Below are 57170 nucleotides of genomic sequence, written 5' to 3'. Positions count from 1 at the left end.
TGCGCAGGTGCGCCGTGACCGCTTCGACGCACCACTGCGCGATGCCGGCCGTCATGCCGGCCACCAGCCCCACGGCGACGCACCGCGCGCGTTCGGCGTCGATACCGGTCAACGCCGCGGACCCGGGGCCGCGATAGTCGTTCAGCCGCAAGATTCCGACATCGCAGACCAGGTCGGTTCCGCGAATCGATTCCACAACGGCCGACGAGTTTTCGGTGTCGACCGACACCCAGACGATGTCGCCGCCCTCCGACCGGGCGGCGACCAGGATCACCCCCGCCGAACACAGGCCCGCGGTGACGTCCGACTCCCCGCTGAGTAACCACCCGTCGCCGTCGGCGCTGACCCGGAAGTCGCTGCCGTCGGGAAGGACGAGGGCCGCGGGTAAACCGGATGCGAGATCACGCAACAATGATTCGGCGGCCGGTGTCGGATCGGCCAGCAGCGCAACGGCTCCCGTCGTCACCGTCGGCAGCAGCGGTCCCGGCAGCAACGTCTTGCCCGCCGCTTCCAGGACGCAGGCGGCGTCGATCAGTCGTCCGCCCTGGCCGCCGAGGCGCTCCGGGAGGTGTACCGCGTGAAAACCGTTTGCGGCCAAGGAGTCCCACCACGCCGGGAGCCGCCCCGCGGCCAGCGCGTCGAAACTGGCGCGGGTGTCGGCGATCGGGGCGTGCCGAGCAGCGAACTGGACGACGGAGTCGCCGAGGGCCTGCTGCTCCGGGCTGAGGCCCAGCGTCATGGGGGCCCCGCGCGGCTGAGACGACACGCCATCGAAGACCGCTACCCTTTCCCCATACAAGACGAACCGTCTCGTCTTGTGGCAGACTACGGGGCGGGTCAGGATATGTAAAGCGGGCCAGTCAGCAGTGAGGATCACCACATGCCAAGCGATCTCGTCCGGGCGGGCCCGCCACGGCGCCGCAGCGAGAAATCGCGCACGGCCATCGTCACCGCCACGAGGGAGCTGCTGCTCGAGCGCGGATTCGACGGCCTGACCATCGAGGCGGTCGCGGCCCGGGCCGGCGTGGGAAAGCAAACCATCTATCGCTGGTGGCCGAGCCGCCCCGCGCTCGTCGCCGACGTCATGCTGGAGGATGCCGACAAGATCCTGGCCTCGGTCGACCACACCGATGACGTGTCCGCAGACCTGGTGCGGTGGGTGGGCAAGCTCGTCGCGAGCCTGACGACGGCGCGCGGCATGGCCATGCTGCGAATACTGACGGTCGCCGGCATGGAGCACGAGGACACCGCGGTCAAGCTGCGCGCCGGGTTCAGCGCACCGCTGCACGACAGCGTACGGGCCCGGCTGATCGCCGACGGCGTCGATGCGGCCGCGGCCGAATCAGCCGCGGACGCGATCGTCGGCGGCGTGGTATTTCCGATATTGTCTGAGCCGCAACAGTATTCACGGCGCCGGGCCGAACGCACCACCCGATTCATCGTCGAAGCGCTCGGGTCGCGCCGCCGACCATGACCGCAACGGACGCAACAACGCGTTCTTCTTGTAGTAGTGCTCCGCCATTCGCCGCATGATGTTGTCGAGCACGGTGACGGCGTCGTCGAGGTACGGGCCCTTGTTCAGCATCACGCACTCGGCCCGCTCGCTCATCGCCGCGTCGCTGATCTCCGCGCGCGACGGGTGCCCGGTCTTCGCGAGCTGCTCCAGTACCTGGGTCGCCCAGATCACCGGGAGGTGGGCGGCCTCGCACAGCCACAGAATCTCTTCCTGCAGCTCGGCCATCCGCTCGTAGCCACACTCGACGGCAAGATCGCCCCGGGCGATCATCACCCCGACCCGCGGCCGGCGCATCGCGGTGAGTAGTAGCTGGGGCAGGTGTTCGAAGGCGCGCCGGGTTTCGATCTTGAGCACGATGCCCAGATCGTCTCCACCGAGGCGATCGAGCTCACCCAGCAACCGCTCGACGTCGGCCGGGATGCGAACGAACGACATGTCGACCAGGTCCGCCAGTTCCACCACGGTGGACAGGTCGGCGACGTCGCGCTCGGTGAGCGCCGAGATCGGCAAGTCGGTGTCGGGCATGTTGATGCCCTTGCCCGCCTTCAGGCGGGCTTCGCCCTGCTCGGGGTGATCGATGCGCACGGTGAGGACGTCACGGTCGACCGTGAGCACCCGCCCGCCGATCTTGCCGTCGTCGAAGTGGACCGCATCGCCCGGCTGGGCGTGGTCGAAGGCCTCCGGCAGCGTGCAACCGATCCGAGGGATGGCCTGGCCCCGGGCGACCGGGGCCGGTGAGCAGTCGCGGGTCAGCTGCAAGAGGCCGCCCGCGCGCAATGCCAAGCTCTGCTCCGTCTCGGGGAGCGGACCCACTTCGGTCGGTTCCCCGCCGCCGTCGGCCCGCAGCACCGTTCCGGTTTCCAGGTACGTGGTCTTGCGCGCGGTCAGCACGAAGCCACCCGAAGCGGGCTCGTCAACCACCTCGAGCGCCAGTCGACGCGCGGACCCGCGCGCGTCCCGCAAGACCAGTACGTCGCCGGCGGCGCGGCCGGCCAGCCACGGTCGCGGCACCGTGACCACCGTCATGCCGGCTTCGGGAGCGGGCATCGGTTCCTCGGTCGACGTCAGCCACGCCCGCGCCGGGGTGACGACCTGGCCGAGGGTGTCGCGCCGCGGACGCAGTTTGACAACACGGGGTCCCGGCTCCAGTGGACCGGTCCGTAGCTTTGGCCCCGCCAGATCCATTGCCACCAGGCATGTTTGACCCGAACGCGCCGCCGCGTCCCGGACGTGGTGTGCCATCGCCCGCCACGCCGGTGGATCGTCGTGTGCGCAATTGATCCGTGCGATGTTCATTCCGCGCTGCACCAGCCCGCGGACCAAGTCGGCGTCGGTCGCGGCCTCCGAGGGGAGCGTGACCATGATGCGCGTCACGCGATGCGGCGGCTGGGAGCCCAGCAACTCGACCGTGCGCCGCCGCAATATCTCCGGCCCCTGCTCGATGGGAACCGCCGACGGTGGCGGCGGCTGCCACTTTCCCGCCACGATGGCGGCGATCGCCGAGCGAACGGCTGAAAGCGTGGCCTGGACGTGTGATTCGCTGCGGCCCAGGGAAGAAAGGCCGAACACCGCCAGGCCCGTCTGCAGGTCCCGCAGGTCGAACTGGCGAATCGCCCAGTAGTGCACCAGGTTCCGCGCGCTCGGCCGGTGCTCGGGCGCGACGGCGGACAGCCATTCTGCCCAGGAGAGTTCGGCATCCGACAATCGGGCCAGCAGGCCGTCGACCCGGCCGAGCAGACCCACCAGTCGCCGGTCGCTGTCGGTCTCGGCCGACGGCCGTGCGCCGTGCGGGGTGCCCTGCAACCGGTCGGCCATGCGCTCACTCGGCACGACGGGCTCCTCGCTTCGTGGGCTTGCGGCCACCCAGTGTTAACGTCCCTGTAACGGTCCTTGATGCGAATCACCAAGGCAGACATGAGATTAGTGGCGTTTCGCCGGATTCCGGCAGAGGAATTGGTCCCGAATCCGCAAGGCCCGGGCGGCGCACCGCGGGAACCGACCGGCACACGTCGCCGGCCGCGTTCGGGCTCCCGTTAAGCTTTGGCGGGTTCTACGCCTGAGGAGCGGCCGTGGACGAAGATTGTCTGAAGCTCACCACCTATCTGGCCGAGCGGCGACGAACCGACGAAGGCTTCGTCTCCGACGTGCTGCTCCGCCTCTATGCGCAGCACCGCATCGCCTGCGGCGTGGTGTTGCGTGGCATCGGAGGATTCGGAACGGGGCGCCACCTGCGGACGGATGAGTCGCTGACGCTGTCCGAGGATCCGCCGGTGGCGATCGTCGCGGTCGACTCCAAATCAAAGATCGAGGCGCTGCTCGACCCGGTGCTGACCATCAAGAAGCGCGGCCTGCTCACCTTGGAACGCGCGCGTCTGCTGCGCGACGGGCTCGCGCCGATGGAGCTCCCTGACGAGTTGCGTGAGGCGGTGAAGTTGACGATTTACGTAGGCCGCAAAGAGCGCGTCGACGGTGTGCCGGCCTACATCGCCGTCTGCGACCTGATGCACCGCCGCCGCATCGCCGGGGCATCGGTGTTCCTGGGTGTCGACGGCGTCACTCACGGACAGCGGCACCGCGCGCGTTTCTTCGGCCGCAACGCCAACGTGCCGATGATGGTCGTGGCCGTGGGGTACGGCGACCGGATCGGTCCGCTGCTGCCGGAACTCGGCAAGCTGCTGAGGCGGCCGATGTTCACGCTCGAACGCGTGCGGGTGTGCAAGCGCGACGGCGAGTTACTGGAACGGCCGCACGCGTTGCCCGGTGTCGACGAACATGGCCTGCCGTTGTGGCAGAAGCTGATGATCTACACGTCCGAATCGGCCCTGCACGGCGGGCTGCCGATCCACCGCGCGATCGTCCAGCGGCTCCGTCAGCGTGAAACGCCCGACGGCGCGACGGTGATCCGCGGCATCTGGGGTTACCACGGGGACCACCAACCCCACGGTGACAAGCTGCTCTCACTGCGCCGTCGCGTCCCGGTGGTCACGATCGTCATCGACACGCCGGCCAACATCGCCGAGTGCTTCGACGTGGTCGACGAACTCACCCGCGACGAGGGGCTGGTGACGAGCGAACTGGTGCCCGCTGTGGTGTCAGACGAGGGCGATGGCGGCGAGGGCGGACCGCCCATGGCCAACCATCGCTATTGAGCGATCGACTCAACGTGCCTCGGTGCGAATGAATTTCGCAGTAGTCGCCCGTCCCGGCCTCAGCCGCCGACCGACGCGTCGTATATCGACTGGATCGACTTGTCCAGCGTGGCGTTGAACTGCTCGTCGGACTGGTCGACCGAAAGCCCCTCGGTCAGCGCGCGGCTGAAGCTGGCGATCAGCCCCGTGTTCTTCGCCAGCAGCGCGTTGGCCTCGTCGCGCGAGTAGCCACCGGAGAGGGCGACGACCCGCATCACCTTCGGGTGCTCGATGAGGGGGCGGTAGAAGTTGACCTCGGTGGGCAGGCTCAGCTTGAGCATCACGCGCTGCCCGTCCGGCACCGCTTCGAGCTGCTTGGTGATCTCGTCCCGCAGGATGTCCTCGGTCTGCGCCTTGTCCGGGATCGAGATGGTGACCTCGGGTTCGATGATGGGCACCAGGCCGTGCGACAACACCTGACGGGCGAGCTCGAACTGCTGGGCGACCACCGCGGCGATGCCCTTCTGGTTGGCCCCGCCGATCACCGACCGCTCCTTGGTGCCGAAGACACCCTTGCTCACGGCCCGCTCCAACAGGTCGTCCAAGCCCGGGATCGGCTTCATCACCTGCACATCGTCGGACGCCTCGGCCAGGCCCTTGTCGATTTTGAGGATCGGCACCACGCCCTTGGTCTCCCAGAGGTAGGTGGTCGACGGCTTGCCCTCGATGTCGCGGTCCATCGTCTGCTCGAACAGGATCGCCGCCAGCACCCGGTCGCCGTTGAACGCCGGAGAGGTGATGATCCGCGAGCGCATCTCGTGGATCAGGTCGAACATCTCCTCCTCGGAGGAGTACGCGTCCTCCTGGATGCCGTACAGGCGCAGCGCCTTGGGCGTCGAGCCCCCGCTCTGGTCGAGCGCTGCGATGAATCCCTTGCCCGATGTCATCCGGTCGGCTTGCTGCTGGTTCGGCATGGAACTTCCCCACTCCCTCGTGGCACTGTCGGGTGCCGATCATATTCGTCTCATCGGGGCGCGAGCAGGCAGGCCATCACCAGGACTGGGCAAGCTGGTCTCGCCCGAACACCCCGCGTATACCCGCTGCGGTCCTCACTTCAGCGCGGCTTCAGCGCGTCCATGACCTCGTCCGCGCTGCGGATGGCACCGTCCCGCCCTCGGAGACGAAGCCGTTGTACGGGTCGATCGCGGCCGGTGGGGTCCCTCTCGTAGGTCACGCCGTCACATGCTGATCAGCGGCGTTCATCCGGCTCTTGCCGGGTGGCGCGTCCGGTGGGCCAGACCGCCATCCGGTCCAGGAGCCCGTCGCGCAGCACCAGCGTGTGGAACAGCACCGCGCAGACGTGCGCGGTGAACGTCAGGAACAGCAGGAACGCGCCCACGTTGTGGGCCTGGCGGAGCACCGCGTACAGGTCGAGGTTGTGCGGCGCGATGCCGGGCAGGTGAACCGGCCCGGCCAGGGTGATGGGGAACCGCGCCGCCGACAGCATTGCCCACCCGATCAGTGGCTGCAGCAGCAACAGCGCGTACAGCAGATATTCCGACCACGACGCGATGCGGCGTTCGGCGCGGCTCATGGTGGCCAGGAACGGTGGCAGCCGGTGGGTGAGCCGGTTCACCAGCCGCACGACGGCGAACGCGAGGATCAACACCCCCAACGGTCGATGAATGGCCAGCAGCAGCGGGTAGTAGCTCAACGAGGCGATCATGATCACTCCGATGAGCAGCTGCACGATCACCATCGGCGCCATCAGCCAGTGCAGTATCCGCGAGGGAAGCGCGAAACGCTTTGGCGCGGTGGTGGTTTCGTTCGCCTGGGTGGTCATGCGAGCACCCGGGCCACGTTGACCTCGCTGGGCGACTTGGGCTCCTCGGCGCGGCGTGTGAACGAGCGCGCGTAGACCGCCGATCTCGCCGGCGGCAGCGGATCGTCGGACGCGGTGATGCCGTCCGGTAGCACCAGCGGGTCGAAATTGATGTCGCGGGCGTTCCCGGCCTCCTCGGTCTGCACCGCGGTGATGGTGATGGTGCCGGCGTCGATGGACCGCCGCGATTGCGGCCACGGCTTGGTGGCGTCGTTGGTCGGGTCGCCCGGCTCGCCGATCGTGAGCATCAGCCGCCAGTTCAGGGGTCGCTGAGCCAGCGTCCGGATGAGGTCGTCGAACAGGTAGTCCTTGCCGCGCGGTGGTTGCGGTGCCCCGGCGCCGCCGGCATCCTGCGGGACCACCGACCAACGCACCGGAACGGTGGCGCCGGCGCCGTTGGTGAACCAGAAGGCGTTCAGCCCGTAGAACGTGCTGCCCGCGAACCCGGCGCTGGGCGGTGACTGCTTGATGATCTTCATCGCGGCGACGGTTTCGGGATGCCGATCGAGGAATGCGGCCATCTTCTGCGGGTCGGCCTTGCCCGTTCCAGGCTGCGGTTTCGACGCGAGGATCCGCTCATAGAAGCCCTCGGGGGTGCTGTCGGTGAACACGGGCAGGTTGATCATCGCGGTGCGCCACTGCTGGCCGCCCGCCTCGAACAACAGGCCGAGCCCGCGCACGGTGTCGGGCTTGTCGGGCTGGTCCGGCAGGCCGCCGCCCAGCGAAAACCGGCCGACGAGCGGAACGGTGCCCGCCCGGAAGACCGCGGCCCGGCAGATGGCCGCGCCCGCCCCGTTGCTCGCGAAAGATCCGGTGGCGGCCAGCCCTTTGGCATGGTTTCGCCGGAAGCCGTCGTGGCGGCCGTAGATGGCTTCGAAGCGATCGGCGAACCTCGAGGGGGTGGGCGGCGTCCACGTGTCCGGCCGCAGCCAGCCGCCGGCGTAGGCGAACCCGCCCACATCCACCGCCGCGAAGCCGGCGACGGCACCCAGGCCGAGCAACGCGCTTCGTCGGGTCAGGGCGACGCGGCGGGGAGGCGCGGGCTTGATGTCAGCGGTTTCGTCGTCGGGCCTGCCATCGTGATCGCCGGGCTCCATGCCCACCGTCCTTTCCCGCATATCCGGGCCTAGCCGCACAGCCTGGGAACGAACTCGGTGGTCGCATTCACCCACGGGAGGCTGCCGTGCGCAACTTTTGCGGCGGTCGTGGCGCACACCCGGACCACGTCGGGGCGCCGGGATTCGTTCAGTCGGGTTGGTCACAGCGCGACGGCTGCAAGCGCCGTTTTCGGCATGGCTTAAAATCGACTGAGCACGTGCGGCTGCGCCTCCGCCTAGCGGTGCAGAAGAGATGGAGTGTTTCGCCCCAGAAGGGCGTATTACGCGGGTTGAGTCGACAGCCCCGGCTTGGCAATGGCTGTTTGATTCTCGGTGTCCCGGGCGGGGCGAATGTGAGTGAGAAGCATGATCGAACAATCCGGCAATTCAGTCGATCCGACGACCTTTGAGGTGGGAAAAGACCAGGTAGACGGCGCGGTCGTGCTCACCGTCTCCGGCGAGGTGGACATGCTCAGCGCACCTCAGTTGGCCGAGGCGATACGCACCACACTGGCCGCCGGACCGCCGGCGCTGGTCATTGACCTGACCAAAGTGGACTTTCTGGCCTCCGCCGGGATGACGGTCCTGGTGACGGCGCAGGCCGAGGTCGCGCCACCCACCCAGTTCGCGGTCGTCGCGAACGGGCCGGCCACCAGCAGACCCATCAAGCTCATGGGACTGGACAGCATCTTGTCGCTCTACAGCACGCTCGACAGCGCGCTGAGCCGCATCGCCGGTGGTTGAACCTCGAGCGAGTGAGGATGCCAAGGGGACATAGTGGGGACATGGGGCGCTTTGAAGACGGGCCGGACGAGGTGTCCGACGTCGACGACCGATCCCGCTTCGTACGCCGGCGCCTGCCCGCCGATGCGCGAAGCGCGGCCCGGACGCGTGCGGAGTTCCGGCTTTGGCTCGACCGGCACTTCGCCCTGGGCGCAGAGCGAACCAACGACCTGCTACTCGCGGTGAACGAAGCGTTGGCGAACGCCGCGGAATTCGCGTACCTGGACGCCCCGCGGCGCGGCGGCGTGGAACTCAGCGCGGCCTACGACCACGACGCCGACACGCTCACCGTCACCATCACCGACCGCGGCCGTTGGCGCCCGACCCGCCCCGGGGCGGTCGCCCTGCCGCCCCAACCGCAGATCCGCGGTCGCGGCATCCCGCTGATGCGGGCGCTCGCCGACCGGGTGACCATCGACCGCACCCCACCGGGGACGCGGGTCACCCTGGTCTGGACGGGGCTGTCGCAGCGCAACCAGCGGTCCAGTGCCTGAACAGTGCTCGCCCGTGCTGGAGGGCTGACCGTTTGTCCCGCAACATCATTCGTCGGCGCTCGTTCGGCCTGCGGATACCCCGCACATCAGATAGCGAAGTAGCACAACGCATCCCGTAGCATCGGCGCCATGGAGCCGAGCCGGTGGTGGGGCGACGACCGCGCCATCCTCGACGACGAGGAGGCCCGCAGACGAATCCTCGACGCCGCCGGCCGCTGCATCGTCCGCCGCGGCAACACCCAGTTCCGGATGGGCGAAGTGGCCGACGAGGCCGGGGTGTCGCGGTCCACGGTATACCGGTACTTCCCGGGCCGCGACGATGTCTTGCTGGGCCTGATGCTGATGCGGGTGGACCGGGCGCTCGGTGATCTGGTGCGCTCATTGCCGGCGCCCGACGACCCCGTCCGCTCCGTGCCCGAGATGGTCCTGGCGCGGGTGGAGTCGGTGGACGGCAATCCGCTGAACGAGGCGCTGTTCGCCGCCGAGAGCACCGCGGTGGCTACGGCCCTGGAGAAGGGTTCGGAACCCGTCGTGCAGCTGCTATTGCGACACTACGAGCCCTTGCTGGACCGGTGGAAAGCGGCAGGGCGCCTCTACGACGATCTCGAGCCCCGGTCGATCGTGCAGTGGTTGCACGCCACGACGCTGTTCTTGCTGGCTCCGTCCTGGCGGCACCGGCCGGTGGCCGACAAGCGCAAGTTCGTCGAGCAATTCGTGGTGCGGGCCATGGTGCCAACAATCAGACAAAAACCCGGTATTGTCTGAAGTTCGGACGTAAGTCTAGTTTCGTCCGACGGGGCGCGGTGCCGATTCCGCGACCCCACTCGCCGGTGACGCATGCGCAGGACGGATGCATATGAAAAACGCTGCGGGACAGGCTCGTTCGGTCGTCGGCCTGGCCGCCCACCTGGGCCAGGGGGTCCGCCGGGCGACCACCGACGCCGTGCTGGGCGCGCGCTTGGGGCTGCCCCGCACCGTCGAAGACATCGACGCCGGAACCCTGTCGAAGATCCTGGGGACGACCGTCAGGTCGGTCCGTGTCCTCGACCGGGATGCGGGGACGTCGTCGCGGGCGCGGCTGGTGCTGACGGGGAAAGACGTCCCCGAGTCGGTGTTCGTGAAGGTCGCGGCCACAACTGCCGCCACCCGGTTGATGGGTGAACTCGGCCGGCTGGGCCAGACCGAGGTGCGCTTCTACAACGAACTCGCGCCGCGGCTCACCGGTCTCCCATACGCGTACGGCGCGGCGTTCGACGCCTGGACGGGCCGGTACCTGTTGGTCCTGGAAGACCTGCCCGCCGCGGCGTGCGAATTCCCCGACACCCTGCACCCGATCTCGCCCGACCAGGCCAGCCTCATCATCGAGCTGCTGGCGGACCTGCACGCCACCTTCTGGGGCCGCCTGCCGCGCGACGGGCGCGGCCCGCTGGGCTGGCTGTACACCCCGTCGGGCGACGTCACATCGCTATTGACCGGATCGCTGATGCACGCGTCGATGAAGCGACTCGCCGACCGCAGCCCCTTCCCCGTCGAGAACGGACGCTTCATCGCCGACAACTATCGCGCCGTCGCCGCACTGATCGACACTCCACCGCACACGGTCATGCACGGCGACGCCCACCCCGGCAACATGTATTTCTACGGCGGCAAGGCGGGCCTGTTGGACTGGCAGGCGGTGCGGCGCGGACACCCCTCGCGCGAATTGGCGTACACGCTGATCACCAGCCTGACGCCGGAGGATCGCCGGGCCACTCAACGCGACCTGCTCGACGACTACCGGCGCGCGTTGGCGGCGGCCGGCGGCCCCGACCTGGACCGCGAGGACCTGTGGCTGCGGTACCGACAGGGTGCCCTGTACGCATACGTGGCCCCGCTGATCACCGCGGGGATGGGCGGAATGCAGGTCGAAGGCATCGCCATGGAGGGTCTGCGGCGCGGTGTGGCCGCGCTCGATGACCTGGAAACCGTTGCGGCACTGCGAAGTTCTTTGTAGCACCGGCGCGGTCGCACCAGCGCGGCGCCCGGCCGCGAACTTCGCGCGATTCATTGACTCGAACCATCGGGAGGCATATCGTCGTACTTACGCTACGCAGCGTAGCGTAATGCCGCGTGTCTGACGGCGAGACCGCCCGGCGACAAGGAGAGGCCCTCATGTTCGACCTGAAGATCACCGGCGGCACGGTCGTCGACGGCACGGGCGCCGAGCGATACCGCGCCGACGTCGGCATCAAGGACGGCGTGATCGTCGACGTCGTCCGGCGTGGCGCGAGCGACCCCGAGATGGGCGGTGAGGCCGCCGAAACCATCGATGCGACAGGGCATGTGGTGGCCCCCGGCTTCGTCGACATTCACACCCACTACGACGGGCAGGTGAGTTGGGACGGGCTGCTCGAACCGTCCAGCGGTCATGGGGTCACCACGGTGGTCACGGGCAACTGCGGCGTCGGCTTCGCGCCGGTGCGGCCCGGCAGCGAACAGTGGCTGATCGAATTGATGGAAGGCGTCGAGGACATCCCCGGCACGGCCCTGACCGAGGGCATCACGTGGGGCTGGGAGACCTACCCGGAGTACCTCGACGCGATCGGCAAGCAGAAGTTCGCGATCGACGTGGGCAGCCAGGTCGCCCACGGCGCCATCCGCGCCTACGCGATGGGCGAGCGGGGGGCGCGCAACGAACCCGCCACTCCCGAGGACATCGCGGCGATGGGCCGGCTCGTCACCGAAGCGATCGAAGCCGGCGCCCTCGGCTTCTCCACGTCGCGCACGATGGGCCACCGCGCGATGGACGGTGAACCGGTGCCCGGCACCTTCGCCGCCGAGGACGAACTGTTCGGTCTCGGGCGGGCCATGGCCGCCGGCGGCCGGGCCGTGTTCGAGCTGGCCCCGCAGGGGGCCGCGGGCGAGGACATCATCGCCCCGAAGAAGGAGCTCGAGTGGATGCGGCGTCTGGGCGGCGAGATCGACCGGCCGGTGTCGTTCGCCCTCATCCAGGTGGACGCCGACCCGAAGCTGTGGCGCGAGATGTTGGACCTGTCGGCCGACGCCCACGCGTCGGGCAGCCGGTTGTACCCGCAAATCGCCGCGCGTCCGTTCGGCATGATGATCGGCTTCCAGGGCCACCACGGGTTCAGCCACCGGCCCACCTACCGGCGGCTGGCGGCCGAATGCGGCCGCGAGGAGCTCGCGCAGCGGTTGGCCGATCCCGCCGTGAAGGCCGCGATTCTCTCCGAGGACGACCTGCCCGCGGATCCGACGCTGTTGTTCGACGGGATGTTCGCCCTGGTGCAGCACTCACTGCACCGCTTGTACGCGCTCGGCGACCCGCCCGACTACGAGCCCACCCCGGACCGCACCGTCGCCGCGATCGCCAGGGCGCGCGGGGAGGACCCGTTGTCCACCCTCTACGACCTCATGCTCGAGTCGGACGCGACCGCCATGCTGATGCTCCCGCTCTACAACTACGCCGACGGCAACCACGACGCGATCCGTGAGATGATGCTGCACCCCGCCGGGGTGCTCGGGCTGTCCGACGGCGGCGCGCACTGCGGGATGATCTGCGACGCTTCGTATCCCACGTTCCTGTTGACGCACTGGGCGCGCGACCGCCACCGGGGCGACAAGTTGTCGCTGGAGTACGTGATCCGTAAGCAGTCCCGCGACACCGCCCAGCTGTTCGGGCTCACGGATCGCGGCACCATCGAGCCGGGCAAGAAGGCCGACATCAACGTGATCGACCTGGAGGCACTCAGGCTGCACCCCGCGGCGATGGCCTGGGACCTGCCGGCGGGCGGAAACCGGATCTTGCAGCGGGCGAGCGGCTACGCCGCCACGATCGTCAGCGGGACGGTCACCCGGCGCAACGACGCCGACACCGGCGCGCGACCGGGCCGCTTGGTACGCGGAGCCCGCTGAGGGCCGGCCATGGCGACGGCCGCGCGCAATCCGGCCCGCACCCGCGATGAGGACGCGATCGGCACCCCGCCCGAGCGCCCGACGCTGGTGCCGGCGGAGCGCTATTACTCCCCGGAGTTCGCCGCACTCGAGATCGAGCGGATGTGGCCGAAGGTGTGGCAGCTGGCCTGCATGGTCGACCACGTCGCCGAGCCGGGCGACTATTTCGACTACCGCTGCGGCCCGTACGGGGTGCTCATCGTGCGCGGCGACGACGGCGAACTTCGCGCGTTCCAGAACGCCTGTCGCCACCGCGGCAACACGCTGTGTGCGGGCTCGGGGTCGGGGCTGCGCGAACTCAAGTGCGGCTATCACGGCTGGACCTGGGACCTGGCCGGCACGCTCAAGCGGGTGCCCGACCGCAAGGGCTTCGGCTCGCTGCGCATGTCCGACTTTCCGCTGGTGCCGGCCCGGGTCGACACCTGGGAGGGACTGGTCTTCGTCAACCTCGACCCCGGCGCGATGCCGTTGGCCGAGTACCTGGAGGCGGTGCCCGACGACGTCGCCTGGTGCCACCTGAGCGACTTCCGCTGCTACGCCACCCTCACCGTCGACGTCGACGCCAACTGGAAGACGATCGCCGACGGCTACAGCGAGACCTACCACATCCAGACGCTACACCCCGAACTGCTGCGCTGTGTCGACGATATCCATGCGCCACAACAGATTTGGGGCCACACGGGCAAGTCCGACCAGCCCTACGGGGTGCAGAGCCCACGCTTCGACGGTGCGCTCACCGACGAAGAAGTGTGGGACGCCTACGTCTACACGCAGGGCGCGCTGATGGGCACCGCCGAGGGCACGCCGTTCCCCGCCGACGAACGCCGGCCGGGAGAGACGGTCGCCGATTTGATCGCCGCGCGCACGCGCGCCTTCGCGGCCGGCCGCGGGGTGGACCTGGACTGGGCCGACACCGACCGGATCACCCGGCTGCACCAGTACAACGTGTTCCCCAACATGACGCTGCTGGCCAACGCCGACCACCTGACCGTCATGTGCTCGCGCCCCGGACCGGACCCCGATCACGGGGAACTCGTCATGTTCCTGATGACCCGGATGGCCCCGGGCGCGCCGCGCAGCAAACCGACGGATGTGCGCACGACAGCCGGCGAAGCCGAACCGGGCCTGGTGCTCACCCAGGACATCCGCCTGCTCGCCGGCCTGCAGCGCGGCATGCACCAGCCCGGCTTCACCCACCTGGTGCTCTCCAGCGAGGAACGGCGCGTGATCAACATGCACCGAAACCTCGAGCGGTACTTGAATCTCTCCGAAGACATGCCCGGCGCCGCGCGGATGAGCCGCGATGAAAACGCGCCGACGTAATCGCTGTAGACCTCCCGAAAACGGGTATAGGCGAATTAGAATCCCGGCTTGTGACGAGTGCGTCCGACGCTTGGGGCTACGAACGGCGGCAACTCATGCATCAGGTGCAGATGCGATGTCAGGCTCTCGGCCGAAGGCGTGCGCGACGGCTGTGCCACCACTTCGAGCGCGTCGGCGTGCACACCGCTCCCGAGCGGCTCCAACAGATAGTGGCCGGCGCCCCCGTCGCGGACGACGAGGTGACGGATGTCAATTTCGCGTTGATCGCGATGGAACTGAACCGTGAGGCGCGCGGCGCTCGGGTCAAGCGCCTGAAGCGTCAGGGCACCCGATCGCTGATGTTTGCCGGCTTGGTCCTGGTCGTCCTGAACTTCCTGTTCTGCATCGCCTACGTCCTGCTGAACCTGGCCCAGCAGGCCACCCCCATGTGAAAGCTGATCGCCCCGCCTTCCGGCGCCTCAGCTGTTGTTGGACACCCTCGTCGTGCGGGCACTCGTCGTGCCCTCTGTCGTCGCGCTGCTGGGCCGGTGGTTCTTCTGGCCCGGCAACTCGCCCCGTCGCGCCAGCACGACGACGAAAGTGCGAGTCAGGCAACTGGTTTCGGCGGGCCTTGCCTAGGTCTCAGGCTGCCGGGCCGCGGCCGTCGCCCGCGAGCTTGAGCAACAGACGCGTGCCGCCCAGCGGGCTGGCGTGCAGCGCGGCCGAGCCGCCGTGCAATTCGGCCTGCTGGGCGACGAGTGCCAGTCCCAGCCCGGAGCCCGAGCGGGATGCGGTCGACCCGCGGGAGAAGCGGGCGAACACCGCGGTGCGTTCGTCTTCGGGTATGCCCGTGCCGTTGTCGTCGATCGCGATCTCCACGCCGTCGCCGGAACTGCTTACGGTGAGCCGGATTTCGGTCGCACCGCCGTGCTTGACCGCGTTGGCGATGGCATTGTCGATCACCAGTCGCAAGCCGGTGGGCAGCCCCACCATCAGCACCGTGGGCGACGGCACGAGAGACACGTCGACGCCGGGATAGATGCGCAGCGCGTCGTGGGCGGCGCGATCCAGGAGCTCGGTGATGTCGAAGGGCACGAAATCGTCGACGGTGGTCAGCTCCCCCTGGGCCAGCCGTTCGAGCGCCGTCAGCGTCGCCTCGATCCGGCTCTGGGTGCGTATGACGTCGCCGAGCACCTCGTTGCGCTGATCGGGTGGTAACTCCAGGGTGGACAACACCTCGAGGTTGGTACGCATCGCCGTCAGCGGGGTGCGCAGCTCGTGGGAGGCGACGGCGGCGAAGTCGCGGGCCGACTCGAGTGCGGCCTTGGTGCGCTCTTGCTCGTTGCCGATGCGGGCCAGCATGCCCTCGACGGCTTCGGCGATCTCCACGGCCTCGCGCACCCCACGGACTTGCACCTCGTCCGGGCTGGACTGGGCGTTGATGGCGCGCGCCTGCTGCGCCAGCAACAGGAATGGATTGACCATGATCAACGAGATCACCCAGCCGACGAGCACCGTGCCGCCGATGACGCTGCCGCAGATCAACAGCACCCGCAGGTGCAGCTCGTTGATGCGATGTTGAGCCTCGGCCAACGGGGCCGCGAGCGCGATCGAGGCCGGCCCGGCGGTGAAGGTGCGAACCCGGTACTGCACCCCGTTGATGGTGGTGTTGGCGTACCCGTTCGGCAGTTTCGGCAACACGATGTTGCCGGGAACGGACACCGTCACGTCCCCGATGCGCGCGGTGCGGACCAGGTTGCCGTCCGGCATGGGCCGGTCGGAGGTGTCGAGCTGCCCGTTGTTGATCAGTGTGTTGATGTCGCCCAGGCTGGTCACCGAATCCAGGCGGCGGTCGAGCTGGCTGTATTGGTCGTTGGTGACGCCGACCCAGACCCAGGTTCCCAACAGCACGACAAGGGCGATCACCCCGAGCGCGGCGACGATCACGATGGTGCGCAGCGACAGCACCCGCATCGGCAGCCGGACGTGGCCGAGCAAGGGAATGTCGTCCGCCGTCGCCGGGCCCGCACCGGCGGCGCCATGACGGGCGGTGGCTTCCTTGGCCCTGTCCTCCGTCGAGGCGTGGGTCCGAGACGATTGTCCCGTCAGATGCGCCACTCGGTAGCCCTCCGCCCGTCGTGTTGGCCAGTACCAGTTCGGATGCTAGTTCGTCGACCGCCATTTGCGGTCATCCGAGGTGAGTGAGTACTCTCTCACCATGCAGACGTCGGGACGCGGCCGGCTCCTGGCCGAGGCGCTGAAGCTGTTCGCCGCCAAGGGGTACGCGGCGACCTCGGTGGCCGACATCCAGCGGGCGTCCGGCCTGGCGCCCGGTTCGGGCGCGCTGTACAAGCACTTCGGCTCCAAGCGCGAGCTGCTGGAGGCCGCGGTTGCCCACCGGATCGACAGCATCGTGGCGGCGCGGGAGCAGTTCGACGCCGGGGAGCCGGCCAGTGTCGAACAGGCGGTGCGCACCGCGGGCCGCCTGATCTGGGACAACCTGAAACAGAGCGAGGAATTGCTCAGGGTCATGCTGCGCGAGCCCGACGAGCTGGGCGATCTCGACGAGAAGACCTGGCAGGTCATCACCGACAACGCCTATCAGCGTTTCGCCGACGAGCTGGCCGCGTCCAATCGGTCCGGACGCACGCGCATCCCCGATCCCGAGGCGACCGCGGCGGCGGCGATCGGATCGTTGTCCTACGCCGCGACGCTGCAAGCGCTCACCGGGCGCTTGCCAGGGAATATCGATGAAGACCGTTACTTCGAGGCGTGGGTCAACCAGACGTTGAGCGTCCTCGCGCAATACCGAAACCGTTAACTACCAACCGATTTCAGGAGAGAAGCCGTGACATTTTCACTGCAACTGAGCGACGACGTGATCGAGGTGCGCGACTGGGTGCACAAGTTCGCCGCCGACGTGATCCGCCCCGCCGCCTCGGAATGGGATGAGCGCGAAGAAACTCCCTGGCCGGTGATCCAGGAGGCGGCGAAAGTTGGTCTGTACTCCCCCGACTTCTTCGCGCAGCAGGCGGCCGAACCGACGGGCCTGGGCTTTCTCACCACATTCGAGGAAATGTTCTGGGGCGACGCCGGCATCGCGCTGTCCATCCTGGGCACCGGGCTGGCCGCAGCGGCGCTGGCGGGCAACGGAACTCCCGAGCAGCTGGGCCGCTTCCTGCCCGAGATGTTCGGCACCGCCGACGAACCCAAACTCGGGGCGTTCTGTTCGTCGGAGCCGGACGCGGGTTCCGACGTCGGCGCCATCCGCACCCGTGCGCGCTATGACGAGGCGACCGGCGAATGGGTCCTCAACGGCACCAAGACGTGGGCGACCAACGGCGGCATCGCCAACGTGCACATCGTGGTGGCTTCGGTCTATCCCGAACTCGGCACCCGCGGTCAGGCCACCTTCGTCATCCCGCCCGACACCCCCGGGCTGTCGCAGGGCCAGAAGTTCAAGAAGCACGGGATCCGGGCCTCGCACACCGCCGAGGTGGTGCTGGACAACGTGCGGCTCCCCGAGGACACGATTCTGGGCGGCCGCGAGAAGTTCGAGGAGCGCATCGCCCGGGTGAAGTCGGGCGCCTCGTCGCGCGGACAGGCCGCGATGAAGACCTTCGAGCGGACGCGGCCCACCGTCGGCGCGATGGCCGTCGGCGTGGCGCGGGCCGCCTACGAATACGCCCTCGACTATGCCTGCCAGCGCGAGCAATTCGGCCGCAAGATCGGCGAATTCCAGGCCATCGCGTTCAAGCTGGCCGACATGAAGAGCCGCATCGACGCGGCACGCATGTTGGTGTGGCGCGCCGGCTGGATGGCCCGCAACAACCAGAGCTTCGACTCCGCGGAGGGCTCGATGGCCAAGCTGGTCGCCAGCGAGACGGCGGTCTACGTCACCGACGAGGCCATTCAGATCTTGGGCGGCAACGGCTACACCCGTGACTATCCGGTGGAGCGGATGCACCGCGACGCCAAGATCTTCACCATCTTCGAGGGCACGAGCGAGATTCAGCGCCTGGTGATTTCGCGGGCGCTGACCGGCCTGCAGATTCGTTAGCCACCGCGCCGGAGCCGCCGCCGGCGGCGCACGACATGATGGCGGCATGACCACCGACATCCGCATCCTCGACAGCGAGGACGACCTGATCGCCGCGGGCAACGTGTTCCGCGCCGCGATGGTCGGGTTCCCGCCGCTGTCGAACCTGGCGCCCGGCCAGATCAGCACGCTGCTCGAAGCCGGCCGCACGGTCGGGGCCTTCGCCGGCGGCCGGCTGGTCGGCACGGCCGACGCCGTGACGAGCGGGCTCACGCTGCCCGGCGGAGCCGTCGTCGGGCATGCCGCCGTGACCCGCATCGGGGTGCTCCCGTCGTTCACCCGCAAAGGCATCGCCACCGAGCTGATCCGCCATCAGCTGCACGACATCGCCGCGCGGGGCGAGGTGGTCGCGACGCTGCGCGCGTCGGAGGCCACGATCTACGGGCGGTTCGGCTACGGCGTGGCGAGTTCGTCGCAGACGCTGGAGGTCCAGACGGCGCGGGCAACGCTGCGGCCCGGGGTGGGAACCGGCGGCCCGGTGCGACTACTGGACGTCGGTGAGGCGTGGGACGTCCTGCCGCGGATCTACGCCACACACCGCCCGTCCCGCCCGGGAACCATCGACCGCCCGCAGGTGTGGTGGCAGAGCCTCCGGATGCGCACCGAATCCTCGCCGGGCCCTTCGTATGTCGCTGTGTGCGGCGATCCCGGCTCCGAGTCGGGCTTCGCCCGCTACCGCCCGCTCGACACCGAGGCGTGGTTCGTCAGCGACCAGCGCACCATCGCGGTCGAGGACTTCTTCGCGCCCACCCCCGACGCCTACCTCGGGCTGCTGCGCTTCCTGCTCGGGCTCGATCTCATCGACCGCGTGGTGTTTTGGATGCTGCCCGTCGACGATCCGCTGCCCTGGTTGCTCGTCGATCGGCGCGCCGTGCGGGTGACCGCGGTGCGTGACGAAACGTGGCTTCGCGTCATCGACGCCGAAGCGGCGCTGGCCGGGCGCCGATACGCCGGCGACGAGATGGTGACCGTCGCGGTGGATGACCCTCTGCTGCCGCGTAATTCGGCCCGCTTCGCGGTGACGGCTGGCGGCGCAGAACCGACGGACCGACCTGCCCGCCTGCACGCCGGCGTCGAGGGCCTCGCAGCCGTTCTGCTCGGGGGCACCACCTGGCGCAGTCTCGCGGCGGCCGGACTTGTCCGGACCGACGATCCGGCGGCGCTGGCGATCGCCGACCGGTTGTTCGCCGTGGCCGACGCGCCGCACGCGGGATTCTTTTTCTGAGCGCGGGGGGACCAACGTGATCGTGATCGTAGGCGCGGGGATATGCGGGCTCGCGACCGCCTACGAGCTGTCGCGGCGCGGCCGGGACGCCGTGGTGTTCGAGCGTGGCGAACCGTTCGGCGAGCAATCCGCCGGGCTGGCAAGGATTTTCCGCATCGCGCATCGGCGCACGATGCTGTGCACGCTCGCGCTGCGGGCTCGCGATGGCTGGCGGCGTTGGGAATCCGAGTTGGGCGCCGGGCGCCTGCTCGGCACGGAGGGCTTCATCGCCGCAGGCGCCGGCGATGACATCGTCGCGGCGATGGACGAAGCCGGCGCCCCCTTCTCGTGGCTTGACCGATCCGAGATCGCCTCGCGCATACCGTTTGTGGCGGCGCCCTGGGACGGCGGGGTGTTCGATCCGCTGGGCGGCAGCCTGCGTATCCGCCGGGCGCTCGTCGCCCTGGCCCGGCGCGTCGTCGTCAAGCGCGGCGAGGTGGTGCGGGTGTCCGACGACGGCGAGACGACGCTTGCGGACGGCACCGTCGTGCAGGCGGACCGCGTCCTGGTTTGCGCCGGAGTGCAGACCCCGGTGCTGTTCGGCCCGCTCGGGTTCGAATTCGCCCCACACACCCGGTTCACCTACGAGGGCGCCGACGCGACCGGCACGGCCTGCTTGTCGGCGCCCGAGGGCTACGGATTGCCGCTCGGCAGCACCGGCCGCTGGGCGTTCGGGCAGGAGGAGCCGGACCCCGTCACCGTGCGCGCGCTGTTCCCGACGCTCTCGCCGGTGGGCCGGGTGGACTGCGTGACGGTTCGCGCCCCGTGGCTCGACCCGGGCGGCGACGGCTGGACCATTGCACGGCGCGGCCGCGTCGTCGCGTTCGCCGGTAGCAACCTGATGAAGTTCGGGCCGCTGCTGGGCGAGCTGCTCGCACGGGCGGTGCTGCAAGATGCGCTGCCCGACGAGCTGGTTCTCACGTGAACAACCTCCGGATTCACTTCAGCGAGTAGCGAATCGGAAGGTGCTTGAGGCCACCGACGAAAGTGGTGGCCATCAGCTCCGGCGCACCGGCCAGCTCGATCGACTTGATGCGGGGGACCAGCTCGGAGAAGAAGCTGTTGATCTCCATCCGCGCCAGGGCGGCGCCCAGGCAGAAATGCACCCCGTAGCCGAACGACAGGTGCTTGTTGGGATCGCGGCCGACGTCGAACCGGAACGGGTCGGTGAACACGTCCTCGTCCCGGTTGGCCGAAACATAGGACAGCAGAACCGATTCGCCCTTCGCGACCGGCACCCCGCGCACCTCGGTGTCGGCCTGCGCGGTGCGCATGAACTCCTTGACCGGCACCACCCAGCGGATCATCTCCTCGACCGCGGTGCCCATCAGGCCCATGTCCTGTTGCAGCCGCGCCAGCTCACCGGGGCTCTCCAGCAGCGCCAGCATGCCACCGGCGATCCCGGCGCTGGTGGTGTCGTGGCCCGCGCTGGCCACGATCACGTAGTAGGACGCGGTATCCATGTCCGACAACGGCTCACCGTCGATCCTGGCGTTGGCGATCGCCGAGGCCAGATCTTCGGTCGGATGCTCGCGGCGCGACGCGGTCAGCGCGGCGAAGTAGTTGAAGAAGTCCAGCAGCACGGCCAGGATGTCCTCGGTGGAGTTGCCCCGCTGGAACTCGGTGTCGTCACCGCCGAACATCTCCTGGGTGAGCTTGAGCATTCGCGGGAAGTCGGACTCCGGCAACCCCAGTAGCGACAGGATCACATAGAGCGGGTAGTTGACGGCGACCTCCTGGACGAAGTCGCACTCGGGCCCCTTCTGGACCATCTTGTCGACGTAGATCTTGGCCAGCTCATCGACGCGACACTTCAAGTCCCGCATCACCTTCGGCCTGAACCAGTCGGCGCCGATCTTTCGCATGTCGCGGTGGTGGGGGTCGTCCATGTGGATCAGCGTGCGCAGGCCGATGCCGGCGTCCATCTGGGCGCGCAGCACGTCCTCGCCCTCAGAGACCATCAACAGCGGCCGCGGATAGTTGGTGAACAAGTCGTTCTGCCGCTCGATGTCCATGATGTCGGCGTGCTTGGTGATCGCCCAGAACGGCTTGTAACCCTCGACATCGACCCAGGAGACCGGGGCGTGGGCGCGGAGATGGGTCAGCGCCCGGTGTAGCCGCGTCTCGTCGGCGTAGGCCGATGGATCCGCCAGAAGCCGTGCGGCCTCGTCCATGATCCGGGTGCTCATACGGTTCTCCTCGGGTGCGGTTGCCGATCCAGGGGTGTCGGCCTCTCCGAACTGGAGATGATCGCCGCGCGGGTTGATGTTCGTCTTTCGCGGGCCCGGCAGTCAACACCGCACCTGAGGGTGCTCCGAAGTTGGCTGCGAGTTGGGAAGGCTTCCCTTCCCGCGGTGTGCCAGGCAGAAAGCGCACGGAGTTAGGGACGTTTGGCCCTAGGTTCGCCGACCGCCGCCTCGGATACTTGGACGGCCAGTTTGCCAGGCCCTTGGGAGGTAGCACGTGACCGCTGAAGCACCGCCGGCCGCCCACCTCGAAGCTCGCCGGCCGTTTCCGGCGCGCACGGGCCCCAAGGGCAGCCTGCTCTACAAGCTGATCACCACGACCGATCACAAGATGATCGGCATCATGTATTGCGTCGCGTGCTTCATCTTCTTCTTCATCGGCGGCCTGCTGGCGCTGTTGATGCGGACCGAGTTGGCCGCCCCCGGCCTGCAATTCTTGTCGAATGAGCAGTACAACCAGCTGTTCACCATGCACGGCGGCATCATGCTGCTGTTCTACGCCACGCCGATCGTATTCGGCTTCGCCAACCTGGTGCTGCCGCTGCAGATCGGCGCCCCCGACGTGGCGTTCCCGCGGCTGAATGCCCTCTCATTCTGGCTGTTTCTGTTCGGCGGGCTCATCGTGGCGTCCGGGTTCATCACCCCGGGCGGGGCCGCGGACTTCGGCTGGACCTTCTACACCCCGCTGAGCGACGCGGTCCACTCACCTGGGGCCGGTGGCGACCTGTGGATCACGGGCATCATCGTCGCCGGGCTGGGAACCATCCTGGGCGCGGTCAACATGATCACCACCGTCGTCTGCATGCGCGCCCCCGGCATGACGATGTTCCGGATGCCGATCTTCACCTGGAACATCCTGGTCACCAGTGTGCTTGTCCTGATTGTCTTTCCGTTGCTGACCGCCGCGCTGTTCGGTCTGGCAGCCGACCGCCACCTCGGCGCGCACGTCTACGACGCGGCCAACGGCGGCGTGATCCTGTTTCAGCACCTGTTCTGGTTCTTCGGCCACCCCGAGGTCTACGTCATCGCGCTGCCGTTCTTCGGCATCGTCAGCGAGATCATCCCGGTGTTCTCCCGCAAGCCGATCTTCGGTTACACCACGCTGGTGTACGCGACGCTGGCGATCGCCGCGCTCTCGGTCGCGGTATGGGCCCACCACATGTACGCCACCGGAGCCGTTCTCCTGCCGTTCTTTTCGTTCATGACGTATCTGATCGCGGTGCCCACCGGGATCAAGTTCTTCAACTGGATAGGCACGATGTGGAAGGGCCAGCTGACCTTCGAGACGCCGATGCTGTTCACGCTCGGCTTCATGGTCACCTTCCTGCTCGGCGGCCTGACCGGCGTGCTGCTGGCCAGCCCGCCGCTGGACTTCCACATCAGCGATACCTATTTCGTGGTCGCGCACTTCCACTACACGCTGTTCGGCACCATCGTGTTCGCCACTTATGCGGGCATCTACTTCTGGTTCCCGAAGATGACCGGCCGGCTGCTGGACGAGCGGCTGGGCAAGCTGCACTTCTGGTTGACCCTCATCGGTTTCCACACCACGTTCCTGGTGCAGCACTGGCTGGGCGACATGGGCATGCCGCGCCGCTACGCCGACTACCTGCCCACCGACGGGTTCCAGACCCTCAACGCGGTGTCCACCACCGGGGCGTTCATTCTCGGTGTTTCGGTGCTGCCGTTCGTATGGAACGTGTTCAAGAGCTGGCGGTTCGGCGAACCGGTGCTGGTCGACGACCCGTGGGGCCACGGCAACTCGCTGGAATGGGCGACCAGCTGCCCACCGCCGCGGCACAACTTCACCGAGCTGCCCCGGATCCGTTCCGAGCGGCCGGCTTTCGAGTTGCACTACCCGCACATGGTCGAACGGATGCGCGCCGAAGCGCACGCCGGCCGCCGGCGACACGAGACCGTGCCTGCGGAAGCGGAGCCGGTGCCGCCGCTGTAGACGCATCGGCGGGATGGCGGCGCGGGCAACGCCGAAACACAAGCGCACCAAGGGTATCCAGGCCGCGATCCGCGCTTGTCATACCGCGCCGGCCGATACTCGGCCCGGGTAGTGGCTACCGGGCCGTCAGCCGTGGGGAGCCTCGGAGATCTTGGAGTCCGGCTTGCCCAGCGTCTGGCACCACGTCGTGGCCGACAACCGCGTTGCGGAGATCTCCACGCCGGTGGGGTCAGCGCCGCTCTTGTCCTTGAGCATCTTGCTGACCTCATCGTTCTGCTTCTTTTCGTCCTGCGTGGTGAAGTCTTTGCACTTGGTGTCGCCGCCGGTGTTGATCACCTGTGAGGCAGAACACGCGCCGGAGCACAGCGCGGCGAGCGCAATCGTGGCCGCCGCGATTTGCTTCATCATTTGCCCTCCTGGTGTCGCAGTGCGGTATCTGTACACCAAACCGGCTCATTTCAAACCTCACTTGCGCTTTGCACCGGCAACCGGCGCGTTTGCAGGGCGGAGAGGCAGCGGGTGCAGGGGGTGCATTGTGCCGCTCGGCGGGAATAACTCCGTAGGCCGCCGTGTCCAATACCTTTCGTCGCCCGCCCGCGCTCGTAGAACCCAGGGGAGGAAGCCCGTGCTCTCGTCGAAAGCGCCGACCGGTCCGGCAAGCCGACCGCGCTCGGCGTCGATGACGCCGGCCCAGGCCGCGGGCGTACGTGCGACGTTCGCCGGCGTCTTGGCGCTGTTGCTGGCAACGGGTTGGGTCGCGAATCACTTCGTCGCGTTGATGCCGTTGATCAGCGTCCGGCAACACCTCGACGCGGCCCGGCTCGACGCGATCTTCGCGATTTACGCGCTGGGGTTGTTGCCCGGACTGCTGGTCGGCGGGCGGGTGTCCGACGCGCTCGGCCGCCGGGCGGTGGCGCTGGCGGGCGCGACGGCCGCCCTGATCGGGACGTTGGCGATGCTGCTCTCGCAGCACCCCGACGTGCTCCTGGTGGGCCGGCTGGTCGTGGGAATCGGCGTGGGTCTCTTGATGAGTTCCTGCACCGCGTGGGCCTCCGATTTGAAGGGCCCGGCGGGGGCGGCCGCCGCCGGAGCGGTGCTGCTCGCGGGCTTCGCCATCGGGCCGTTCGCCGCCGGTCTGATCGCGCTGGCCGGCCAATCCGGCATCCGGTGGTCGTTCGGGCTGGCCGCCGTCCTCGTCGTGGCGGCGATGTTTTTCTCGGTCGTGGCGGTGCGCCGCGGAAGCGCATCCGGACCGGCAACGGCGCATGACTGGGAGCCGTCGGCCGCGGCGCCACAGGGAACCGCCCGGGCGCTGAGTTGGGCCTTGCCGTTGGCGCCCTGGGTGTTCGCCTCGGCGACGCTGGGATTCATCACGATCCCCGGCCGGGTGCACACCGGTCTGGCGGCGCCGTTGGCGGCGGGCACCGCGACGCTGATAGTCAACGGCGTGAGCGGGCTCATCCAGATCGCTGGACGCGCGCTTCGCTGGGGGCCACACGCCGGTACCGCGGGCGCGGCGCTGGCCGCGCTCGGTTACGCGGTGACCGCCGTGACCCCGCAGGCCATCTCACTGCCACTGGGCCTGGCGCTGTTCGTGGTGTTGGGATGCGCATCGGGCCTTTGTCTGCGCGAGGGCTTGATCGATCTCGAAGCCGCGGCGCCGCGACGCCTCCGCGGAGCGCTCGTCGGGGTGTTCTACGTGGTGACCTACATCGGCTTCGCCCTACCACTGATACTGACCACAGTCGGGTCTGTGGTCTCGGCGGTGGTCCTCTCCAGCATGTCGGCGCTCGCGCTGGTGACAGCGGTGACGCGGGCCGTGCGCCTGCGCCGAGACGATCACCGTCAGAACTGATTCAGGTTGTCAACTCCAACGCCGCCGCTATCCCCCGCTGTCGCATGGCACCGGCGGCCGGCGCCGGGGCGTTGCTGACAACGCTCAACCCGGCCAGACGACGCCACGAGCGGATGGCGTTGCGCGTGACCGCCACGACAGGGGCCGCACCCGAACTGCCGATTGCCAGTCTGTGCGCGCGCAGGGCGTTGCCGGTGACGGCATCGAGCGTGTCCCAATCGTCGGTCTCGACGAACGCGGTCGACTGGTATGCGGCCCGGACGGCATACCGCTCGGCGCACACGGGGAGCGCCCTGCCGATCGCTCGCGCGGCCTGGGCAGCGCCGTCCCAGGCGGCTATCGGCGGTGTCTCGCCGGGGCTGAGCCGTTGACGCAGCTCGGCGATCGCCCAGATCGCCTCGGCCGCCGCGCCGTCGGCGTACCGGACGACGCCCCAGGGTGGGCTGATCAGCAGTTTGGTCACCCAAGCGTGAGTGACGGCGGCTGAGACCTCCGCGGTTCCGACCGTCAACCATCCCAGGTCGAGCACGGTAAGGCTGTCTTGCGGCGACAAATAGCCGTCAGGCCCGGCCAGCAGGTCGTTGCACTGCTGCACGAAGGATGCCAACGGGCGGGCCGAAGTCGCCGGGAAGTCGGTGACCTCCTCGTCGCCCTCGATGTATGAGATCGCGTTCATGGCGCACCCTCTACCCGATCCCCGCTGGTGTGATCCCCGGGCCAGTCGCAGGGGGTAGGTGATGCGGTCGAGGTCCATTTCGCTTGGTCCCTATGGGTTTTCGACAAGGCCGCCGCTGCGGGGTCGCTTCGGGCGGCGCGACGAAGACCAGTCTATGCCAACTGACATCCTCACTCGTCTCGACACGGCGGGGTTGCCGCCGGTCAACCCACACAGGTGGGTGTTATGCGCCGGTGGCGTCCACCGCGTCACCCGGGTACTGCTGGCCGACCAGCTCGTCCTGACCGACCTCCGGGACGTTCCCCTCGCCATTGGCCACGCCGCGCTTGGCCGGCTTCTTCTTCGGCGTCTTCTGCGGTGCCGGCCCGTCCGTGCTCCCCGGGGCGCGGTGACCGTTGTGCGTCGTCAACCCGATGGACTCGCTGACCATCTCGATGGCTTTCTGCGTGTACACGCGATAGCCGAAATTCGGTAGATAACCGTGGATTTCGGGGGTATCGAGGTCACGCATGAACTGCAGGATCTCCCGGCTGAACACCTGTCCCGGAACCAGCACCGGGAATCCCGGCGGGTAGGGCGTGACATACGTCGCCGACACGACGTCGGTCCCGGCGTCGAGCCGCTCCATGATCTGCTCGCCCATCAGGTATTCGCAATTGGTGTCGTCGTAGGACAGGTAGAACGCGCGCCGGACATCCCCTTCGGGCGTCGGTTCGCTTCCGCCGTGGTCCAGGAAAGCCTGGTGAAAGCCGCTGAAATCGGGCAGCGGCAAGGACATTTCGGTAAGCCGGTAGACCGCGCGCGCGAAGTGCTCGCGCTCACCGAGACTCATCTCGGAGATGTTCTGGTCCAGCTCGCGGGCGATGTTGACGAGAACCTCCACCAGGAACGCGACGGAGCTGCGCGTGGTGCCGATGTTGGTCATGAAGAGCACGCTGTTGCGCGACGTCTTGTTGATCTGGATCCCGTAGCGGTCCATCAGCTGTTGGCGTTTGAACGTGTCTCCGTCGTAACCGGTAGGTCCGATGTACAGCGTGATTCGCGACGGATCGAGCACGAACTCGTCCTGATCCCAGGCCGCCATCATGTTGCGCAGGCCCGAGCGCAACGGCTGTGCGATGGCCGAAGGCCGGAACTCCTCCGGGATCAGATCCGAAGTGCGCAGGCACCTCATGTACTTGCTGAGCAGGGGGTGGTTGTCGATCGCGTCACGCAACTGCATCGCGTTCTCGATCTGCCGCTGCACCAGTTCGACCCCTTCCAACGCGACCTGTCGGCGACCGAGGTCCAGCGACGCGAGGATCTGGTAGTTGGGCGAGGTCGAGGTGTGCGCCATGTAAGCCTCGTGGAACGGCTCCGCCACCTTCTGGTCGAAGTCCTGATCGAAGACATGGATCATCGACCCCTGCCGCAACGCCGTCAGCGTCTTGTGCGTCGACTGGGTGGCATACACCCGCACCCTGGCCTGCGCCGGGTCGGGAACGAGGCGGCGGTCCAGGAGGTCATCGTCGCCGCCCGGGTTTCCCGCCAGAGACTCCTCGAAGCGCTGTTTGTACTCGGGATCGGCCAGCCGCTCCCGCAACGCCCGCGCCGCGGCCATGGCCGTCCGCTGACGATAGACCGGGTGGAAGCGGGCGAACGCGAACCACGCCTCGTCCCACAGGAACACCAGGTCGGGCTTGATGGCCAGGCACTCCTCCATGACCCTATCGACGTCGTACACGATGCCGTCGAACGTGCAGTTGGTCAGTGACATCATCTTGACGCGGTCAAGTTTGCCGGCGCGCTTAAGCGCCAACAACTTCGACTTGATCTCGCGCAACGGCACCGCGCCGTACATCGAGTAGTCGTTGAGCGGATAGGCCTCGAGATAGACGACATTGGCGCCGGCGAGCATCATCCCGTAGTGGTGCGACTGGTGGCAGTTGCGGTCTAGGAGCACGATGTCGCCGGGCGCTACCAACGCCTGGGTGACGATCTTGTTCGCCGTCGACGTCCCGTTGGTGACGAAGTAGGTGTGGCGCGATCCGTACGCCTCGGCGGCGAGCTGTTGAGATTCGCGCAGTGGCCCGGTCGGCTCGAGCAGTGAGTCCAGGCCGCCGCACGTCGCCGACGTCTCGGCCATGAACACGTCCAGGCCGTAGAAGCCGACCATGTCGCGGATCCAGTGCGAGTTGACGATCGACTTGCCCTGCGAAATCGGCAGGGCGTGAAAGACGCCCGTGGGCCGGTGGCTGTACTGCTTGAGCGCGCTGAAGAACGGGGTGCGGTAGCGCGCCGCCACGCCCTGCAGGATCGACAGGTGCAGTTCCAGCATGCCTTCCCGCGCGTGAAAGACCCGGCGGAAATACTGGCCTAGCCGTCCGGCGATGTCCTCCACCTCGATTTCGGTCATCAGGTACAGGTCGAGTTCGGGCCGCAACTTGGCCAGGGAAACCGCGAGGATCTGAGCGCGTTCCTCGGGAGACTGGTGATCCGCCAACTCGTGCGACACGCCGGTGTCGACGAACTCCGCCAGCGCCGAGAGGTCCCGGGTCGATTGGTGCGAGAAGCGCCGGCGGATCACCACCGCCTGCAGGTTGACGTTGAGCCGCGCCGCGATCAGCGCCTCGTCGCCGCTGGACACCACCACCAGCTCGTAGACGAATTCGTCGTCGGGGCGCCGCCACTTGCGGACCTCGTTGCGCAGGGCCCGCTCCTGGTCTTCGGTCATCTTCTCGACGACGAGCACCTCGAAATAGGGGCGGTCGCGCTGCGTGGGCGGTTGATGTTCGACGAGCTGGCGCGGATCGGACGGAAACATGTCGAGATCGTCGGACCCGGCGTTCTCCACATCGCCCGAGCGGTACGACTCGGTGGTCAGCGCGCGATTGATCTGCACCAGGGCCTGCGCGAACTTGTCATAGCTGCCCCCGGCGAAAAGCCTTTGCACGCGCGCGAATTGCGGCGATCCGGGATAGGCCCAGTAGGGCTCGAGAGCGCTCAGGCGCGTGAGCAATTCCTGGCAGGTGTTGATGCACTTGGCTTTCAACTCGCCCTCGGTGGTGGGGCGCGTCAGGCGATCGGCGGCCTCCTCCAACCGGCACCATGAGTCGCTGCGGACCTGCCACAGGCTGTTGTAAGCGCGCAAGTGTTCGGTCATGGCCGCCCTTCCTTGATTCGCGGCGACTCCTGGTCTGGGAGCGTCGGTCAAGGTTTGCAGACCCAACCCGCCCGCCGGTTGACCGCGGGCAAACAATGCGCGTCCGTCAGGTGACAGCGCGGCGAGACGCCGGTAACGGGCGTCTGTACGGGATCGCCGGTTTAGCCGCGCCGCTCACGGGTAGGCCCGGGGTGACGAACCAACGGACCAAGGAGGATTCCAGTGGCGACAGGCGAAACCGGCTTCGACGACGTGACTTTCGACCTCGTTTCGGTGCAGTACCACTCGCTGAAGGCCGGGCACGATTACGGGCAGTATGTGCGCGACGCGAAGAACGCGGGGCGCGACGACATCGCGTCGTTCTTCGAAGACGTGATGGCCGAGGATTCCAAGCGCGCGCAGCGGTGCCACGAGTTCCTGGTGCAGATGACCAAATAGCGGGTCCGGGCGCCGGGCGGGGCTGCGCCGCGACCGGCTACCGTCGAGATCATGACTGACGTTTCCGGTAACGACCGAATCGACGACGTCGCGCCCGGCGACATCATCGCCGTCGACGACCAGCCGCGCAGAGTGGTATTCAAGAAGTTCACCGATGGGCGCTACCGCGTAACCCTCGAGGGCGACGCGGGTGAAACCTTCGAGGTCGACCTGTCCCCCGGCACCACGGTCACCAGGTCGCTCGCCGCGAAGTGGGAATCGGCGCAGAGCCCGACGCGGCACACGCAATAGGACACGACTGCCCGGGATGTCAGTCCGCTGCGGGTGAGGGTGTGTCGACGCCGACGAGTTCGGCCAGTTGCGCCGCCGAGTAGTGGCCCGGCCCCAGCCCCTTGCGCACGGCGGTGCGCGCCGCGCGAGCCAGCGCCGCGTTGCGCGGCGCCGTCATGCCGTGCCGGTGGGCGATGCGGACGATCTCCCCGTTGAGGAAGTCGGTCTCGGTGTCACCGGTGTTGCGGCTGAAGGACTGCCAGGTGGAATTGCTCGGTCCCGCATTCCATCCGGGTACCGGCCGTATGGTCGGCCCGTCGGCCCGCGCCGCCGTCGAGGTGTCGAACGAGACGAATTCGATTCCCGCGCGCCGCAGCACGTCTTCGCCCTCCCTGCGGACCGCGGCCACCACCTCGCGTGCGTCGGCCGTCTCGGCGGTCAGGGCGCCGACGGCGTTGCCGAGGTTGCTCAGCAGCTTGTTGTACTTCCAGGGTGCGACGTCTTCGGGCAGTCGTATACGGATTCCCGCACCGCTCCACTGCCGGCTGAGGCGAGTCAGGAAGTCGGCGTCGTCCGGGGTGCTGAGCGCAGCCGGCCAGCGCGCGACATGGAACTGGCCGACCACCGGCCACGACCGCACGATCACCTCGCCCGGCTCCAGGTGCACCGCGGGCAGCCAGACACAGACGCCGAACACGCGACGGAAGTAGCGCAACGACTTCTCCTCGGCCGCAACCCCATTGAGCGCCGTCATCGCCGGCAGTCGCTCACCCGCGGTCCCGACCGCGCCATCCGAGCCGTGCACGGGCCGGTCCACCCATTCCTGCAGGGCGGCCTCGAGTTGCTGGGTCTTGGTGGCGAAGACCAGCACGTCGCGCTCGGTCAACCGCACGTCCTCGGGCCGGGACGCGGCCACCACCGGGGTGGTAAATGTCCCGTCGGGCGTCCTCAGCCTCAGACCCGCGTCGGCCAGCACCTCGGCGTGCCGGCCCCGGGCGATCAGCACCGTCGGAGCACCGACCCGCGTCAGCACGGCCCCCACAGTGCCGCCGATCGCGCCGGCACCGACGATCACATATCGGTGGCCGTTTCGAGCGGAGCCCACAGGTTCCATGCCGCGCCTTTGTGTGGCCGAATGCCGTTGCAGGTCAAAGCCTGTCGAAGATGCTGTTGACGAGGTCGTCGCCGATGCCGATGCCTGCGCCGGTGACGATCGCCTGACCGAACCGTCCGCCGAGGAAGCGCTGCAACGCCCCGCCCCCGGCCGGGGCGGGCTGCTGGTACTGCGGTTGGTACGGGGCCTGGTATTGCGGCGCCTGGGCGTACTGGGCAGGGGGCGGGTAGTAGGGCGGTTCGGCCGCCGCGACGTGACCGTCGACCAGCGAATGAATCGCCTGGAGGAGCCCCGTGGTGGTGCTCTGCTCGTCGCGGATCGCCAGCGCGATCTCCTTGAGGTCCAGCCCCCATTCGCGGGCATTGGTGTCGCCCGCGGCCGCCGCGGTGGACAATTTTTCGGCCAGCGCCCGGATCAAGGCCGCGGTTTGTTGAGCCTGGTTCTGCAGCACGCCGAATTGGCGGTCGACGGTCTCGGTATCCACTGCCGCACTCCCTTTCCCTGACTGATTCCCCCAACGACTTCTACCACCGCAGCGGGGGCTGTTGCTGAGACCGGGCTTAATGATTTCGATGAGTCGTGCGCGGGTTGACTGGTCCCCCGCGCATGGCCACGATGGCATCAATGGCTGACATCACCGTCGCGATCCGTGGCGATCATGACTGGTTCCGCGAACAATTCGCGAAGCTGGACGCGCTGCGCGCGCAGGAACCGGTCAATTACCCGGCGATCGAGCGGGTGTGGCGTCCGCTCGCCGACAAGCTCGACGTACACGCCTACATCGAGGAGAAGATCTTCTACCCGCAGCTGCTGAAGCGTGGCGCCGACGATCCCGAGGGCGAGACGCTCGACGCCATCGGTGACCACAACGACATTCGGGACGGGGTGCGCGACGCCAACGCCGCGAATGTCGGCACCGAGGCATGGTGGGCGGCGGTTGACCGAACGCGATCGGCCAACGACGACCACATGGGTGAAGAGGAGCGCGAGGGATTGGCGGACTTCCGGCGCAATGCCCCGATCGGCCTCCGCGAAGCCCTGGGCCGGCAATACAGCGAATTCATGGCCGAGCATCCCACCACCGAAGGATTGGCGATCGTCGACCGCGATCCCCGGCGCTACGTCGAAACCGTGGAGGGCAAGCCGTCATCCCCGCGTACGGACTTTTCGCTTCGGATCGGCAGCCTGAAGGGTCAATGAGCCCGCCCGTTCCGGGCGCACCGGCGGATGATTGACTGCGATTGTGCGTAGGGAACCAGGGTTGGCGCGACGCTTCTTCGACCGGTTCGAGCCGGTGCACGCCGTGACGTACTTCGCGCCGGAAGCGCGGGCGGCGCTGGACGGGCTGGGCTACCGCGGTTTCTGGATGGGCTACTTCGCCGCGCGATCGGCGCCACTGGGCATGGTGCCGCGCGAGGTGGTGGCCGCGACCTTCTACAACTTCGCACCGGAGCGGGTCGCCAAGGCCCTCCCGGCCGCGTGGGAGATCGCCGGACCGGAGGCCGCGCTGCGGGCAAGGCGGGAATCCGCCGTGGCGGCGCTGCGCCGCTACGGCGTCGAGGCGGATGAAAATGTCTCTGTGGCGGCGGAATTGGCGGGCCGTGCGGCGCGCCGCGCGCCCGTCGACGGGCGACCGCTGTTCGCCGCGAACCTGGCGCTGCCCTGGCCGGAGGATCCGCTGGCCGCGTTGTGGCATGCGGCCACGCTGTTGCGCGAGCATCGTGGCGATGGCCACGTGGCCGTGCTGACCGCCGCCGGCGTCTCGGGCCGGGAATCCAACGTGCTGCATGCCGCGGCCGGCCGGGTCCAGCGTGACTACATCGCCCGCACGCGCGATTATGACGAGGCGGGGTGGCGGCAGCACGAGCAGCGGCTGGCCGAGCGGGGCTTGCTCACCGACGACGGCTCGCTCACCGAGGCCGGGCGCCGAGTGAAGGACGAGATCGAATCCGGCACGGACACCCTCGCCCTGTCGGCGCTCGACGCGCTCACCGACGACGAGGTCGAGAAGCTGTTCCAGGCGCTCACCCCGATCACCCGGGCGGTCATCGCGGGCGGCGACATCCCCGCCGCAACGCCGATGAGCCTGCGCCGCGACGACCTAGACGACGGCAGCGCGCATCTGGCCGGCGGGTAGCACTCAGGAGCCGGCGGAGGCGGCGCTGACGGGTTGCGCCGCAACGTGATCCATCGGTGGCCCGTCCCCGTTCGCCAGCCCGCGGTCGGCCACCGCGGTGGCCTGCGCCGTGCCGTTCCTGATCGTTCCGATGATGTCGACGTGGTCGTTGATCGCGAAATGTGTTGCGGTGGACACGGATCGGGCGCCCTCGCCGGTGATGATGAGCGTCGTGTCGGGGGTGACGAGGTAGGTCTGGGTGAACCCGTCCGCGCTGCGCGCGGTCACCGAGTCCGCGGACACCGCGATCACGGTCCCCTCCTGGCGCACCGGCAGCGGGACCGGAGCCGGGCCCAGTGTGGCCTCGACCGTTGGTTTTTCGGGTTCGGCCGCGTTGGTCACCAACGCCGTCAGGCATGCGGCGCACACCACCGCACCGGTGACGAACTCGCACACGGCGGCAGCGCCCCACATGCTGCGCCACACGCCCGGCCGCGCCGACGGTTGTCTTTGCTCTGACGGCTCGGTCAGGCGATGCTTGGCGCCCACGATCAGTCCCTCCTGCGGTTTTGCGCCGACGGACGCCGACGGTTACCGAATCAGGTTGTTGCTCGTGGAATTACCCGCCGGGGTGCGCTGATAAACCGCGCAGGGCCGTTCAGCCCTTGGCGAGCGTGAACTGCGCGACGTCGGTGTAGCCCTCGCGGAACAGGTCGGCGCACCCGGTGAGGTATTTCATGTACCGGTCGTAAACCTCTTGCGACTGAATCGCGATGGCCTCGTCACGGTGCGCTTCGAGCGCGGCCGCCCAGGTGTCCAGCGTGCGGGCGTAGTGCAGGCGCAACTGCTGGACCCGTTTGACGGCGAAGCCGGCATTTTCGGCGTGCTGCTCGACGGCCTCGGCGTTGGGCAGGTCCCCGCCCGGGAAGATCTCGTCCATGATGAATTTCATGAAGCGCAGCTTGGTCATCGTGATGGGCAGTCCGCGCTCGGCGAACTCGTCCTCGCTGGGCTTGATGATGGTGTGCAACAGCATCACGCCGTCGGCGGGGAGCGCCTGGTAGGCCATCTTGAAGAAGTCGGGGTAGCGGTCGCGCCCGAAGTGCTCGAACGCGCCGATCGACACGATGCGGTCCACCTTGTCGTCGAACTGTTCCCAGCCCCGCAGCAGCACGCGCTTGCTCCGCGTGCTCGGATGCCGGTCCAGCCGCTGTTGCACGTGCGCCTGCTGGTTGCGGCTCAGCGTCAGGCCGACGACGTTGACGTCGTAGCGCTCGAGCGCGCGAACGATCGTCGTGCCCCAGCCGCACCCGATGTCCAGCAGCGTCATGCCCGGTTCCAGGCCGAGCTTGCCCAGCGAGAGGTCGACCTTGGCGAGCTGCGCCTCTTCGAGCGTCATGTCGTCGCGCTCGAAATAGGCGCAGCTGTAAGTCCGCGTGGGATCCAGGAAAAGCTCGAAGAATTCGTCGGACAGGTCGTAGTGCGCCTGCACGTCCTCGAAGTGCGGCTCCAAGCCGGTGGCTTCGCTCTGATTTTCGGGCACGGCACAACCCCTGACGTGGACTCTTGCTGGGCTCAGCGGCGTGTGACCTCAGCCGCGCGAGTTTCTGGCCCGTCAGTCTATCCGGCCGGTTCGCGGCGACGCCCCACGGCCTGCCGACGCTGGGCGCAAATCCCGCTCCGACCATCCGTCATGCCTTCGCCGCTGCCCAGAATCTAAGCCGCGCAGACTGATTCGACGCCCGCACTCGCCACGCAGGTGTGAGAGACACCGGGCCGGGTATACCCGCCCAATGCCTGAACGTCGGCGCCGCCGCGGCGCCCCCCTCAGTTGCGCCGGCGTGCCGGAGTGGACCCCGTGATCGCGCGTCCCAAGCCCGTTTCGGACGACCTGCGCCGGTTGGCCGCCGCGCACGGCGTCGCCACCTCCTACCGCAACGAGCGACGCGAGCCGGTCGAGGTCGATTCCGACGTCGTGATCCGCGTGCTCGGCCTGCTCGAAGTCGACGCCGGCACCGAGGCCGGCCGGCGCCGCGAGCTGGCCAGGCTGGACGAGCGTGATCGCGCGGGACTGCTGCCGCCGACAGTCGCCGTTCGCGTCGGGGGACGGCCGCAGACGCGGGCCGGTGCCGCCCTCCTGGTGGGCGAGGACGGCGAGCGGATCGAGGTCCGCGACGAGCTCCCCGGCGAGCTGGTCCCGGGCTGGTACCGCCTGCACACGCGGGACGGCCGGGAGGCCACCGTGGTGGCGGCCCCGGCCCAGGTGCCGCAGGCCCCCCCCACCTGGGGCTGGATGCTGCAGCTCTACGCGTTGCGGTCGGCCGGCTCCTGGGGAATAGGAGACCTGGGGGATCTGCGGGAGTTCATCGATTGGACCGCTTCCGAGCACGGGGCGGGCGCCGTTCTGCTCAATCCGCTGCACGCGCCGGGACCCACCCACCCGGTCCAGGCCTCGCCCTACACCCCGTCGAGCCGCCGTTTCGCCAACCCGTTGGCGCTGCGGATCCAAGACCTCGCCGCCTACCGGCGTGCCGACCCGGCCACCCGGGCGGAGCTGGATGCGTTGAGCGTCTCGGCGAGCACGCCGCGCATCGACTACGACCTGGTCTGGGCGGCCAAGCGGGCCGCACTCGAAGTGCTCTGGCGGGCCGAGGGCCGGCCCAGCCCCCTGGATGCTTCGCCGAACTCCGGCGGATTGCGGGACTGGGCGACCTACTGCGCGCTGGCGGAGCGGCACGGCGGCCGGTGGACCCGATGGCCCGAACCGCTGCGCCATGTCACCGGACCGGCCGTGGCGGCGGCGCGCGGCGAGCTGGCCCCCAGGCTCGCCTTCCACGCGTGGGTGCAGGAACGGTGCGCCGAGCAGCTGGCCGCCGTGCGGGACACCGCCCGCGCCGCCGGCATGGCGCTGGGTGTGCTGCACGACCTGCCGGTCGGGGTCGATCCCGAAGGCGCCGATGCGTGGGCGCTGGCCGACGTGTTCGCCACGGGGGTGAGCGTCGGAGCGCCGCCGGACAACTTCACACCGCGCGGCCAGGACTGGGGACTACCGCCCTGGCGACCCGACCGGCTCGCCGCCACCGGTTACGCCGCGCTGCGGGACGTCCTGCGCGCCGTCCTCGCCCACGCCGACGGCCTGCGCATCGACCATGTCGCCGGCCTGTGGCGGCTCTGGTGGATCCCTCCGGGCGACAGCCCGGATCGGGGAACCTACGTGCACTACGACGCCGACGTGATGCTCGCGGTCCTGGCGCTGGAAGCGCACCGCGCCGGGGCAACCGTGGTCGGCGAGGATCTCGGCACCGTCGAACCGGAGGTCACGCAAGCCCTCGCCGGAAACGGCATGCTCGGGTCTGCGGTCTCGTGGTTCACCCGCGACGAGGACGCGCCCGGTCAGCCGCTGTTGCCGTCGGCCAGGTGGCCGGCGCGGGCGGCGGCGAGCATCTCGACGCACGACCTGCCCACGGCGGCCGGATTCCTGCGCGGCGAACACGTCCGGGCGCGCGCAGAACTCGGCCTGCTCGACGATGTGCCCGCTGAGCAGGCCGCGGCCGACAGGGAGCGGGCCGAGTGGCTGGCGCTGCTGCGCTCGGAAGGGTTGCTGGGGACCGCCGAGCCGGATGACGCAGCGATCATCGTCGCGATGCACCGCTTTTTGGCCGCGACCCCGAGCCGGCTGAGGCTGATCGCGCCATACGACGTGGTCGCCGAGCTCCGACAGCCCAACCTGCCCGGAACCGTCGACGAATACCCGAACTGGCGGCTGCCGCTGCCGGAAACACTCGAGCAGTTGCGCGCCGACCCGCGGGTCGGTGAGATCACCGCCGCCTTCCGTGATCCCGCCGCCGCGGGTTCGGGTGTGGCCGACGCCTGCTTCGGTTAATAGGAGATAGAGCGGGTGTCGGGCGGACGGCATACCCGGAAGGAATGGGGGCGACCAACATGGAACCGATATCACCGACGGACGCGCTGTTCCTCATCGGCGAGTCACGCGAGCATCCGATGCACGTGGGGTCGCTGCAGCTCTTCGAGCCGCCCGAGGACGCCGGTCCGCACTTCGTCCGCGAGTCCTATCAGGCGATGCTCGAGTGCACCGAAGTTCAGCCGACGTTCCGCAAGCACCCGGCCTTCTTCGGCGGCATCACCAACGTCGCGTGGTCGTTCGACAGGGAGGTCGAGCTCGATTACCACCTCCGCCGCTCGGCCCTGCCGGAGCCGGGACGCGTCCGCGACCTGCTGGAGCTGGCTTCGCGGCTGCACGGCAGCCTGCTCGACCGTCACCGTCCGCTCTGGGAAGCCCACCTCGTGGAGGGACTGCAGGACGGGCGGTACGCCGTCTACACCAAGTACCACCACTCCCTGATGGACGGCGTGTCGGCGCTGCGGCTGGTGCAACGCGCCTTCACCCCCGACCCGGAGGACGACGAAGTGCGGGTCCCTTGGGACCTCCCGCCGCGCCGGCGCAGCGGGCGCCGTAACCGGCCGTCGCTGCTGGGGCGGGTCGGCCGCACCGCGGGGTCCGCGCTGGCGTTGGCGCCGTCGACGGTGCGGCTCGCCCGGGCCGCGCTACTCGAACAACAGCTGACCCTCCCCTTCCGGGCGCCGCGCAGCATGTTCAACGTCCGGATCGGCGGCGCTCGACGCGTGGCCGCGCAGTCGTGGTCGCTGGACCGCATCAAGGCGGTCAAGTCGGCCGCCGGCGTGACGGTGAACGACGTGGTGCTGGCCATGTCCGCCGGGGCGCTGCGGGCCTACCTGCTCGAGCAGGGCGCCCTGCCGGACGCCCCGCTGACGGCGATGGTGCCGGTCAACCTCCGCAAGGACGACGACGACCGCGGGGGCAACATGGTCGGTACCTTCCTGTGCAACCTGGCCACCGACCTCGACGACCCGGCGCAGCGGCTGGACGTCATCAGCTCGTCGATTCGCGACACCAAGGAGGTGTTCCAGCAGCTGCCCCCGGCGCAACAGCTGGCCCTGTCGGCGTTCAACATCGGGGGGCTGTTCTTCGGGCTGATACCCGGATATCTCTCGGCGGCCTCCCCGCCGTTCAACATCGTCATCTCGAACGTGTCAGCCGGACCGTCCGAGCCGCTGTACTGGCGCGGCGCCCGGCTGGACGGCAACTATCCGCTGTCGATCCCGCTCGACGGGCAGGCGGTCAACATCACGGTGACCAACAACGCCGGCAACCTGGACTTCGGTCTGGTCGGCTGCCGCCGCAGCGTCCCGCACCTGCAGCGGCTGCTCGCTCACCTGGAGACGTCGCTGAAGGAGCTGGAGCGCGCCGTAGCGGCGTGACAACGCGCGCCGCCGGTCACCCCCGCCCGGCTGGGATGACGTTGGAACGAACAGCCTTTCGGCCGCGTCATTCCAGATACGGGCGATGTCGGGTGCTGACGGAGGTGCCGCAATGTCGATTTCAATGTCGAAACTGCTGGGTTGCTTGGCCATTGCTGTCGGCTGCTGTGTTGGGGGCACGGCACCGGCGCACGCCGGCCCGGACGGGGTCGACGCCGGGCCGAACCCCTACGGCGGGCTCCGCTGCGGCTGCCGAGGACCGGCTCCGGGCGACGCAGATCCACGGGAAGAGATAGATCGCGGGATCCGCGAAGGCTTGTCCGCGCCGGTGCCCGGGCTGCCTCCGCCGCGTCACTAGACGCCAGTAGCGTTGTCTCGCAACATAACTGGATCGGTGGTGTAATCCAGGCACACCCTGGTGCCGCTGGGGCGCGCGTCGATGGTGCAGTGATCGGCCAATGCGTGCATCAACATGATGCCGCGCGACGCCCGAGGATCGTTGGGTTTGGCCGGTGAGGGCCGATGCCAGGTCCCGCGGTCGCTGACGCACACGCTGATCGATCGCGCGGCGGGATCGTGGCTGGCCTCGAGCTCCATGGTGCCGGCGGTGGGATGCGTGCGGTATGCGTGCTCGACGCAATTCGCCAGCGCTTCACCGGCGCCCAAGATGATGTCGTCGCACACGGCCGCAGGCACTGCGGTCGCCTCGCGCAGCCACCCGCGCAATGCGCGCCGCAATTCTGTTGCCGTGAGGGCGTCGGCGGCGCCCGCGCGGGCGAATCGCGCCGGAGTGGCGGCCATCGGTGGATCTGCGGTCATGCGGTACACATACCCAGTCGCGGCCCGATCGATAACCCGTCCGCGTCTCGCTTCGGCCACAGCTTGCACTCAGCTGAGTTCGCGGGTGCGGCACCAGGATTCGGGCCGGCCGGCGCGATCATGCGGCATCGACGGCTGCGCGCTCCTCCTGCAGCCGATCCTTGCTGCGCAACAGCCGCAGCAGCGTCACCAGACCGAGGCCGCCCACGACATTGCCGGCCGCCGTATAGGCGAACCATCCCAGCCAGTCGAGGTAACCGAACGGCGCGCGCCCAGCAGCTAGCGCACCGAAGATCAGCAGCGAGTCCAGGATCGAGTGGAAGAGCTGCAGACCGGCCAGGAGGAAAGCCACAGCGACGGCGGCGGCGATCTTGCCGGGCACCGACTCGGTGCCCTGTTGCATCCGGGTCATCAAGGTGATCGCCATGCCGCCGAGTACGGACAGCGCCAAGGTTTGTGCCGACACGGGTGCCGTGGCGAAGTGGGTGGCCGACGCGACCGTCTGCTCGTGGAGCTGGGGGAACGCGGTCATGATCAGCCACATGATCACCCAGCCGCCGGCGAGGTTGGCCAACAGCGTGCCGCCCCATAGTCTGAGCAGCTGCAGGAGGCTGGCACGTTTCGCGGCGACGGTGACGACGGGCACCAAGAAGCCCTCCGTGAACAGCTCGCTGTGGCCGAGCAGAAGCGCCAGGAAGCCGATCGAGAACGCCAAACCCGCCAGCAGCGGTTGGTGGGTGGCGTGCAGGACGGATAGGTAGGCGAGTACGCCCAGCGCGACGTCGGTGCCCCCGAAGAAGCCGGTGACCAGCACCCCGCGCCAGGTGCGGTGCATGCGCTGGGTGCCCTCGCCCAGCATCCTGCAGAAGGCGTCCTCGAGCCGGTCCTCGATCGGGCTGTCGGTTTCGCCGAGCTGGCGTTGAATCGTCTCACTCATGTTGGGCTCTCACGGCCAGCCGTGAATACCCGCCCGTCGGCGGGTCATGCCTCGCCGAGATGTGACGTTGGTTATAGCCGGTGGCGCGCCGGTGTTACTCGAGCACGAAGACCGGGATCTGCCTGGCCGTCTTGGTCTGGTACTCGGCATACGGCGGGAACGCTTCGACGGCCAGCCGCCACCACTCCTCCCGCTCGGCGCCGTCCAGCTCGCGGGCGGTGAGGGCCACAACCTTCTCGCCGTCCTGCACCGTCACCGCCGGATTGGCCTTGACGTTGAAGTACCACGACGGGTGGGTGGGGGCGCCGCCCTGGGAGGCCACCATGGCGTACCGACCGCCGTTTTCGACGCGCATCAGCGGCACGTACCGCTGCTTGCCGGACTTGGCGCCCGTGACCGTCATCAGGACGACGGGTCGGTCGAGGATCTCGACCCCGTCCGTCGTGCCCTGGTGCAGAATTCGCTCGGTCTGCTCGCGCACCCAATCCCTGGGGCTGAGCTCAATCCCGTCGGTCATGGCCCTCTCAACACGGCGGGCCGGCCGATCCATTCCCCGCCGCGACGCCTCGCCGACTGCCTCGCGCGCCGGATGGTGACAAACAAGGCTGCCGCCGGCGCGCTTCGCCTCCTGCAAAACACTCGACCGAAACGGCGACGTCATCGACGCGGACGCAATACCGGTGTCACCAGCTCTCCGGTGTCCAGGTAACTGTCGAGGTTGCGAATCGCGAGCAACGCCATCGCCCTGCGGGTCCGCGCGGTTGCGCTGCCGATGTGAGGGAACACCACGACGTTGTCCAGGCTCAACAGCTCGGCCGGCACATGGGGTTCGTCGGCGAAGACGTCCAGCCCGGCTCCCGCCAACCCGCCGCCCACGAGCAACTCCACCAGCGCTTCCTGGTCGACGACGCTGCCACGCGCGATGTTGATCAAGTAGCCCTCGGGGCCCAACGCCTCCAGGACGGTGCGGTCGACCAGCTTGCGCGTCCGGTGGTCGCCTGTGGTGGCGACCACCAGAACATCGACCGACTGGGCCAGCCGCGCCGGCGACTCCGCATAGCGGTACGGGCACTCATCGATTCGGTGGCGGTTGTGATACGCGATGGCGCAGTCGAAGCCGAGCAGCCTGGTCGCGATGGCCGACCCGATCCTGCCCAACCCGAGGATGCCGACCTGCAGGCCGCTGACGTCCCTGGCATAGGGAAACTGTCCGCCGCGCGCCCATCGACCCGCGCGCACGTAGCGGTCGGCGGCGCCAAAACGGCGCAGCGTCATCAGGATCAAGCCCAGCGCCGTGTCGGCGACCGTGTCCGACAGCACATCCGGCGTATTGCTCACGCCGATGCCGCGGCGCTTCGCCGCCTCCAGGTCGATCGCGTCCACGCCGGCTCCGTTGTTGACGATCGCCTCCAGGTTGGGCAGCGCCGCGATGGTGTCGGCATCGACGCCGGGCTGCCCCGAGGTCACGACCACCCGGACGCCGGCCGCATGGTCGGCCAGGAACCGGGTGCGCTCCCGGCCGTCGGGAAGCGAGGGGACGTCGTATCGCAGGGCCAGCTCCTCGGCGAAAGTGGGTTCGAACCTGCCGACCCGCAGTACCGCGTTGGTCTTGTTCACCGTCACGCGTACATCATGACGACGCGCGAACGCCCTCGCTTCTCACTCCGCCCGCTTCGGCGGAAACTCGGCAGGCTTGGTGATGGCGTCGCGGTAGGCGTACACCCGATTGGGAATGGTTCCCAGCACCGCGATGGTGCGGCCACCCAGGCCGTACGCGGCGACGAACTCCCACGCGTCGGGATCACCTTCGATGACCTCGATCTCGTCGTAACCCGTTGGGACACCCAGCATTTGGACTTTGACGTCATACTGGTCGGACCAGAAATACGGCAACTCGTCGAAGGTCTCGGCGCGGTCGGGGCCCGCCAACAGCGTCCGTGCCGCGACCGCGCCCTGACGCCCGGCGTCGTCCCAGTGCTCGGTGCGCAGGTGCCGCTCGTACAGCGGATGCCACCAGCGCGCGACATCACCGGCGGCGACGACGGCGGCGTCCCCGGTGTCGCCCTCCGCCGCGCCCGTGGCGTCGCAGACCACACCGTCGTCCACGCGCAACCCCGAGCCGTCCAACCAGTCGGTCGCGGGAGTGACGCCGAGGCCGACGATGACGACATCGGCCGGAACGCGCGAACCATCGGTCAGCCGAACCGCCTCGACCCGCCCGTTGCCGACGAAGGCCTCGACGCCCACGCCGAGCCGAACGTCCACACCGTGCTGGCGGTGCAGCTCGGCCCAGCGGGGCGCGAGCTCCTTGCCCAACGCCGCCAGCAGCGGGCTGGCCGCCTTCTCCACCAGGACCACGTCCAGCCCGATCGATCGGCAACTGGCAGCCACCTCGGCACCGATGAACCCGCCGCCGACGACGACCACCCGCGCGCGCGAGCGCAGGCGTTCCCGGATGGCCAGGCAGTCCTCGACGGTGCGGAGCGTCAGCACCCCGTCGGGGACCGGCGCACCGGGCCATTGCCGCGGCGTCGCGCCGCTGGCGATCACCAGCCCATCGAATTGCAATGCCAAGTCCTGGTTTTCGTCACGGAGATGGACGGTGCGCGAGGACAGGTCCAGCTTGATCGCCGACGCGCCCCGCAATACGCGCGCCTCCAACTCGAATTGCGGCGCGAGGTCGACGCCGGCGCGGTGCACCTGGCCGGTGAGCAGTTTCTTGGACAGCGGCGGCCGGTGGTACGGGGCGTGCCGCTCCGCCCCCACGATGGTCAGGCCACCGTCGTAGCCCTCCTGTCGCAGGGTTTCCGCCGCGCGGGTCCCGGCCACGCCGGCACCGACGACGACAACCTCGCTCAGCTGACGGCTCGGCATCGGATCACTCCTTCACCCTGATCGCCTGGGTGGGGCAGGACACCTCGGCGCCGATCAACTGCCGGCGCAGTTCCTCCGGTGGTTCCTCCTGCAGGACGTGCAGTCCGTCTTCTCGTACGTCGAACACCTCGTGGCAAATGCTCATGCACACGCCGTTGCCGTCGCAGGTGTCGAGATCCACCGAAACCTTCATCGAACGTCAACCTTTCGTGCTCCATTGCTCGAAGTCTCGATCCCCTGGGATTGATCCGGTGACTTTGCCTGGGACAGCGCACGCTCCCGGGCGGCCTTCGCCACCGGCGAGTAGTTCAGGTAGTCGACCGCCATCTGGGTGGACGCCTCGTCGTTCGGATGGTGGCTGGGCCGCAGATACCGGACCGGCGTTGTCACCATGAGCTTCCACGGGCCCGGCAAGCGGTACTCGCGGGCGGCCCACAGCCAATCCCGCCAGCGCCACTTCTGGTCGGTGGTCGGATCGTGGGCCATCAGGTAGCGGGCACCCGCGACCCACCAGGCGATGAACAACGGCGTAGTGAAGAACATGGAGAACGCCCTGATCCAGTAGTTGCCGCTGACGTGCTGGTACACGTCGTACACCAGCGAGCGGTGCTCGACCTCCTCGGCGCCGTGCCAGCGCAGCAGGTCGAGCATCATCGGGTCGGCCTTCGCGTAGTCCAGACCCCGGTTCGTCAGCACCCACTGGCCCAACATCGCGGTGTAATGCTCGAGCGCGGCCACATCGGCGAGCCGCCGATACAGCCACCACCGCTTCATGGCCGGCGGAAACCACTTTGGCGGATCGCCCAGCGTCATCGACAAGAGCCGCCCGAGCCGGTCGGTGTACGGCTTGGTGTCGATGCCCTGCTGGGCCAGGTGGTCCAGCACGATCTGGTGCGCCCAGGCGTGCCAGGACTCCTGTTGGATGAAGGGCTTGATCGCCGCCTCCAGCTCCGGGTCGTCGACCAGCGACGACGCTTCGAGGACCGCCTTGATGAAATGGCGCTCGCCCTCGGGCAGCAGCAGGTGCAGGACGTTGATCATGTGGGTCGAGAACGGGTCGCCGGGCACCCAGTGCAGCGGCGTTTCCGACCAGTCGAAACGGACCATCCGTCGGTACTTCGGATGTCCCTCGTGGTGCAGTTGGACCTCGGGCATCAGCTGCTCCTCCCGCCGACGGATGCGGTGCCGTCGGCCTCCCCTTCGTTTTCGAGGAACCGGTCGATCCAGGAGCGGAACGCGGGCCGCCACTTCGCGACCGTCCACCCGGGCGGGTACCCACGCACCCGCCCACTCATGCGTACCGGCGGTACCGGATTCCCTGACAGTTCACTGTGAACGTGTGTTTACTGGAATGACCTTCGGCCGTGGAAGGAATTGCGGCCCGAGTCGGTTGCACGGGCAATGCGCATTGGTGTCGTGTTCCCGCAGACCGAGCTCGGTGGAGACCCCGCAGTCCTGCGCGCCTATGCGCAGCGCGTCGAAGAACTGGGTTTCGCCCACATCCTCGCCTACGACCACGTCGTCGGCGCCGACCCCGCCGTGCACCAGGGCTGGCAGGGTCCCTACGACATCGAAACGACGTTCCACGAGCCGTTCGTGATGCTCGGCTACCTGGCCGCGATCACCTCGCTCGAACTCGTCACGGGCGTCATCATCCTGCCGCAGCGGCAGTCGGTATTGGTGGCCAAGCAGGCCACCGAGGTCGACCTGCTCAGCAACGGGCGGTTTCGGTTCGGCATCGGATTGGGTTGGAACGCGGTCGAGTACGAGGCGCTCGGCGAGAAGTTCAGCAACCGCGGCAAGCGCTCCGAGGAGCAGGTCGAGCTCATGCGCAAGCTGTGGACCGAACGGTCGGTGACCTTTGCCGGCAGATACCACACGGTGACCGGGGCCGGCCTGGCCCCGCTGCCGATCCAGCGCCCCATCCCGGTGTGGTTCGGCGCCGCTTCCGACCGCGCCTACGAACGCGCCGGACGGCTCGGCGACGGGTGGTTCCCGATGATGGCACCCGGGCCAGGCCTGGACTACGCGCGCGAGCAGGTGAACCGGGCCGCGGTGGCCGCCGGCCGCGACGCCGACGGCCTCGGGATGGAGGGTCGGGTCAACTGGTCCGGCGACCCCGAACGGGCCGCCGCCGATATCGCCGCCTGGAAAGCCGCCGGCGCCACCCACCTCTCGGTGAACACCATGAGCGCCGGCCTGGCGACCGTCGATGACCACCTCGCCGCATTGGAGCGCGTCGCCGCCGACCTGAAGTGACGGGCTATCGGCCGAAGACCGCGAACCAGATGGCGATGTATTGACAGATCGCCGCGAGCGCGGTGCAGGCGTGAAACACCTCGTGATAGCCGAACGTCGTCGGCCAGGGGTCGGGCCAGCGCAGCCCGTAGAACACCGCACCGATGCTGTAGAGCGCGCCGCCGGCCGCCAGCAGCACCGTCGCCGCCGTTCCGGCGTTGTGCAGGATCAACCCGGTGTACCAGATCGCCACCCAGCCCAGCAGCAGGTAGAGCGCCACCCCCAGCCAGCGCGGAGCCGTCGGCCAGAACAGTGTCAGCGCGATTCCGGCCAGCGCGCCGCCCCAGACGATCGCGAGTACCACGTGCCCGGTGCCTCGTGGCATGGCCAGCCTGGCGAACGGCGTATAGGTGCCGGCGATGAGCACGAAGATCGTCGAGTGGTCGAGCCGCCTCATCCAGTTCCGTAGCACCGCGGACTCCCACTGGACGCGGTGGTAGACGGCGCTGACGGCGAACATAGCCACTATCGCGAGGGTGTACGTCAGCGTCGAGTGCCCGGCCCGCTTGGATGCCTCCGCCCACGACACCACCACCAGCGGCGCGCCCGCCACGACGGCCGCGACGGCGCAGTATTGATGGATCCAGCCGCGCAGCCTGGGCTTGGTCAGGGCTTCGTTGACGGCGGCCGCCGGCCCGAAGGGCGCGGGCTGCGGGGCCAGATCGATCTGGTAGCTCAATGTCCCTCCCGCCTGCCACACCGTTCGGCGTCAAGGCCGCGATACCAGGCAGTTCGCCAGTCCGCCCCCATCATTTCGCCACACGCTGTGGAAACGCTATGTCGCATCTGTGCATAGCGTGTAGCGGTTTATCCCGGTTTCGAACCTCGCGATTCGGGAGATCCTCCATAGATGGATCCGCAAGTCAATGTCGACCCGCCGCCCGCTCCAGAAGACGCGAGGAAGGCGACGGCGGAGCAACAACAACTGCAGGAGAAACTCGAGCACCAAAACGACGACCCGAACGGTCCCGCTTTGCACCAGTCCCGGCACGATCTGCCCGATGAGAGCACGCGATAGTCCATTCCGTGTGATCACCGGTCAGACGTGCTGGCGCGTCGAGACGGCTGACCAGTTCTCCTGCATCGTCGACGCGGCCGCCTATTTCCGGCACGTGAAGGCGGCGATGCTGCGCGCCAAACATCGAATCATGCTGATCGGCTGGGACTTCGACACCAGGACGACCTTCGAACGGGGCGGGAAGAGACTCGCCGGCCCGAATCAATTGGGCACTTTCCTCTACTGGCTGCTCTGGCGACGACCTGCTCTCGAGATCCGCGTGTTGAAATCCAACCTGCGCCTGCTGCCGGTGTTCGACGGCATCTGGTACGGGATCACTCCGGTGTCGGTCGTAAATCGGCTCAGCAGCAGGCGATTGCGTTTGGCCATCGACGGGGCCCGGCCGACCGGCTCCGTCCACCACCAGAAGCTGGTGATCGTCGATGACGTCTTGGCATTCTGCGGTGGCATCGACCTGACCCTGGATCATTGGGACACTTCGGAACACAGGCACGACGACCGCCTTCGCCGGGCGCTCGGTCGCAGGTACGGTGCCCGCCACGAAGTCGCCGCCGCGTTGGATGGCGCCGCCGCTAGCGCCCTGGCCGAGGTCGCCCGGGACAGGTGGCGAACGGCAACCGGCCAGTCGCTGGACCCGATCGACGGCGCCCGCGCCGTTTGGCCGTCCGGCCTGCAGCCGATGTTGCGCCAGGTCGACGTCGGCATCGCGCGCACGTTGCCCACGCTGAACGCTCGCCGGGAGATTCGCGAGGTGGAGGCGCTCAACCTCGCCGCGATCGCGGCGGCGTGCCACACCATTTATCTGGAGAACCAGTACCTGGCGGCCCGATCGGTGGTCGAGGCGCTGGCCGCCAGGCTCAGGGAACGCGACGGCCCGGAGATCGTCATCGTCCTTCCCCGCAGGGGGTTGAACCGCCTCGAGCGGGAAACGATGGACGGCGCGCGCCACCGGCTGATCCAGACCCTCTGGGCGGCCGACGATCACCGTCGGTTGGGCGTCTACTGGCCGGAGACGGACGGCGGGTCACCGATATATGTTCACTCGAAGATCTTGATCGTCGACGATCGGTTGTTGCGCGTCGGGTCGTCGAACTTCAACAACCGGTCCTTGGGCTTCGACAGCGAGTGCGACGTCGCCATCGAGGCGGACCCCGATCACGAAGGGCACGAACACATCCGGCGGGTGATCAGATCGGTGCGCGGCCAGCTGGTATGTGAACACCTCGGCGTGCCGACCGACGAGTTCGAGCGCGCGATGCGCGACGGGAAGTCCCTTCTGCAGGCCGTCGAGGCGCTCCGCGGGCGGGGCAGGACACTGCGTCGGTTCACCAGCCGGACGGTGGCGAACGAGGACAGCCCGCTGGCCGAGAACGAACTGATGGATCCCGACCACGTTCCGCGATCGCTGACTCGCAGCATGCGGCGGTTGGTGGCCAAACTGTCGCAGTGATGCTTGGCCCGCGAATACCGTTGGACCGCAACGCCCTCACCTTGGATCTTCTCCATCGGGCTGGAGCGTTCACGCTTGCCGATCGTCTCCTGGCCAGCTGTAGCGCACACCCGCCTGCTGTAGGGCGGGGAAGGTCCCGGTGATGTCGCGGGTCGACGCGACGGTCTCGCCATCGATCAGTCCCGTACCGCTCTTCGTCTCCGGCACCACACTGTCAGCGCCGGAAGACAACCCACCTCATCGCGCTGTACATGTACACGGCTTCGCATACGCCGGCCACCAGCCGCGACAACTGGTATTGCAGGCCAAGGGCCGTCAGCACGCTGGACACCCCGAGGATGAAAGCGAGGTAGTTGACGACGACGACCACGGCGTAGACCACCACCTGTGGTCCGACCGGAGCATGGGAGCGAAAGTTGAAGGTGCGGTTGAGTAGGTAGCTCAGGGTGAAAGCCGACGCGTACGCGATCGTGACCGCAACCGGGACCGGAAGGCCGAGACCGCTGCGAAGAGCTGTGAGGATCGCGAGATCGGCGCTGAAGGTGAGGCCGTTGATGATGCAGAAACCCAGGAAGGTCGGCGCAATGACCGATCCGAGCCCCCACGGGAGCCGACCGACGACCACCTCGCAGAACCGATGAAATCGGTCGACCGGCCGCGATCGACCGGCACCCAATTCGGCTCGCACACGCGTACGGTCCCACGGCCAGGTATCCACCGTGTGATCAGTGGGCCAACTCTCCGCGGAATGCGAAGCCGACCCGCGCTGGAATTGAAGAGTCCCTCGCTATTCCGCGGTGCTCAGTGGCATACGACGAAGGTTTGTCGTCCGTGCCGTTGAATTGTGCCGTCGTGGAGGGCCGGGGGCGTCGAAGAATGCACTGGATCGGCGAGTGGGGGCGGTCAACCCGACCACTATGACTGGTTGTCGGAATATCTCGCGGCGCGTGGGTTGAAGCCGTTTGTCCGCTTCTTACCGGTCACCATCCTGGCGACGCTGGCTGCCGCGACGTTGCTGATGCCGAGCAGCCCGTCGGGGCCCCGAACACTCGCGCAGCGAGCCGTGGCGCTGGTGTTCATCGTGAGTCTGGCCGGAATGGCGTTGGTGTGGGCGCTGACTTGGCCGACGCGCGTTCAATCCCAGGTGTTTTCAACGGCGGCGACGCTCGGCATCGCCGCGACCTGCCTGATCGAGAGCGATCCGCGCAGCGGAATGCTGGGGTGCGCCGCATTCGACGGCCAGCTTGGGCGTCAGCAGCGTCCGGCTGTCGCCGGAAGGCGAAACGCGCTGGGGGAAACCAAGTTCGGCATGCCGACATTCCGGTACCGCCCGGCCGCTGAAGCCTAGTCGTGGTTGCAGGCCTCGCCCACGAGATTGATCGCGCGGTAACTCTTGCCGCGGCCGCTTGCGGCCGGGCCGGCGATGATCATCGCCGCCTCGACCGGTGACGACCATGCGGTGTCGGCGCCGGTGAAGACGACGCTGGGAACCAGCACCGTCGCGGTGACCGCCTTGGCGCCCTCGCCCTTGAGCGTCACCATGACACAGCGGCCGTCAAGGTCGGGCACGTCACCGGTGCGGACATCTTTGTCGTAGAAGTCCAGCGAGCGATACCCGTCGGCATACTGCAGGACCCGCTCTTTGTTGAGGTCACCGAAGGTGAAGTACGCGAGCGTGATGCCGCCGCCGGTGAGGTCGTATCGCACCGCTTCCGTCGCGATCTTCGAGGTGGCTGCCAGCTCTATCACCGCGAACTTCGCCCCGGACAGCTCGAGCAACCCGATCAGATCGCCAAGCCCTCGTTGATACGCCGGGTCCGACAGGTCGTTCGAATAAACGGTATGGGCGCGGCCGCCGTCGGCGATGGTCGTCTTGTACTCGACGACGTCGGCCGCACCGGGCTTGGTGATGGTGGCCGGCAAGCGGGAAAACTTCATCTCGGCGACGATGGCGCTGATCCGGCGGGCGGAGTCCAGTGGCACTCCCGCGACGTCGACGGGTCCGAGCCGCTCGGCTCGGCCTATCCATCCGCCACAGCGTTCGATCGTGACTTCCATCGCCACCCTTCCTTCCGGGTTCCGGACGCCAACAGCGTGTCAGCTGCGACGGCGCACCACACGCGTAGTCGACTACTCGACTAGCTCGTCTTCCGTTGTCGCGCCGATCCCACCCGCATCAGGCGATCCCAGAAGTCCTCCAACTCCACGTGGCCCTGCTGGCGAGGCCTGCGCGCGTAAAACCGGGACTGGTCGTAGCTCCCGGGACAAGAGAACTTGTGCAGCTGCAGACAGTCTGAGGGCCAGCGCTTTTCGCGGGTGCAATCGAGATCGACCACCAGGCGCGTTCGACGATCGATCGCGAACCGATTGCCCTGGTAGCTCTCCGTCGTCGGGACCATCTCGGCGTCGAACAGCCCCCACCCGCCATAGGCGGTCTTCAGCCACACCGTCTCCGCACCGCAATGACCGCACGGCGCGATCGTCGAAGGTTGTTCCCAGCACGGCACAACCGGAGTGTAGGGAGCCACGCCGACAGCGGCCGTCCGACACGCGAGGCCACCGACCACCGCGGCGAAACAAGCCGGCGAAGCCTATCGGCGTGTTTAGCTCCGATTTCCGCACGTTAGTGTGCTTGGGTCGGCCTCATCGAAATAGGCCGACAGAAAAGTTGAGCAACTACATGACCGCAGCAACAGAGGTGTCGGCGCTCGAATCGCGGGTCGGCCACTACTACCAGATGGACGGCACCTACCTGGTCGGCCGCGAGAAGGTTCGCGAGTACGCCCGCGCAGTGCAGGACTACCACCCCGCGCACTGGGATGTCGACGCCGCCGCTGAGCTGGGCTACCCCGGCCTGGTGGCGCCGCTGACGTTTACCTCAGTTCCCGGCATGATGTGCAATCGCCGGATGTTCGAATCGGTGGTCGTCGGGTACGACACCTACCTGCAGACCGAAGAAGTCTTCGAACAGCACCGCCCGATCGTGGCCGGTGACGAGCTGCGCATCGACGTCGAACTGGCATCGGTGCGCAGGACCGCCGGCAGAGACTTCATCACCGTCACCAACACCTTCACCGACAGTGACGGCGAGCGCGTACACACCCTGCACACCACCGTCATCGGCGTCACGGCCGAAGATGTCGATCCGGCGATCAAATCGGCCGCGCCGAAAATCATGATGCACGACGTGGACCTCCTCGCGATCGCCGAATCGGGCGCAGGGTACGAGAAGACGGTGCGGCCTGCGGGCGAGGTTCGGATCGCCCGGGGAGGCACCACCCGTACGCCGGGCACGCCGTCCTTCGAGGACGTTCAGGTCGGCGACCAGCTGCCGGCGCATCACACCCGACTGTCGCGCGGCGACCTGGTGAACTATGCCGGCGTGGCCGGTGACGCCAACCCGATCCACTGGGACGAGGGCATCGCCAAGCTGGCCGGGCTGCCCGACGTGATCGCCCACGGAATGCTCACCATGGGTCTGGGCGCCGGATTCGCCTCCGCGTGGTCGGGCGACCCCGGTGCCGTAACCCGCTACACCGTGCGGCTGTCCCAGCCGGCGATCGTGTCGGCGGCGGAGGGTGCGGACATCGAATTCAGCGGCCGTATCAAGTCTTTGGACCCGGATACCCGCTCCGGGGTGGTCATCGTCGGCGCGAAGTCCGGCGATCAGAAGATCTTCGGCATGGCGACGTTGAACATCCGCTTCCGCTGAGTTGCCGTTGGACGCAGGTCTGCTTCGCCCGCTTGGCCGTTCACTAAAACCCGGCCTCATCCGGATCATGGTCACGATCCACTTTTGTCATGGTCCTCAGTGTCATGCCGATGGCATGCATTCCCGCCAGGGCCGCGTCTCGGAGGTCAGGGTCGGCGGCGTCCCAATTGGCGATCACCGCGTAGTCGAACCAGACGGAGCCTCGCCCGATCGTCCCGACATCTGCTCTGACGCCCGCGTCGGCGCCAGTTTTGTTACGAACAAAGAAGTTTCGATCCGACGGCGCATGGGCCAGCGGATCGAGCCCGAACGCCCCCGCGACCATGGACAGGTCTACGGATGTTGCCAGCCAGGCGTTCACCTGCTCTGAAACCGTTGTGGATATCAGCTCTTGGCGGGCCAGTTGGCTCATTAGAAGCGACAACTCGGATGCCGAGCCGGTGGACAGCGTCGGCGGGTCATCTCGGCCTCGGTGGTCCCTGACGTAGTCCAGCAGCGCCGTGTGGACCAAGCCGAGGGACTCGGCAAGGTTGCGAAGCTTGCGCAAGCCCACGTGCTTGAGCAGTACGTTTGTCGCCAGATTGTCGCTGACGCTGGCAATCAGAACGCAGAGATCCTGGATGGATAACCTGTCGACGTCCAGGTGCTGCCAGATCCCCGAATCGGCGACCAAGAGCCCTGGCTCCCGGCCGAGCAAGGTAGCGCCGCTGAGATCGCCCTCTGCCAATTGCCTTGCGACCTCGACGAGTAACAGCAGCTTGCCGATGCTCGCGGTCTTCATCGGACGGTCGGCGTTACAGCTGGCTAGTTCGTGACCTGCGGCATTTCGAATGCAAACCGACCATTCGATGTTGGCGCTTGTTGCTGTGACATCGTCGATCGATTGCTGGAGCAATTGGCTATCCGTCACCTCGCCATGTTGGCGAAGCGCGACAAGTGCAGCTGGTGCGCGACGGTCACCGTCTTGGTGGGCCCATTGCGGTGTTTGGCGAGAATGAAATCCGCCTCTCCCCCGCGCGGGTCGTCGCGTTCGAAGGCGTCCGGTCGGTGCAACAGGATGACGACGTCGGCATCTTGCTCTAAAGAATTGTGCAGGTTAATCCCATTTGCGACGAAATTGTGTGTGTCGTCTACAGTTCCGTCATAAACGTCCTGCTCGCCAATGTTGGCAATTTCGACGATGCGGTCCCAAAAGACATCGCTAGTAGCGAGCGCATGGATTTCGGGCTCATCTAGTGTCACGGCCATCCGGTGAAGCAGTGACCGGCCCGGCGCATGTAGCAGTCGTGCGTCGCAAAACCGCGTCTTCATTGCGACTTTCAGTTCGGCACTCGAAAAGGCGTTGCGCGCCACTACCTCCCGGACTTTAGCCCAAACCTCGACCGGCACGGTGTCCGCACCCGGCCGGCGGACGCGCGATTGCAGCTGCTGAAGTACAAATTCCGCAGACTTGCCCCGCGCTCCGTGCACACCAACCTTGGTCAGAAACGCAGTTTGATTCGCTGACCTGTCAATCCATAAGTGCCAGCAGTCGCGGTAGCCCGCCTTGCGCATTCGAGTAACACGGCTCTGAATACCGAGACGCAGCAGCAGCTGAGCGACATCGTCGATGAGCCGCCGACTAGTGGACGCATAATAGATCTTCGCTTGACCGGCCACATGTTCCCACCGCACTGACCCGTCGGTGGCCCACAGGTGACGCAGGAACAACGCCACCTGATCGTTCGGCGCACGGAAAACGGCCTCCGGCACGAACTTTTCGTAGCTACGCTTGCCGAACAGACCCAAACCGTCGAGCCAGGCGGCAATCGGGTTGCGCCGACCGCGCGCCAGCCGATCCGGGGAAGGCAACCGCAGCGTGGTCACGCGGGCCGCCGGGTAATCGTCGCGAATCGCGGTCACCCCGAAATGCGCCGCCGAGACCGTCACCGCGACGAGGTTGGCCTCGTCCACTGACGCATAGCGGACCGGCTGCCGCTTCACACACGACCCATCGCCGATCATGTGGGCGAGCAGAATCACCTCGGAGTCGTCCATCCGCTGGGTGTCGACGGGCTCGGGAACGCGTCGCGGCGCCGCGATACGATCGCCAACCTTGAGCTGCTCCAACGGAGTCCAGCCGTCGAGCTTCATGAAGGGATGGTTGCCCGTCGCCTCGACCTCACGGCCCGAGGCCAGCCGAAGCCGGAACACTTCCTTGCGGCCGCTCGGGAAAACGTTCGTCATCGGCCGCGCGACCATCCTCAGCCGCTCATCCAAGGACCACACCAGCGGACGCTCACCGGTGCGCATGAGCTCACCAAACGTGACCTCGGCGCCGGTGTCGGCGCGCAAGATTCGCGTCGCTGCCGTCAGGCATCCCGATTCACGAAGGTCGGCCAGCATCGGCTTCTTGTCGGTGCGCTGCTCGGGGCCACGGTTGAGCTGGCTGATGGCGACGACGGGAACCTCGAGCTCTTTGGCCAAAAGCTTTAGGTGCCTTGAGAATTCGGAGACTTCCACCTGCCGCGACTCGTGCTTCTTCCCCGAAGTCATCAGCTGCATGTAGTCGATCACGATCAGCCGCAAGTCGGCCTTCTGCCGCAGCCGGCGAGCCTTGGCGCGAATCTCCATCATGGTCAGGTTGGGCGAGTCGTCGATATACAGTGGCGCTTCGCTGATTTCGCTCATCCGCCGCGCCAACCGCGTCCAGTCATCGTCGCTCATCCGTCCCGAACGCATGTCGGCGAGCTTGATCTTCGCCTCGGCGGACAACAGCCGCATCACGATCTCTGACTTGCTCATCTCCAGCGAGAAGATGACGCTTGCAAGGCGGTTCTTGATCGAGCACGAACGCATGAAGTCCAAGCCCAAGGTGGAATTGTGGGTCGGCACCATTCCCGGGCCTGCGAGGTACAGGCGCGCGGCGTTGTCCACCTCGACACAGCGCACGGGAACGCTATCCACGCGCCGCACGGATTCGATGTGCAATACCGGAGCCAACAGGGCCGTGGTGATCCCGTGCCCGGCACAGCGCTTCGATGATCCGGCCGCCGCGATGGTGTCCCAACCGCACCGCAACTGGGACGAGGTCCGGATGCCGCGAGTGGTAGGCCATTGGTGCTCGGCGTCGGCGACAATGACCGTCCCGTCCGAGAATTCGATCTCGTAACACGGATGGCCCAACATGACCCCGGTCGCGGCCACCACCCGTGTCGGCAACCCGTCGGCGTCGAGCAACTCATCACCGACCGCGACGTCACCCATCGTCGTCCAGCCCGCGGGCGTGGCCAGCGACGTGTTCAACGCGAGGGCCTTCCCCACGCCGGGTCGGGCCGCCACGATGATCATCTGTCCGGGATGCAGGCCGTTGGTCACCTCGTCGAGTTCGGTGAAGCCGGTCGGCACGCCGCGGGAGACGCCGCCGCTGGAGGCGATGGCGTCGATCTCGTCCATCGTCGGCTGCAGCAGGTCCTCCAGCGGGACGAAGTCCTCGGAGAGCCGGCGATCGGCGACGTCGTAGATCTCGGCCTGCGCGCGGTCGACGATCTCGGCCACGTCGGCGCCCTCGGCGCCCGCGTAGCCGTATTGCACGACCCGGGTCCCCGCCTCGACCAGTCGGCGCAGCAGCGCCTTCTCCGCGACGATGCCCGCGTAGTAGCCGGCATTGGCGGCCGTGGGCACCGTCGAGATCAGGGTGTGCAGGTACGGCGCCCCGCCGATGCGACGCAGCAGGCTGCGGCGGTCCAGTTCGGCCGCCACCGTCACGGCATCCGCCGGCTCGCCGCGCCCGTAGAGGTCGAGGATCGCGTCGTAGATGTTCTGGTGCGCGGGGCGGTAGAAGTCGCCGGGGCGCAGCCGTTCCAACACGTCGGCGATGGCGTCCTTGCTCAGCAGCATCCCGCCCAGCACCGACTGCTCCGCCGCGAGGTCCTGCGGGGGCTGACGGCCGAACTCTTCGCTTGGGGGCTGCGAACCCATGCCGGAAGTCACGTCATCGACAACCGCCACGGACCCTCACCTCCCCTACCACGAGTACCGAACATACATTCGATTCGACGTTCAGAGCATAAGTCAGGGCGCCGACACCCTACGACCACTTCCACCGATCTCCGCATAGCGCCGGGACGACGGTAAACGTTGCTGGCCAGTACTTAAAGGGGCCGTTGTTCATAACGCTGTGCATCGTGTGTGCATATCCTTCGACACCTGTGTTGAGCGGGGTGTGGAGAACCTGTGGATTAATTCGAGGCACCATGACATCGCTGCTGATAAGGGTCGTACAACTCCCCCCGATTCGTGTGGACAAGAATCTCTACGGCGTGTCGGCGCAGGTTACTGCGTCGGGCGTGTTGGCTTTCGGCCACATTTTCGCCGCGTTACGGGGTGGTTAAGGGGTTCACTCGACGAGACCCTGGAAATTGTTCGCCAGCCGGCTAGCGCGCCACGCGGCGAAGCCTTGCGCATAGGGGGCGGCGAGCGCCGAAAACCAGGCGGCGGCCGAGATGCGGCCGCCGCCTGGTGAGAGCAAACGCTACTTAGTTAGCTGTCCGCGACGACATCGACCGCGACCTCGACATCGATCTCCGGGTGCAGGTGCACCGACACCCGATGCGTGCCGATGGCCTTGATGTGGGCCTTGGGCAGTCGGACGGTCCGCCTGTCGAGGTTTGGCCCGCCGGCCTTCTTGATGGCCGCCACGATGTCACCGGCGGTCACGGAGCCGAACAGCTTGCCCGAGTCGCCCGCGGTCTTCACGGGCAGCGTCACGGGGCCCAGCGCATCGATCGCCGACTTGAGCTCGTTGGCGTGCTCGAGGTCGCGCACCATCTTGGTCTCGCGGGCCCGCCGGATTTCGTCGGCCTGCTTCTGCGCGCCGCGCGAGGCGACGATAGCCAGGCCGCGTGGGAGCAGGAAGTTGCGCCCGTACCCGTCCTTCACTTCCACCGCGTCGCCGACGGTCCCGAGGTGGTCGACGTCGGCCGTCAGAATCAGCTTCATCGTTGTACGTACTTTCCGTTGTTCGTTCGGTGGCTAGCGCGCCGACGAGGTGAAGGGCAGCAGGGCGACCTCGCGGGCGTTCTTCACCGCGGTCGCGATGTCACGTTGGTGCTGCACGCAGTTGCCGGTGACGCGGCGGGCCCGGATCTTGCCGCGCTCACTGATGTAAGTGCGCAGCAGCGCGGTGTCCTTGTAGTCGATCGATTGCTCTTTCTTCGCGCAGAAGACGCACTTGCGCGCCTTGACCGGCTTTTCCGGAGCCGGGCGCCGCTTGTTGGACTTGGCCATGTCTGTCTTTCTTTCCTTTACTACGGGTCTGAAGTCGTGGTGTTAGAACGGCGGCTCGTCGTCGCCGCCGCCGAAGGAACCGGAGGCCGGGGCGCTGCCCCACGGGTCGTCACCCGGTCCGCTGGCCGGCTGCGCCGGGGCCGGTGCCGGGCGAGACCCCCCGCCC

General features: G+C 67.8%; 55 protein-coding genes and 2 pseudogenes (1 of these 57 running past the window's edge). 27 read left to right on the top strand and 30 right to left on the bottom strand.

Annotated elements, in window-relative coordinates:
• Nucleotides 1–739 carry the beginning of an acyl-CoA dehydrogenase gene (locus A5696_RS07305; RefSeq protein ID WP_067875649.1) on the bottom strand. Its footprint begins 1487 nt before the window's first position, so only the first 739 of its 2226 coding nucleotides appear in the window; its start codon is at nt 737–739; its stop codon lies beyond the left edge, outside the window.
• 141 nt (nt 740–880) lie between these two features.
• On the opposite strand from A5696_RS07305, the gene A5696_RS07300 reads away from it, so the two are divergent.
• Nucleotides 881–1474 (top strand): TetR/AcrR family transcriptional regulator, encoded by a 594-nt coding sequence (locus A5696_RS07300; RefSeq protein ID WP_067875646.1) that lies wholly within the window; start codon nt 881–883, stop codon nt 1472–1474.
• On the opposite strand, the gene A5696_RS07295 is transcribed toward A5696_RS07300, so the two are convergent.
• Nucleotides 1406–3331 carry a pyruvate kinase gene (locus A5696_RS07295; RefSeq protein WP_082968947.1) on the bottom strand — a complete coding sequence of 642 codons (1926 nt, stop codon included), beginning with the start codon at nt 3329–3331 and terminating at the stop codon, nt 1406–1408. The two genes, A5696_RS07300 and A5696_RS07295, sit on opposite strands and share 69 nt — an antisense overlap.
• A gap of 254 nt (nt 3332–3585) precedes the next feature.
• Between A5696_RS07295 and A5696_RS07290 the strand changes: the two genes are divergently transcribed.
• Nucleotides 3586–4665 carry a DUF190 domain-containing protein gene (locus tag A5696_RS07290; RefSeq protein ID WP_067875643.1) on the top strand — a complete coding sequence of 360 codons (1080 nt, stop codon included), beginning with the start codon at nt 3586–3588 and terminating at the stop codon, nt 4663–4665.
• 59 nt (nt 4666–4724) lie between these two features.
• Here the strand turns inward: A5696_RS07290 and A5696_RS07285 are convergent, their stop codons facing one another.
• The 3 genes from A5696_RS07285 to A5696_RS07275 all read right to left on the bottom strand — a co-directional run bounded on the left by A5696_RS07285 (nt 4725) and on the right by A5696_RS07275 (nt 7623).
• Nucleotides 4725–5618, bottom strand: coding sequence for a fructose bisphosphate aldolase (locus A5696_RS07285; protein WP_067875640.1), 894 nt, complete (start codon nt 5616–5618; stop codon nt 4725–4727).
• Between the two features lie 275 nt (nt 5619–5893).
• On the bottom strand, nt 5894–6487 hold the full coding sequence (locus A5696_RS07280) for a cytochrome b (RefSeq protein ID WP_067875636.1): 594 nt from the start codon (nt 6485–6487) through the stop codon (nt 5894–5896).
• Nucleotides 6484–7623, bottom strand: a complete 1140-nt coding sequence (locus tag A5696_RS07275) for a catalase family peroxidase (protein WP_304442248.1) — start codon at nt 7621–7623, stop codon at nt 6484–6486. The genes A5696_RS07280 and A5696_RS07275 overlap by 4 nt, the downstream gene beginning before the upstream one ends.
• 366 nt (nt 7624–7989) lie before the next feature.
• On the opposite strand from A5696_RS07275, the gene A5696_RS07270 reads away from it, so the two are divergent.
• The 8 genes and pseudogenes from A5696_RS07270 to A5696_RS27600 form a co-directional block, all read left to right on the top strand.
• Complete coding sequence (locus A5696_RS07270; RefSeq protein ID WP_067875633.1) at nt 7990–8367, top strand: STAS domain-containing protein; 378 nt, start codon at nt 7990–7992, stop codon at nt 8365–8367.
• Between the two features lie 41 nt (nt 8368–8408).
• Nucleotides 8409–8900: an ATP-binding protein gene (locus A5696_RS07265; RefSeq protein ID WP_067875630.1), complete on the top strand. Its 492-nt coding sequence runs from the start codon at nt 8409–8411 to the stop codon at nt 8898–8900.
• Nucleotides 8901–9029: 129 nt separating this feature from the next.
• Nucleotides 9030–9665 carry a TetR/AcrR family transcriptional regulator gene (locus A5696_RS07260; protein WP_067875627.1) on the top strand — a complete coding sequence of 212 codons (636 nt, stop codon included), beginning with the start codon at nt 9030–9032 and terminating at the stop codon, nt 9663–9665.
• 91 nt (nt 9666–9756) lie between these two features.
• Nucleotides 9757–10893 carry a phosphotransferase gene (locus tag A5696_RS07255; RefSeq protein ID WP_197516911.1) on the top strand — a complete coding sequence of 379 codons (1137 nt, stop codon included), beginning with the start codon at nt 9757–9759 and terminating at the stop codon, nt 10891–10893.
• Nucleotides 10894–11051: 158 nt separating this feature from the next.
• Complete coding sequence (locus tag A5696_RS07250) at nt 11052–12812, top strand: amidohydrolase family protein (protein ID WP_067875621.1); 1761 nt, start codon at nt 11052–11054, stop codon at nt 12810–12812.
• 9 nt (nt 12813–12821) lie between these two features.
• On the top strand, nt 12822–14174 hold the full coding sequence (locus tag A5696_RS07245) for an SRPBCC family protein (RefSeq protein ID WP_067875617.1): 1353 nt from the start codon (nt 12822–12824) through the stop codon (nt 14172–14174).
• Between the two features lie 50 nt (nt 14175–14224).
• Complete coding sequence (locus A5696_RS07240; RefSeq protein ID WP_231964253.1) at nt 14225–14605, top strand: hypothetical protein; 381 nt, start codon at nt 14225–14227, stop codon at nt 14603–14605.
• Nucleotides 14606–14636: 31 nt separating this feature from the next.
• A pseudogene (locus A5696_RS27600) lies at nt 14637–14792 on the top strand (MMPL family transporter); the annotation flags it as partial.
• A 3-nt stretch (nt 14793–14795) separates the two neighbouring features.
• Here the strand turns inward: A5696_RS27600 and A5696_RS07235 are convergent.
• Nucleotides 14796–16127, bottom strand: coding sequence for a sensor histidine kinase KdpD (locus tag A5696_RS07235; RefSeq protein WP_067875761.1), 1332 nt, complete (start codon nt 16125–16127; stop codon nt 14796–14798).
• 244 nt (nt 16128–16371) lie between these two features.
• On the opposite strand from A5696_RS07235, the gene A5696_RS07230 reads away from it, so the two are divergent.
• From A5696_RS07230 to A5696_RS07215, 4 genes are read left to right on the top strand one after another with little or no spacing between them, the layout of a single operon-like run.
• Nucleotides 16372–16974: a TetR/AcrR family transcriptional regulator gene (locus A5696_RS07230; RefSeq protein ID WP_067875614.1), complete on the top strand. Its 603-nt coding sequence runs from the start codon at nt 16372–16374 to the stop codon at nt 16972–16974.
• 27 nt (nt 16975–17001) lie between these two features.
• Nucleotides 17002–18213, top strand: a complete 1212-nt coding sequence (locus A5696_RS07225; RefSeq protein ID WP_067875611.1) for an acyl-CoA dehydrogenase family protein — start codon at nt 17002–17004, stop codon at nt 18211–18213.
• 46 nt (nt 18214–18259) lie between these two features.
• Nucleotides 18260–19477 (top strand): GNAT family N-acetyltransferase, encoded by a 1218-nt coding sequence (locus A5696_RS07220; protein WP_067875608.1) that lies wholly within the window; start codon nt 18260–18262, stop codon nt 19475–19477.
• Nucleotides 19478–19493: 16 nt separating this feature from the next.
• Nucleotides 19494–20441, top strand: a complete 948-nt coding sequence (locus tag A5696_RS07215; protein ID WP_067875605.1) for an FAD-binding oxidoreductase — start codon at nt 19494–19496, stop codon at nt 20439–20441.
• Nucleotides 20442–20454: 13 nt separating this feature from the next.
• On the opposite strand, the gene A5696_RS07210 is transcribed toward A5696_RS07215, so the two are convergent.
• Nucleotides 20455–21705 carry a cytochrome P450 gene (locus A5696_RS07210; RefSeq protein ID WP_067875602.1) on the bottom strand — a complete coding sequence of 417 codons (1251 nt, stop codon included), beginning with the start codon at nt 21703–21705 and terminating at the stop codon, nt 20455–20457.
• Nucleotides 21706–21979: 274 nt separating this feature from the next.
• On the opposite strand from A5696_RS07210, the gene ctaD reads away from it, so the two are divergent.
• Nucleotides 21980–23716: a cytochrome c oxidase subunit I gene (gene ctaD / locus A5696_RS07205; protein WP_067875599.1), complete on the top strand. Its 1737-nt coding sequence runs from the start codon at nt 21980–21982 to the stop codon at nt 23714–23716.
• Between the two features lie 126 nt (nt 23717–23842).
• Here ctaD and A5696_RS07200 read toward each other — a convergent pair whose 3' ends face one another.
• Nucleotides 23843–24124 (bottom strand): hypothetical protein, encoded by a 282-nt coding sequence (locus A5696_RS07200; RefSeq protein ID WP_067875596.1) that lies wholly within the window; start codon nt 24122–24124, stop codon nt 23843–23845.
• A gap of 271 nt (nt 24125–24395) precedes the next feature.
• Here A5696_RS07200 and A5696_RS07195 point away from each other — a divergent pair, with 271 nt between their 5' ends.
• Entirely contained in the window at nt 24396–25571 is a 1176-nt protein-coding gene (locus A5696_RS07195; RefSeq protein WP_067875593.1) for an MFS transporter, read from the top strand.
• Nucleotide 25572: 1 nt separating this feature from the next.
• Here A5696_RS07195 and A5696_RS07190 read toward each other — a convergent pair whose 3' ends face one another.
• Entirely contained in the window at nt 25573–26247 is a 675-nt protein-coding gene (locus tag A5696_RS07190; RefSeq protein ID WP_067875590.1) for a hypothetical protein, read from the bottom strand.
• Nucleotides 26248–26470: 223 nt separating this feature from the next.
• Nucleotides 26471–29389: an aminotransferase class I/II-fold pyridoxal phosphate-dependent enzyme gene (locus A5696_RS07185; protein WP_067875587.1), complete on the bottom strand. Its 2919-nt coding sequence runs from the start codon at nt 29387–29389 to the stop codon at nt 26471–26473.
• Between the two features lie 222 nt (nt 29390–29611).
• Between A5696_RS07185 and A5696_RS07180 the strand changes: the two genes are divergently transcribed.
• Nucleotides 29612–29827 carry an acyl carrier protein gene (locus tag A5696_RS07180; protein WP_067875584.1) on the top strand — a complete coding sequence of 72 codons (216 nt, stop codon included), beginning with the start codon at nt 29612–29614 and terminating at the stop codon, nt 29825–29827.
• 51 nt (nt 29828–29878) lie between these two features.
• On the top strand, nt 29879–30118 hold the full coding sequence (locus tag A5696_RS07175) for a hypothetical protein (RefSeq protein ID WP_067875582.1): 240 nt from the start codon (nt 29879–29881) through the stop codon (nt 30116–30118).
• A 19-nt stretch (nt 30119–30137) separates the two neighbouring features.
• Here A5696_RS07175 and A5696_RS07170 read toward each other — a convergent pair whose 3' ends face one another.
• Both A5696_RS07170 and A5696_RS07165 read right to left on the bottom strand, forming a co-directional pair.
• The gene (locus tag A5696_RS07170) at nt 30138–31211 is read right to left on the bottom strand and encodes a ketopantoate reductase family protein (protein WP_067875579.1); all 1074 of its coding nucleotides are present in this window, start codon (nt 31209–31211) and stop codon (nt 30138–30140) included.
• A 34-nt stretch (nt 31212–31245) separates the two neighbouring features.
• On the bottom strand, nt 31246–31695 hold the full coding sequence (locus A5696_RS07165) for a hypothetical protein (RefSeq protein WP_067875576.1): 450 nt from the start codon (nt 31693–31695) through the stop codon (nt 31246–31248).
• Nucleotides 31696–31835: 140 nt separating this feature from the next.
• Here A5696_RS07165 and A5696_RS07160 point away from each other — a divergent pair, with 140 nt between their 5' ends.
• A complete protein-coding gene (locus tag A5696_RS07160) occupies nt 31836–32411 on the top strand; it encodes a hemerythrin domain-containing protein (protein WP_067875758.1) in 576 nt (191 codons plus the stop codon).
• 43 nt (nt 32412–32454) lie between these two features.
• Nucleotides 32455–33348: a hypothetical protein gene (locus A5696_RS07155; protein WP_067875572.1), complete on the top strand. Its 894-nt coding sequence runs from the start codon at nt 32455–32457 to the stop codon at nt 33346–33348.
• Between the two features lie 3 nt (nt 33349–33351).
• Here A5696_RS07155 and A5696_RS07150 read toward each other — a convergent pair whose 3' ends face one another.
• Nucleotides 33352–33876 carry a hypothetical protein gene (locus A5696_RS07150; RefSeq protein WP_067875569.1) on the bottom strand — a complete coding sequence of 175 codons (525 nt, stop codon included), beginning with the start codon at nt 33874–33876 and terminating at the stop codon, nt 33352–33354.
• Between the two features lie 109 nt (nt 33877–33985).
• Nucleotides 33986–34870, bottom strand: coding sequence for a cyclopropane mycolic acid synthase family methyltransferase (locus tag A5696_RS07145; protein ID WP_067875566.1), 885 nt, complete (start codon nt 34868–34870; stop codon nt 33986–33988).
• Between the two features lie 315 nt (nt 34871–35185).
• Between A5696_RS07145 and malQ the strand changes: the two genes are divergently transcribed.
• Both malQ and A5696_RS07135 read left to right on the top strand, forming a co-directional pair.
• On the top strand, nt 35186–37210 hold the full coding sequence (gene malQ, locus A5696_RS07140; RefSeq protein WP_067875755.1) for a 4-alpha-glucanotransferase: 2025 nt from the start codon (nt 35186–35188) through the stop codon (nt 37208–37210).
• 59 nt (nt 37211–37269) lie between these two features.
• Nucleotides 37270–38628 carry a wax ester/triacylglycerol synthase family O-acyltransferase gene (locus A5696_RS07135; protein WP_067875752.1) on the top strand — a complete coding sequence of 453 codons (1359 nt, stop codon included), beginning with the start codon at nt 37270–37272 and terminating at the stop codon, nt 38626–38628.
• A gap of 354 nt (nt 38629–38982) precedes the next feature.
• On the opposite strand, the gene A5696_RS07130 is transcribed toward A5696_RS07135, so the two are convergent.
• The 7 genes from A5696_RS07130 to A5696_RS07100 all read right to left on the bottom strand — a co-directional run bounded on the left by A5696_RS07130 (nt 38983) and on the right by A5696_RS07100 (nt 44413).
• Complete coding sequence (locus tag A5696_RS07130) at nt 38983–39447, bottom strand: ATP-binding protein (RefSeq protein ID WP_067875564.1); 465 nt, start codon at nt 39445–39447, stop codon at nt 38983–38985.
• Between the two features lie 118 nt (nt 39448–39565).
• Nucleotides 39566–40384, bottom strand: a complete 819-nt coding sequence (locus A5696_RS07125; protein WP_067875561.1) for a formate/nitrite transporter family protein — start codon at nt 40382–40384, stop codon at nt 39566–39568.
• A gap of 94 nt (nt 40385–40478) precedes the next feature.
• Nucleotides 40479–40901, bottom strand: a complete 423-nt coding sequence (locus tag A5696_RS07120) for a nitroreductase family deazaflavin-dependent oxidoreductase (protein ID WP_067875557.1) — start codon at nt 40899–40901, stop codon at nt 40479–40481.
• Nucleotides 40902–41041: 140 nt separating this feature from the next.
• Complete coding sequence (locus A5696_RS07115) at nt 41042–42007, bottom strand: 2-hydroxyacid dehydrogenase (protein ID WP_067875554.1); 966 nt, start codon at nt 42005–42007, stop codon at nt 41042–41044.
• 36 nt (nt 42008–42043) lie between these two features.
• Nucleotides 42044–43258 (bottom strand): NAD(P)/FAD-dependent oxidoreductase, encoded by a 1215-nt coding sequence (locus tag A5696_RS07110; protein ID WP_067875550.1) that lies wholly within the window; start codon nt 43256–43258, stop codon nt 42044–42046.
• 4 nt (nt 43259–43262) lie between these two features.
• Nucleotides 43263–43451, bottom strand: a complete 189-nt coding sequence (locus A5696_RS07105; RefSeq protein ID WP_067875548.1) for a ferredoxin — start codon at nt 43449–43451, stop codon at nt 43263–43265.
• Nucleotides 43448–44413 (bottom strand): metal-dependent hydrolase, encoded by a 966-nt coding sequence (locus A5696_RS07100; RefSeq protein WP_067875545.1) that lies wholly within the window; start codon nt 44411–44413, stop codon nt 43448–43450. The genes A5696_RS07105 and A5696_RS07100 overlap by 4 nt, the downstream gene beginning before the upstream one ends.
• Before the next feature lie 246 nt (nt 44414–44659).
• Here A5696_RS07100 and A5696_RS07095 point away from each other — a divergent pair, with 246 nt between their 5' ends.
• Complete coding sequence (locus A5696_RS07095; RefSeq protein WP_067875542.1) at nt 44660–45517, top strand: LLM class F420-dependent oxidoreductase; 858 nt, start codon at nt 44660–44662, stop codon at nt 45515–45517.
• Between the two features lie 4 nt (nt 45518–45521).
• Here A5696_RS07095 and A5696_RS07090 read toward each other — a convergent pair whose 3' ends face one another.
• Nucleotides 45522–46235 (bottom strand): hemolysin III family protein, encoded by a 714-nt coding sequence (locus A5696_RS07090; protein WP_369803305.1) that lies wholly within the window; start codon nt 46233–46235, stop codon nt 45522–45524.
• Between the two features lie 171 nt (nt 46236–46406).
• Between A5696_RS07090 and A5696_RS27950 the strand changes: the two genes are divergently transcribed.
• A complete protein-coding gene (locus A5696_RS27950; protein ID WP_197516910.1) occupies nt 46407–46574 on the top strand; it encodes a hypothetical protein in 168 nt (55 codons plus the stop codon).
• Complete coding sequence (locus A5696_RS07080) at nt 46558–48024, top strand: phospholipase D-like domain-containing protein (protein WP_067875536.1); 1467 nt, start codon at nt 46558–46560, stop codon at nt 48022–48024. Before A5696_RS27950 ends, A5696_RS07080 begins: the two co-directional genes overlap by 17 nt.
• Nucleotides 48025–48238: 214 nt before the next feature.
• Here A5696_RS07080 and A5696_RS07075 read toward each other — a convergent pair whose 3' ends face one another.
• Nucleotides 48239–48712 carry a GtrA family protein gene (locus tag A5696_RS07075; protein ID WP_067875533.1) on the bottom strand — a complete coding sequence of 158 codons (474 nt, stop codon included), beginning with the start codon at nt 48710–48712 and terminating at the stop codon, nt 48239–48241.
• Between the two features lie 237 nt (nt 48713–48949).
• On the opposite strand from A5696_RS07075, the gene A5696_RS07070 reads away from it, so the two are divergent.
• Nucleotides 48950–49372 carry a hypothetical protein gene (locus tag A5696_RS07070; protein WP_067875530.1) on the top strand — a complete coding sequence of 141 codons (423 nt, stop codon included), beginning with the start codon at nt 48950–48952 and terminating at the stop codon, nt 49370–49372.
• Here the strand turns inward: A5696_RS07070 and A5696_RS07065 are convergent.
• Nucleotides 49369–50082: a protealysin inhibitor emfourin gene (locus A5696_RS07065; RefSeq protein WP_067875527.1), complete on the bottom strand. Its 714-nt coding sequence runs from the start codon at nt 50080–50082 to the stop codon at nt 49369–49371. The two genes, A5696_RS07070 and A5696_RS07065, sit on opposite strands and share 4 nt — an antisense overlap.
• Nucleotides 50083–50162: 80 nt before the next feature.
• A complete protein-coding gene (locus A5696_RS07060) occupies nt 50163–50531 on the bottom strand; it encodes a hypothetical protein (RefSeq protein ID WP_231964252.1) in 369 nt (122 codons plus the stop codon).
• 173 nt (nt 50532–50704) lie between these two features.
• Here A5696_RS07060 and A5696_RS07055 point away from each other — a divergent pair, with 173 nt between their 5' ends.
• Nucleotides 50705–51736: a fused (3R)-hydroxyacyl-ACP dehydratase subunits HadA/HadB gene (locus A5696_RS07055; RefSeq protein WP_067875746.1), complete on the top strand. Its 1032-nt coding sequence runs from the start codon at nt 50705–50707 to the stop codon at nt 51734–51736.
• Between the two features lie 43 nt (nt 51737–51779).
• Here the strand turns inward: A5696_RS07055 and A5696_RS07050 are convergent, their stop codons facing one another.
• The 5 genes and pseudogenes from A5696_RS07050 to A5696_RS07030 form a co-directional block, all read right to left on the bottom strand.
• Nucleotides 51780–52646: a serine hydrolase gene (locus tag A5696_RS07050; RefSeq protein WP_156738287.1), complete on the bottom strand. Its 867-nt coding sequence runs from the start codon at nt 52644–52646 to the stop codon at nt 51780–51782.
• Nucleotides 52643–55726: a replicative DNA helicase gene (locus A5696_RS07045; protein WP_082968944.1), complete on the bottom strand. Its 3084-nt coding sequence runs from the start codon at nt 55724–55726 to the stop codon at nt 52643–52645. Before A5696_RS07045 ends, A5696_RS07050 begins: the two co-directional genes overlap by 4 nt.
• Nucleotides 55727–56257: 531 nt before the next feature.
• Nucleotides 56258–56716, bottom strand: a complete 459-nt coding sequence (rplI, locus tag A5696_RS07040; protein WP_067875516.1) for a 50S ribosomal protein L9 — start codon at nt 56714–56716, stop codon at nt 56258–56260.
• A 33-nt stretch (nt 56717–56749) separates the two neighbouring features.
• Nucleotides 56750–57004: a 30S ribosomal protein S18 gene (rpsR, locus tag A5696_RS07035; RefSeq protein ID WP_067875512.1), complete on the bottom strand. Its 255-nt coding sequence runs from the start codon at nt 57002–57004 to the stop codon at nt 56750–56752.
• 42 nt (nt 57005–57046) lie between these two features.
• Nucleotides 57047–57170 (bottom strand): annotated as a pseudogene (locus A5696_RS07030) (single-stranded DNA-binding protein); the annotation flags it as partial.

It is taken from the genome of Mycobacterium sp. E2699 (genome assembly GCF_001666745.1).
In the GTDB taxonomy this organism is placed as follows: Bacteria; Actinomycetota; Actinomycetes; order Mycobacteriales; family Mycobacteriaceae; genus Mycobacterium.
This window is presented reverse-complemented; position numbering and strand designations above follow the sequence as displayed.

Bases quoted from the DNA above. Each gene is read 5' to 3' on its own strand.
- A5696_RS07300 (WP_067875646.1), top strand. From the start codon at position 881: ATGCCAAGCGATCTCGTCCGGGCGGGCCCGCCACGGCGCCGCAGCGAG.
- A5696_RS07295 (WP_082968947.1), bottom strand. From the start codon at position 3,331: ATGGCCGACCGGTTGCAGGGCACCCCGCACGGCGCACGGCCGTCGGCC.
- A5696_RS07285 (WP_067875640.1), bottom strand. From the start codon at position 5,618: ATGCCGAACCAGCAGCAAGCCGACCGGATGACATCGGGCAAGGGATTC.
- A5696_RS07280 (WP_067875636.1), bottom strand. From the start codon at position 6,487: ATGACCACCCAGGCGAACGAAACCACCACCGCGCCAAAGCGTTTCGCG.
- A5696_RS07275 (WP_304442248.1), bottom strand. From the start codon at position 7,623: ATGGAGCCCGGCGATCACGATGGCAGGCCCGACGACGAAACCGCTGAC.
- A5696_RS07270 (WP_067875633.1), top strand. From the start codon at position 7,990: ATGATCGAACAATCCGGCAATTCAGTCGATCCGACGACCTTTGAGGTG.
- A5696_RS07265 (WP_067875630.1), top strand. From the start codon at position 8,409: ATGGGGCGCTTTGAAGACGGGCCGGACGAGGTGTCCGACGTCGACGAC.
- A5696_RS07260 (WP_067875627.1), top strand. From the start codon at position 9,030: ATGGAGCCGAGCCGGTGGTGGGGCGACGACCGCGCCATCCTCGACGAC.
- A5696_RS07255 (WP_197516911.1), top strand. From the start codon at position 9,757: ATGAAAAACGCTGCGGGACAGGCTCGTTCGGTCGTCGGCCTGGCCGCC.
- A5696_RS07250 (WP_067875621.1), top strand. From the start codon at position 11,052: ATGTTCGACCTGAAGATCACCGGCGGCACGGTCGTCGACGGCACGGGC.
- A5696_RS07245 (WP_067875617.1), top strand. From the start codon at position 12,822: ATGGCGACGGCCGCGCGCAATCCGGCCCGCACCCGCGATGAGGACGCG.
- A5696_RS07235 (WP_067875761.1), bottom strand. From the start codon at position 16,127: ATGCGGGTGCTGTCGCTGCGCACCATCGTGATCGTCGCCGCGCTCGGG.
- A5696_RS07230 (WP_067875614.1), top strand. From the start codon at position 16,372: ATGCAGACGTCGGGACGCGGCCGGCTCCTGGCCGAGGCGCTGAAGCTG.
- A5696_RS07220 (WP_067875608.1), top strand. From the start codon at position 18,260: ATGACCACCGACATCCGCATCCTCGACAGCGAGGACGACCTGATCGCC.
- A5696_RS07210 (WP_067875602.1), bottom strand. From the start codon at position 21,705: ATGAGCACCCGGATCATGGACGAGGCCGCACGGCTTCTGGCGGATCCA.
- A5696_RS07200 (WP_067875596.1), bottom strand. From the start codon at position 24,124: ATGATGAAGCAAATCGCGGCGGCCACGATTGCGCTCGCCGCGCTGTGC.
- A5696_RS07195 (WP_067875593.1), top strand. From the start codon at position 24,396: ATGACGCCGGCCCAGGCCGCGGGCGTACGTGCGACGTTCGCCGGCGTC.
- A5696_RS07190 (WP_067875590.1), bottom strand. From the start codon at position 26,247: ATGAACGCGATCTCATACATCGAGGGCGACGAGGAGGTCACCGACTTC.
- A5696_RS07185 (WP_067875587.1), bottom strand. From the start codon at position 29,389: ATGACCGAACACTTGCGCGCTTACAACAGCCTGTGGCAGGTCCGCAGC.
- A5696_RS07175 (WP_067875582.1), top strand. From the start codon at position 29,879: ATGACTGACGTTTCCGGTAACGACCGAATCGACGACGTCGCGCCCGGC.
- A5696_RS07170 (WP_067875579.1), bottom strand. From the start codon at position 31,211: ATGGAACCTGTGGGCTCCGCTCGAAACGGCCACCGATATGTGATCGTC.
- A5696_RS07160 (WP_067875758.1), top strand. From the start codon at position 31,836: ATGGCTGACATCACCGTCGCGATCCGTGGCGATCATGACTGGTTCCGC.
- A5696_RS07135 (WP_067875752.1), top strand. From the start codon at position 37,270: ATGGAACCGATATCACCGACGGACGCGCTGTTCCTCATCGGCGAGTCA.
- A5696_RS07130 (WP_067875564.1), bottom strand. From the start codon at position 39,447: ATGACCGCAGATCCACCGATGGCCGCCACTCCGGCGCGATTCGCCCGC.
- A5696_RS07125 (WP_067875561.1), bottom strand. From the start codon at position 40,384: ATGAGTGAGACGATTCAACGCCAGCTCGGCGAAACCGACAGCCCGATC.
- A5696_RS07120 (WP_067875557.1), bottom strand. From the start codon at position 40,901: ATGACCGACGGGATTGAGCTCAGCCCCAGGGATTGGGTGCGCGAGCAG.
- A5696_RS07110 (WP_067875550.1), bottom strand. From the start codon at position 43,258: ATGCCGAGCCGTCAGCTGAGCGAGGTTGTCGTCGTCGGTGCCGGCGTG.
- A5696_RS07105 (WP_067875548.1), bottom strand. From the start codon at position 43,451: ATGAAGGTTTCGGTGGATCTCGACACCTGCGACGGCAACGGCGTGTGC.
- A5696_RS07100 (WP_067875545.1), bottom strand. From the start codon at position 44,413: ATGCCCGAGGTCCAACTGCACCACGAGGGACATCCGAAGTACCGACGG.
- A5696_RS07095 (WP_067875542.1), top strand. From the start codon at position 44,660: ATGCGCATTGGTGTCGTGTTCCCGCAGACCGAGCTCGGTGGAGACCCC.
- A5696_RS27950 (WP_197516910.1), top strand. From the start codon at position 46,407: ATGGATCCGCAAGTCAATGTCGACCCGCCGCCCGCTCCAGAAGACGCG.
- A5696_RS07080 (WP_067875536.1), top strand. From the start codon at position 46,558: ATGAGAGCACGCGATAGTCCATTCCGTGTGATCACCGGTCAGACGTGC.
- A5696_RS07065 (WP_067875527.1), bottom strand. From the start codon at position 50,082: ATGGAAGTCACGATCGAACGCTGTGGCGGATGGATAGGCCGAGCCGAG.
- A5696_RS07055 (WP_067875746.1), top strand. From the start codon at position 50,705: ATGACCGCAGCAACAGAGGTGTCGGCGCTCGAATCGCGGGTCGGCCAC.
- rplI (WP_067875516.1), bottom strand. From the start codon at position 56,716: ATGAAGCTGATTCTGACGGCCGACGTCGACCACCTCGGGACCGTCGGC.
- rpsR (WP_067875512.1), bottom strand. From the start codon at position 57,004: ATGGCCAAGTCCAACAAGCGGCGCCCGGCTCCGGAAAAGCCGGTCAAG.